This window comes from Candidatus Avelusimicrobium sp. (genome assembly GCF_051874775.1).
In the GTDB taxonomy this organism is placed as follows: domain Bacteria; phylum Elusimicrobiota; class Elusimicrobia; order Elusimicrobiales; family Elusimicrobiaceae; genus Avelusimicrobium.
The window spans coordinates 1-57,671 of the sequence record NZ_JBJEGE010000002.1 but is presented as its reverse complement, the minus strand read 5'-3'; the positions used below and the strand labels follow the sequence as shown (position 1 = coordinate 57,671).

Sequence of the window (57,671 nt, the reverse complement as noted above, 5' to 3'; positions counted from 1 at the left end):
AGCGGCCGGCGCGAGGCTATTGCGTTTCCGCGTCCGTTGTTGCCCGGGACGTGGGAATTTTCGTTCAGCGGTATTAAAACGGCCGTCAGTTATTATTTGCGCGACCATAAAGATTTCAGCATTCCCGACGTATGCGCCAGTTTTGAAGAAGCAATGGTGGAAACGCTTGTTACCAAAACCTTATTGGCCGCTAAGAAATATAAGGTTAAACACGTGGCAGTTGGGGGCGGTGTGGCAGCCAATGCGCTTCTGCGCGAGCGGATGACGGAGAAAGCCAAAGAGATGGGCGTAGAGACGCACTTTGTGGATAGGAAACTGTCGTCGGATAATGCCGCTATGATTGCCTTGGCCGCCTATAAAAAACTGGAACACGCCGAAAAAACGGGCAAGCCGGTTAAAAAGAATATTAATATCGATCCCAATATGAAAGTGCGCAACTGGGAATAGTGAGGACTTGAAATGATTTTGTGGGCTATGCCCGATGCGGGTGCCAAGAGCAGAGAGCAGTATAATACGCTTGTTTCGCTTTTCAAAGAAGCATATCCTTCCGTAGATTTGACCATACGCATTTTTACGCGAAACGTGCTTTGGCGGCGGATGTTTACCATTAAAAACCCGACGCACGAAGAAGAAATACCGGATGTTATTCAAATCCCGCATTATTGGACTGCGCTTTTGGTGCGCGAAGGGGTGGCGGCCAATTTGTCGGAATTGGACCCGGGGTTATCCCTGTCCGAATGTTTGCTGCCGTTGAAAGCCCATTGTTACCAACCCGGTACGAAAGATATCTACTCTTATCCTTGGTGGTTTGATTTAAGTGCGCTGCACTACCGTGCCGACCATTTAAAACTTGTCACCGCACATCCCGAGCAGGACTTGGCCACTTGGCAGGGCTTGTTAAACGTATGTGAAGCCCTGCGCGAAACATTCAGTGATGTGGCCGGTTATTACCCAATGCAAAATAGTGACTGGCGCGGATCCCTGTCTATGCGCAACGCGCTTCCGTGCGTGTGGAGCCGCGGCGGGGGGCTGTTGTCTGACAACCGGAGCCAAACCTTAGTGGGAACGAAAATTTTTAAAGAAGGTATTCACGATTACGTAACGCTGGCCCTTAAAAATTATATGCCTATTTTGCGCGAACGCGGTTCGCTGGGCACGCTGGCGTCCGGAAAAGCCAGTATGATGATTTCCCGCAAGCAGGGCATCAATACATTTAACGTACGCCGCGGCCTGCGGGTGCGCACGCTGCCTGTGCCCGCTACGGGGGAGACAAGCCACGCGTATTTATCCGGTATGAATTTGTTTGTCAATGTGCGCAGTGAGCACAAAAAAGATGCGTTAAAATTTATTAAATTCTGTGCGCGGCCCGATATCCAACTGCGTTATGCGGGAATGGTGGAAGCTTTTCCGGCGTTTGAAGGTGCGTTTGAACAATTTATTTTTTCGTCGTCGCAGCGGCTTCAAACCTATACGGGAATTTTATCCTCCGCGCGCACACTGCCGAATATTACGATAATGGGCACGATTATGGAAATTCTCAAACGCATTTTGGCCGTCTGCGCTACGCAGATTGTGGAGAACCGTTTTACGCAGGCTTCTTTGGACCGCGAACTGGACCTGGCCGCGAAGGAAGTTGAATACCTGCTGTCCATTTACGAGGGATAACCAATGCTTGACCGAAAATCCTATACGCTTTATAAATTCCATAAACAATTGAATCAGTCTTTCCAAAACAAACGGTCGCTGTTGGAATGTGCGTTGCCTGCGCTGCGCAATTTGTTTAAGTTGGACCGCGTATACTTTTTCGACTGGCAGCAGGAGCGTGCGCTGCTGTCTTTAAAAATGATGTGCAAAAAAGAATACTGTATGGATATGCAGGAGGATATTTCTGTTCTGAATGAACCCGTCTTTTTGCGCCAGCTGCTGCAAACCGGTATTGCCGAAACGACCGATTTAAGTTATCCAGCTTTGTATGTATTGGTAAAATGGCAGCGGCCCAGTCTGGAGCTTAAATCGGGGGAAGTTCATTCTTATATGCAGGAAAAAGTGGGTGTGCTGCGTTTAGAACGCTTTCGCAAAAGCCGCGTGTTTACTAACGCGGAAATTGATTTGATTAAAGATTTGGGGCTTGAAATCTCCCATAATTTGCGTAATACGGAGATTGATCAGGCTAAAAACCAGCGTTTGCGTGTGTCTACGGCACTTAACGATTTATCCACCATTTTTGCGTCCTCTCTGCGTCTTAACGACGGTCTTGAACTGATTTTAAAAGGTGTGCAAAAGTATTTTCGTTTTGACCGCGTGCGGCTGTATCTGACGGACGCGGACGGCAGTGAAATCAAATCCGTGCTGGGGGTAGATGTTTCCGGCAAGGTAACCCAAGAGGACGGGAAAAACTTGGGCGGGGGGGAAACACACATTTTAAAAGAGGTATTTGATTCTTCAGCCACTTATCGTTCTGTGCGCAGCGTGGTATATATTCCGCTTAAAGTGCAGCGGAACAAAGTAGGTTTTTTGACGTTTGACAATTTGTTATCCCGCCGCAAAATCGGATATTTGGATTTTATTTCACTCCAACAGTTTGCCACGCAGATGGCACTGACGATTGATAATGCCCGCCTGTTTGAACGCGTGCAGGAGCTTTCCAATTACGACGAGCTGACTAAGCTGCCCGTACGCCGTTATTTCAATGAAAAATTTGCCGAAGAGATTTACCGTTCCAAACGGTTTGATTTAACGCTTTCCTTAATTATTATGGATATTGACTGGTTCAAACAGATTAACGACGGCTACGGCCACCAAATCGGCGACTGGGCGCTGAAAGAGGTCAGCCGCGTAATCCGCACCGGTTTGCGCCAGACGGACGTGCCCTGCCGCTTTGGCGGGGACGAAATGATTATTATGCTTCCGCGTACTAACGGCGAAGAAGCCAAAATTATCGCCAAGCGTTTAAAAGACCGTATCCACTCCATTATGCTGCCCGAACGATATACCGATGGCAAAGCTGTGCATTTAAGTATTAGCCAAGGAATATCCTCTTTCCCAATGGACGGCGAAACGCCGGAGATGTTGTTAGAAAAAGCGGATAAAGCGTTGTATGTGGTTAAGCAGAACGGGCGCGGTTCGTTTGCGGTATATCGCGAAGTAGCCGAACAAGCGGAAGCTGCCGTGGAAGCAGGGACGGAAAATTCGGCGGAACCTTTAGAAAAATCCTTGGCGGATGATTCTTCCCGATTGGAAAAATAAATGAGTTATAAGTAAAATACCGTTCTTAAGTCTATGCCGGTAGTCATTCTAGAGGGTTTTAATCTGAAAGCTATTGTTCTCTAGGTAATAGATCCCGTATAGAAACTTTACGGGATCACTTTTTATATAAGACTTCTGAGAAATCACTCCATAAATAAATCAGACGATCGAAAATCCAAAAAACAGTTGACAAGTAGCGCAAAAGTTGCAAAAATTTAAAGGTACTGTATCGGCGTGTAATTTTAACGCGCCGTTTTGCGCGTGTTTTTAGGTGCGCCACAGCTTTGTAAAACTTAATTTTACGACGGGACATATTCCCCAAATGGATACATATACAATGAACAAACTTAAAAGTTTACTCCGGGTTTTTTCGGGTAAAGCGGTGCTTTGCGCCGTTTTAGCCCTGTTGTTTTTTACGGCAAGTGCGTCGCTTTTTGCACAAACGGCTGAGGTAAGATATGCTGGCGTGTTTTATAGGGAAATGTCTTCCGGCGCAAGTGTACAAAATGTATATTGTGATTATTCTTTAGCCAATACTCCGTCTTTTTTGAACTTAAAAACGGCTTCTTCTCAGCCTGGTTTTTATTCCACTACGTCGGTGATGGAAGGGATGCTTTTCGGTGAATGTGCTTCTAAGGGAACTGCTATGAATGTGGGAGAAATTAGAACAGATGGGGACTTTCAAGTTCGCTTAGTTTCCAAAAAAACTGATTCTCCCGAATCGGCAAATTCTAGGATAAGCGATAAAAATTATAGCTTGTATGACCGTTTTTATGTGAAAAATCAATATTACAAAATAGAGGACTGCGAACTTGATACTGCTAGTGGCAAGTATAAACCTAAGGCGGGTGCAGTGCTTCAAACTTTTTACGATAATTATGAAATTGTTGGTTATAATTCTACAGCTTCCGGCTATGCTATTGATGTAGACTCCAATTCTTTGGATAACCGTAGTTTTGTGTATATGCCTAATCCTCCTGGTAACTCTAACACTACGGATCCGTGGGTGTCTTCGGCGTTGATTGAATACGATCAGCCGTATTCTTCTATTGCTAATGTTAATAATAAAACGTCTTATCCCAACCACTGCTTAGCGTTGTGTATGAATGTATACTGCACTAATAAACCGATAGGGGGTAGTACTTATTCCATTGCATTTCCGCTGCAGCAAGTTAAGTTTGATATTGTAAAATACTATAACAACAAAAACGTGGAAAACCCTGAAGAGACTCCCGCTATTCGTACTATTGATTTATATCCTAATCCAGAAGAGGCCAAATGTGGTTCGTATAAATGCCCCGGAAGTAGTACGGAGGGTAACACGTGTAATGCTGCCCAATATTACAGTATTGGATCGGAAAGTGTTGGCGCGGACTGTTATAAATTTTCTGATGGCTCGAAGTATGGTACAGTAGGTAGTGAGTGTACGTGTCCAAATAAGGTTTGTAACTATGCTGTGTTTAACGGGGATGGAATCAAATCAAATGGAAATGAAGCTATTCCTTTCTGTGCCGCATGGGACGGTTCATACGAAATTGCGGGAGAATTTGGTAAATCTAACGGGCAATATGCGTTCCGCGCAACTGTAGCTACAGATACCACTGGTGATAATATTATTACTGACAAAATTGAATTTAACTCCATTATTGCTTATCCGGGTATGAACCAAATCCCCATACAGGTGGATGTAACCAATATCCATACGGTGCGCAGTACGCCGTCCGTGGTGGGTAATATTACGGCCGTGTCCGCCCAACCTTATACGTATGCGTACCGCTTGAGTAAAGATGCGGACGTGCGCATTGCCATTTTTGACGCGTCCAACGGCGATAATATTAAGTATGGTGATGAAAATAACGGAACAATTAACGTTGGAGATGATGATCTGCAAGGTTTAGTCCGCACGTTGGTGGATTGGCAGCCGCGCTTGGGCGAAGGTTTGAAAGGGGTAGAAAAAGACGTACAGATTACGGAGTTTGACTCGTGGGACGGACGCAACGATAACGGAATGCTGCTTCCTGCGGGCAACTATGTAGTGTCGTTGCAGGCCAAGTCGCAAGATGAGTGGCCTGGGGTGGACTTTTCGCGCGCAGTTACAAGACAGCTTTCGTTGGATCCGTTGCGGTTAACGGATATACAGGTGACGGGATTGAATAAACAGTCTACGGGGTATGCGTCTATCAGCTATGTACCCACGGAGCCTGCCAAGATTTATTGGAATATCTACACACCCGGTACCTCTTTTGAGAAAAATAATTCTGGTGCGATATTAACGGATTCTTCTGAATCTACGGGTAAGGCTCCGACGCCTGTGGGCGGTTCGTTAGTCTACAGCTCTGTAGAGGATCGTACGGGGCGTATGAATTTTACCTCCCGCTGGGACGGATTGTGTAATCAAGAAGCGGGTTGTGCCCGCACCTATGCCTATAACGAAAAAATGTCCGACGGTGAATTATGTGGCAGTACTGCTCACCCCCTTAATAATGGCGTATGTACTGAAACCTTTGCCAACGGTGCACCTATGCCGGACGGCAATTATGTATACGTTTTATGGGCGGAGATCCCGTATAACGGCAAGTATTTAAATGCTGCTTCTGGTGTTAACGGAACGCCCGTATTTTATCCGGGGGGAGTTTGTGGCACGCAAGCATCAGGGCAGCCTGCCGGCGGTCTCGATAAAGAAATCAACAACCAATGTTTTACGGGTGTAAAAACGCTCAAATATAATACGGGTATGATAGCGATCGAACGCGGAATGGTGGACATTACCATTCAGCCTGTCAGCTATTCGACGATTGGATCAAGCCCGACGGCTTACGGTTTGGATCCCTTCATCTTTAAATACTCGGTAGTGCGCGAAGCGACGGCTGTTGCCAAAGTAGAAAACACGGCGGGCGTAGTGGTAAAATACTTAACGCCGGAAGAAGGCGTGACACAGGTGGCGCAGCAGTTAAATACCTTGTCGTGGGACGGACGTGATGATGCGGGCCGTATGGTCACTCCCGGGACGTATATGTTTGTAGTGGAAACGAAAGACGCGATGTTCCCTGCGGTAACAAACCGCGCGTCGGCGGTGTTCCCTGTAGATATGTACCGTGTGGTGGACGTAAGCACGACGGATGTATATGGGGACAGCGAAGCAAAAGCAACGATTTCGTATCACTTGTCCAAAGCGATGAATGTGCAAGTAAACATCTATAATAAGGATGTGGTCATTCCTGCGTATAATAATACAACGGGGGATTATGGGGACGCTGTTGTAACAGCTTCTTATACGGGGTCTGCATTTACAAGTTCGTTGGCTTCCGTTGCAATTCCTCTTAGTGGTGGTACGACTGCTACACTCACGAATGTGGCTTTCGGTACCACAACCAAATTAACGGGTTCCGCCAATCCGTATACGCGCGATACGATTACCGCGATTGAAAATCCAAATTATGTGGCGGGTTCTACGATTGCTAATGAATTGCAGTATAAAGTAACATTGTTGCGCGAAACGGTAAACATTACTGCTAATACTGCTGCGGCGTGGCCTCCGCGTATTTGCGATAAGAGGACGGATTCTGCTTACTTGACAGATGGTCATATTGACCCTGCCAAAAACCCGAAATGTATTTATGTGAACGATACCTCTTTTACCAACTACCCCGACAATGCGACGATAGCGGCCTCGGGCGTGGTGGATGTACGTTTGCAGCCTGTCAAAACGTTTGACCGCTCCTCTACGCGTGTAGGTGACGGGATGACGGTAACGGAAGAATGGGACGCGTTGTATTTCTATAATCCGACGTCCACAAAAGAGCCCGGCGCGTGTAAAGAGGCGACTGATTTGAAACAATGTCCGTACGAAATGGTTCCGGACGGGCAATATCCGTTCTTCATCTCGGCGCGCTCCGACGAACCGTTTGACCGGTATTATGCCAACGGTACGGAAGATATCGCCGGCGTGACGCCTGCTACAAAATACTTGGTTGGCGCACCGTTCAAAACGGCGGCGGAAGTAGTCCAGCAAGATTACTTGTACGCTACGGATAAACCCGTCAGCAAAGTGAACGTAACGCGCGGGCCGGTGTATTTCTTAGACGGTTCCACGGTGGTATACCCGAACTCTCCGCAGCTCTTTAACGTGTCGTCCGGCCCGATTTTCATCCCGCCGTACGAAATCAACTTTGCGGTGTCCCGCGCGGCCACCGTGGAAGTAGCCATCGTGGCACTTGAGCCGAACGTCTGTAACCCGGACCCCACCGTCCACCAAGATTTGAAACAGAACAAAGCGGGAGACGTGTGTAAATTCCTGTCGACGATGACGATAATGAACACGAGTAATTTTGACCCGAACGTCACGCGGAAGATTTACTGGGACGGAACGGACAATAACGGCTTCTACGTAAAATCGGCGGTATATGAAATTCGATTGACGGCCAAAAACTATCCGGATCCGGGTCTGTATCAGGAAACGGTGAAGAGTATAACGTTGAATGCCGACCTGTTAAAAGTGTTTGACCTCTTGGAAGCAGACGGGTATGCTCTTTCCCAACGTAACACGGATATGAAAATCGGTTATCAGATTTCGGTGCCGATGAAAGTGGCTATCCAAATCTTTAAACCCGGTACCACGATTTTCGATTACCAAAAAGGTACGCTGCGTAATCCGACGACGGGTAAAGAAGTACAGGATATTCACGAAGTATTGGTGCGCGCACTTGTTGGTATCCGTCCTGCTACCACATCAATAGAAGAATCGTGGGATGGACGCGACTATGCCCAGCAGGAAGTGCCGGACGGAACGTATCCTTTCCGTTTTGTAACAGCTCTCAATTCGTCCGATATTGACAGTATCACGGGTGAAATTTTGGGCAGCGACAATAGCAGCACCGACCAGACTAAGTGGGATATTCATAAAGTAGCAGATACATATGAGTATCAGAACCTGCACAAAGCGACGGTAGCTATCGGTGACGGACGCTTTGTGTGCGAAGACTGGGAAAAAACGGTATTCTTCTATCCGAACCCGCTGAAAGATGCTTCTAAGGGCACGTTGGAAATTACCAAAATGCCGGTGCCCGGTACGGTATCTATTAAGTTCTTTAACTTGGCGGGCGACTTGGTACGCGACGGCGGTTATACGTGTGTGGATGCGAACAATTATACGGTAACGATGGGAGATACGTTAACGTTTAATCCGGATAATATACCGGCTGGTTCTACTAAATTGGATGAAGCGGGGTTGGCGAATTTCCCGAATATCCGTAACGCTGCCTTGCGATGCCGGTGGGACAGGACGAACCAACACGGTCGTAAAGTGGCCCGCGGCGTGTATTTTGGACTGGTGGATTTTAAAGCCCAAAATGGTCGCGAACACTGCCAGAAAGTGGTAAAAGTTTTAGTACCGTAGGAAAATAAAGGGGAGAGTTGTCCTCTCCCCCTTATATTAAGATGGACTCGGAGTACGCTGGACATTGAAAGACGCAGGTATGCGGGAATTTTTCCCGTATGTTTGTGTAAAATTCGGAAGAGAAGACAGTCTTAGCGCAAGAATCCCATTTGCTGTGCTGGAAGTAAACAGAGTGAAGTTTTGCCGAATATTTGTAGAAAGCCGTATAATAAAACAGAGAAGCCAATTTATGAATATAAGAATAAAAGTTTTAGCTGCTTGTTTAACAGTTGCTTTAAGCACCGTTCAGGCGTTTGCTATTAACGAACGCGCCGGTACGAGTGCGAGTGCGTTCTTAAAGATTGACGCCGGTTCCCCCAGAGCGCAGGCTTTGGGTAATGCGTATGTATCCATTGCTGACGGACCGGAAGCGTTGTTTTGGAACCCCGCCGGTGCGGCGTCTGCCACCACGCGCGAACTCCAGTTTGCGTATTTGGACTATTTGCAGGGGTATAAGGCCCGCACGCTGGCGTATTTGCAGCCGATTGGGAAAACTATCGTCGGTGTGACATTTAACTATATGGATATGGACGATTTTGACTTCCGCGATAAATGGGGTAATCAAAATCCCACGGCGGGCGTGCCAGTGCGTAACTTTGTGGGCAGCCTGTCTTTGGCGCGCGGATTTTTCAGCCAGAAACTCCAAATCGGCGGTACGGCCAAATATATTACGGAACGCTTGTACAACGGCGAAGGATATAATAACTATGATAACGTCGGTTTTGACGTGGGGGCAAAATTGCGTCTCGTCAACTGGCTGGGATTGGGCGGTGCGCTTGTTAACATTGGCGATAAAGAAGAAATGCCGCGCGGCCTTCGCTTGGGTGCGGATATCAACACCCGCTATTTTACGGTTTCCGGCGAATATATTAAATACCGCGACGACGATTACCGCTACGGCGTGGGGTTGGAAGTCCATATCCCTGAGGACCTTTTGCAGGTGGCCCGCTTTGATTTGCGCGTAGGTTATTATTCGCGCGAAAATACAGGGATCAGCGATGAGTCGTGGGTAAAAGATGTAGGATTGGATGAAACCTCCAAAGTTTCGTTTGGGTTTGGGCTATACAGCTCCGAACTCTTTGGTTACGGTGCATCTTTGGATTATGCGGTAACGCCGTTTGGGGCGTTGGGTACGTCGCAGCAGATTGCGGTGTCTATCCAGTTTTAACATATGAAGATAAAGGAGATGTTGTTTAATAAAAGAGGGCAAACCGCGGTGGAATATATTGTAACGGCGGCAGGTCTTTTTACGGCGATTATCTCCTTTTATGTGCTTTATTCACACTTGGTTCCTCAGCAGTTTGACCAAGGTGCAAAAGTGATTTTGTCGGAATATGATACCGGAAGTTAATTTTTTAAAATTAGGAGGACGGAGTATGAAGTTTATCGTTGCTTTGCAAAACAAAATGGACGGTTTGAGAGAGAAAGCTTTTGACTGTCTGAAGAAAAAAGAAGGCCAGAACACGATTGAATACGTATTGATGCTCGTAGTAGTCGTGGGCGTGGCGGGTTTGGCCGGAGCGCTTATCAAAAAGTTTATGCCTGAACTTTTTGAAAACGTCAAAGGCAAAATCTTAGGCGGTATGAATTCTTCCGCTGAATATTAATTGATATGAAGTTTTTTAGGAAGTGTGGCGGGCAGGTAACCGCAGAACTGATGTTGATTTTGCCGGTATTTATGCTGATGATTTTCTTCGTGCTTGAATACGGCAATATTGCTTATCACACGCTTATTGCCAACCACGCTTCCTATGAATTTGCGCGTATTGCCTCGCTGGTATCGGTTAAAAAACCTAGCGGCCGGCCGGACCGGACGGTAATGACGCAAAAGATCAACCAAGCCAAGCAGAAAGTGTTTGGCAGTAAGGCGGGCAGCATAGGTGTTACCATAAAAGTAGAAACAACAGGTACGGACCCGATGTATAAAAAACACCGCCACGAGGATGTAATCGTTACGGTTACGTATCCCGTCCGTTTGGCGTTTCCCGGCACTAGTTTTATTTTGGCTAGCGAACCCCGTCGGGAAGGTATACGCAAAATTAAAGCTGTTGCGCGGATGCCGATTGAAAAACTGTATCTGAGTTCGGATACCAAATAGATTTGAATTGTTAATTTAACAGTTGTTTAAGGAGACAAAATGAAAAAAGGAATTTTCCTGCCGTTTGTAGTGGCACTTTTAGCGGCCATCGTATATGCGATGATTGTCAGTAGCGCGGAGAAGAAGCTGAACGCTTCCAAAAATATCCAACAAGTATTTGTACCCGTGCGTGACATTAAAGAACGCGAAGTGATTAAACGCGATGTTCTTAAAACTGTTCCGATACCGGCCGCGTATTTGCAGAAAGACGCGTTTACGTATTCTACCGCCGCTGACTTTAAAGCCATTGAAAATGCTGTGGCGCGCATTCAGATTCCCAAAGGCAACCAGATTTCTAAGTACGCCATAACCTCGCTGTCTCCCGAGGCCGGCTTGTCTAGCAAAATTCCGGTGCAGATGAGAGGTTATGTTATCAGTGTACCCATTACTACCGCCAGTATGATTAAACCCGATGACAACGTCGATGTGCTTTTGACCTTTGAAGCAACGATGAAAAACGGTTCGCGCCAAAAAGTGGCCGTGACGCTACTGCAGAACGTAAAAGTGTTGGGCGTAGGATCCGACTTAGGTCAAGGGCTTGATGCCCGTACCGCCGCGGCAATGAAAAACAAAGAAGAGGATGCTGCTGCATATTCGGATAATTCTGTGCTTTCGCTTTCGCTGTCTCCGCGCGATGCGCAATATTTAGCGCTTGCCCAAGCCGAGGGCGAGATTTCCGTCATCTTGCGTTCTCACGGCGATGTAACCAACTATTTGATGGAAATTGCTACATTCGATAAATTATTTAACAATTAACAACGGAATAAATTATGACCAATACAAAATTCATTACGAAGTTGTCACTTGCGGTATTGCTGCTCGGGCTGTTAGCACCGGCTGATTTGCACGCCAAAAAAACGCGCTTGGTTGCCGTCAGCGCCGATGTAGTGGAAATCAGCGGTACGATGCAAAGCGTAAAAGGGTTTTCTTGGAACCAGTTGTTTGATTTTGAAGAAGCCACTATTCCCGGGATTCTGTCTTTGGGCGAGTTTGAACGCAAAACAGCCGTTACCACACGTTTGCGATTGATGGAAACGGAAGGCCGCGCGCAGGTTTTGTCCAACCCCAAGATTGTTACTTCTTCCGGTAACAGTGCGAAAATTACGGTCGGCGGTAAAATTCCAATACCGATTGTAAATAACCAAGGCGTTGGTTCCCAGTTGGAAGAATACGGTATTTTGCTTAACGTGCTTCCGACGATTATTCCGGAACGCAATAACATTATCGATTTGCAAGTTCAGCTGTCCGTATCTACGGTGGACTATTCCAGAACCGTAGTTATCGGTACGGCGACTGCGCCGTCTTTTACTAACCGTGATGTGGAAACTCACGTGGAAATCAATAGCGGCGAAACTTTGGTCATTGGCGGGCTGAAAAGCAGCGCGCGCAACGTGTCCGAAGACCGCGTGCCGTTCTTAGGCCGTTTGCCGCTTATCGGCTTGTTGTTTAAGAGTAAAGACGTGACCGAAGAGCAGCGTTCGCTCTTCCTGTTCATTACAGTCGAAATCGTAGAGTAAACATTTTATGGCAGAAGAGTTTGAATCCCAACAATCCGACGCAAAAATTATTGCATTCGCCGGTCCGAAAGAAGGCGCAGGGCGCACAACGCTGGTACTGAACTTGGCTTTAGGCTGGGCGGGTATTCAAAAACGTCCGGTACTTATTGTGCCGCTCGATCCGCTTGCACGTCAGGAACACAGCTTTTATTTGGATATTGCCAAACCCGTCAGCGTGGCGGATTTGTTAAAAGTGTTGGGTAATACATCCATTGCTGTAGTTGGTGGTCTTTTGCGCGGAAAGATTTCTATGTCTCAGTGGGGGGTAGGTTTGCTTCCTCTGGGTAATACGCGTGCGCAGGCGGCCTCTATCAGCCCAAAAATTCTAATTCCCATTTTGTCCCGTTTGGCACAGACGTTTGATATCTTTTTGGATGTAGATTCTTCTTTCCCGATGCAGGCATTTGCGTTTGATATTGCCGACAAAATGTTTTGGGTTTCCAATGCCACTCGCACGCATATTAACTCCACCGTCCAATTGTTTAATGATTATAAAGAACAACGCTATCCGATGGACCGCGTCAGTGTGATTTGTAACGGATACGATATGCCCGGATCCATTCCTTACGAAGAAATGGAACGATTCTATTCCCATCTGGGACGCGAAGTGGATGTATTTCTGCCGTGGGATGCTGATGTTATGGCGACATCTAACCGCCGCGAGGTGGAAATTGTCACGAACCCACAGTCTGAATGGGTAAAAGGCCTTCGCCTTGTTTTGGCCAAAATTCGCGATTTGAAACCGGCTCCTAAAGACTGGGTAGCTTCGGTATCGGATGAAGAATTTGCCCAAGCATCCAAAGAAATTTGGTCACCCGTATTGTTTGACGACGGTAAGGGGGCCGGTTCCGCGCAAAGCCACATTGCCAACGAGGGCGAAGAAACCAACAGCGCCAAGTTGTCTTTTTGGGACGATTTGAAACAAAAAGTGCACAAAGAGGTTGTGCATACCTTGGAAATCGAACATATCGTTATTAGCGAAGAAAGCTCCGCCAGCGAACAGACCCGAAAACGCGTGGCCGCTATTGTAGACGATATTTTACAGAAGCAGCCTAACCTTCAGTTCTCGCGCGACCAGCGCACGCGTTTTACTTCGGAACTGCTCGACGAAATTTTAGGTTTGGGTCCGTTGGAAGTGCTGATGCGCGATTCGGCCGTTACCGAAATTATGGTTAACGCCTTTGATAAGATTTTTATCGAACAAAAAGGTAAGTTAACCTTAACCAAATACAAATTTAGAAATAACGAACAGGTAGTGCAGGTCATTAAACGTATTGTGGCGCCGCTGGGCCGCCGTATTGACGAATCCGTGCCGCTGGTAGACGCACGTTTGAAAGACGGCTCCCGTGTAAACGCCATTATTGCACCTTTGGCCGTATCGGGGCCGACGCTTACCATCCGCCGATTCTCATCCAAGCCGTTTGGTCCGGAAGATTATTACCGCTTTGGTACGATTAGTCCGGAATGTATGGAGTTTATTAAAAAATGTGTGAAAATCCGCAAAAATATTATTGTTTGCGGGGGTACGGGTACAGGTAAAACCACGTTCTTAAACGCGATTTCCGGTTATATTTCCAACGATGAACGTATTATTACCGTGGAAGATACTGCAGAGTTGCGTCTCCAGCAGCCGCACTGGGTGTCTTTGGAAAGCCGTCCGCCAAACGTGGAAGGAAAAGGTGCCGTTACCATTCAGGATTTGGTAAAAAACTGCTTGCGTATGCGTCCCGACCGTATTGTGGTCGGGGAGTGCCGCGGCGGCGAAGCGCTTGATATGTTACAGGCAATGAACACCGGTCACGAAGGTTCGCTGACCACCATTCACGCCAACACTCCGCGCGACGGTTTATCCCGTTTGGAAGCAATGTGTATGCAGACGGGTGCCGATTTACCGATTTTCGCTATCCGCGAAATGATTTCTTCCGCTGTCAATATGATTGTGCAGCTCTCCCGTTTTTCAGACGGTTCCAGAAAGGTAACTTATATTACTGAAATGCACGGACAGAAAGACGGCGAAATCCAGTCCACAGATTTGTTCCGCTATGTGCAGACGGGTGTGGACGAAAACGGCAAAGTACAGGGGCTATTCGCTCCTACAGGCAATTTGCCTACGTTTTATGAAGAGTTTGCCGCTAAAGGCCAGCCGGTAGCAGAAGATGTTTTCCGTAAAAATGCGGTTCCGTTGGATGAAAATGGTGATCCGGACCGCGAAGCCATCAGAAAACTGGTGGTTTCTATGCAATCCAAGGCCGCACAGAGTGCGCCTGTACGGAATGTGCCGACAGCTCCCGCCGCAGCGGCAGCACAGCCTGTCGCACCAAGCGCTCCGGCATCTGTCACAGCGCCCGCGGCGCCGTCCGCTCCGGAAAAATCGGCAGAGGTACAAAATGCACCGTCTGCACAGCGTACGCTGCCTCCACAGGCTCCGGCTGTACCTAAAACGTCGCAATCCCCGCAAGGAAGTATTCCTCCGGCTCCGCCGCAGGCATAATGGGTTGCCGTAAATTTAACGGAAGGGTTTTATATATGATGAAAAAAATGTACGTTTGGATATGGAGTGTGTTACTGTGCATTGCGCCGCTGTTTACGCCGGCGGACGCGCAGGCCCGTTCGCTCAGTACCAAAGACCGTACAAAAATCCATTGTTCTATGGAGAAAATGCGTATTCTGGCGGAATTTTTTGACGTCAAAAAGTCCACTTCCGAAAAAACATACGAACTCCCCGCCGAGTGCAGCGGTGGTAAGCCGCGTAAGATTGCGATGCCGGAGTGGTTTGACAAAGAACTCCCGCGTATGGAAAATACCAAAGTAGTATATGTTCCCGGCGAAGGAACCTACAGTGAAGTGGATTTGTGGCGGCAGGCGTTTTCAAACGTATATTTCTTCTTGGAACGGGCCGATAAGTCGTTGGACCCGAATATTCCGTTGGTGCTTGACCAGCTTTCCCGCGGGTTTGTATCAGACCGTATCCGTTTGGTGGCTACCTTGGACCGTCTGAACAAAGATTTGCTGCGCAATAACCAGCTTCTTATTATGAAAGACAGTATGGACGGACGTGCGCGTTCTATGCTTTCTACGTTTGAGCTGATTAATAACGAGTTTTTCAGTACGATTGAATCCTTTTCCAGTCCCGTTTCCCAAAGGGAGGACAAATACCGTAAATCCGTGATGGCTGTGGTTATTTTGTCTAATCACTTATTTTCCCAGTTTATGGGTTCTGCCATTCCTGCTAATCCGCCGGATCCGAAAATTTTTGCCACTACCCGTGCAGACCGTGCGTACAGTCTGTTTATGCTGCTATTGGGGTCAGCGTTGGCGGGTTTTGCTGTCTATCTTTTACTGGAAAACCGCCGTGAAAATATTTTACGTTTAATGGCGGAGTATAAAGAGAAAAGCCTTGTTTGGGCGGAAGATTTTAACCGTCAGTTTGTTACCATTGATATTAAATACATTGTATTTGGTACTATTGGCGTTTTTTCCGTGATGGGGCTTTTGCTGGGAATAATGGTAGGCGGGTTTGGCGGGGTGTTCGTCTTTTTACTTGTGTTGTTTGCGGGCGGGGTGATCAGTATCCGTATGCCGGCGGCGGTGTTGGATGCGCTGAAAAAAAGCCGCGGCAAACGCGTGAATGCGCAGTTAATGGACTCGCTGATTTTGCTTTCCAACTCGTTGCGTTCGGGTATGGATATTGTGCAAGGATTTGAACTGGTGTCCAAAGATATGCTTCCGCCTATCGCTGACGAATTTGGGCTGGTGGTTAAAAACTATCAGTTGGGTACACCGTTTGAGAAAGCCTTGGACGGTTTGACCGACCGCGTAGACAGCCGTATGCTTGCTTATATTATTAAGGCAATTATCATTCAGCGTCAGGTGGGCGGTAACTTAACGGTAATTTTCTCGCGTTTGGTGGAAAATATCCGCGAAGAAAGTAAGTTGGAAGAAAAATTACAGGCGATGACGGCACAGCAAAAAATCCAGTCCATTGTTGTCAGTATTATGCCGTTTGTAATGATGCTCGTTATGTTTATTTTCAACCCTTCCCAAATGATTGGCTTCTATACGAGTCCGGTGGGGATTTTTGTATTCTTATTCTGCATCATTTGGATTGGCATCGGTATGAAAGTGCTTAAGAAAATGGGTGAGGTGCGGGTATAATGGACAGCTTGGTATTTACATTAGGGCTTAAAGTTCTGTTGTCTGTGGGTATGTTCGCGGTGTTTTTGACCGTGTTTGGTCTTTTTGCCCCTAAAGAGAAAAAAGATAATTTAATGGACGTAGACGTTCGCCGTTTTAAGTCTACTTCCAGTTTCTCGCGCTTAAAACCGGAAGAAAAATTTTTGGACCGCGTGGCCGTTTTCTGTCTGCATACTTTTCATTTAGAGTCCAGTTTGGAAGAAATGCATATGCTTTTGGGCAGTCCGGACAAGCCGCAGCCCGTCGATATTTTATATACTAAAATTATCGCGTCGATGGCAATTCCGGCGGCAATGATGCTTCTTTTCCAGTCGATTTGGCCGGTAATACTTGTTCCGCTTTGTTTTTATGTGCCGGATGTGCTGCTTAAAAGCAAAATCCAGCAGCGTCAGGCGGAAATTTTAGGCAACTTCTCTACCACGGTGGACTTGGCAGCCTTAATTATTGAATCCGGTTTGGATTATTTAACCGCTTTTGAAAGAATCATCAAAATCGCGAAAGAGAAAACGATTTTGGAAGAAGAATTAGAAAAAACGATTAACGAAATTAAGTTGGGTTACTCCCGCCGTGAAGCATTAGAGCGGTTTTCCGCCCGCACGGGGGTGCAAGAAGTGCGTTCTTTGGTAGGGCTGATTATTCAGTCGGACGAGTTGGGTACCAGCTTGGTGGATTTGCTGCGCAATTTTTCGTCAGATTTGCGTTCGCGCCGTTTGTCTCGAGCGGAAAAATTGGCGGCGCAGGCATCCACAAAGATGTTGTTTCCGCTTTTTATGTTCATCTTTCCGACGATTTTTATTTTAATTTTAGCGCCGATGGTGATGGGTCTTGTCAACGGCGGTATGGGATTTTAGAGGATAGTGTATGAAAAAATATTATATTTGGGCGTTAGTTTTATCATTGGCTCCGTCCTTTTTAGGCGCAGCCGCATTTCGCGGTGAGGTTCCCACCCGCCAGCACGGTAAAGAAGAGGGAATGCTGCTGGACTTAAGCAAAATTTCTATGGGTACCTTAAACGACGTGGAAGAAAAGAAACAGTATTTGTCCACCGTTCAACTGGAAAAACAACGTATCCAAAACTATACGTTGCGTATGGTGTACGAGAATGCTTACATCCTCTATAAACACGGCGACTATCAGCGCGCGCAGGAAATGGCTCAAACCATTCTCAGCATCGATCCCAATTTTAAGCAGGCCCAAACGTTGGCCAAACAAGCTCAGCATATGGGAACGTACGGCACGATTTCCGAGGCGCAGGTAATAGAAGCCAAATTTCAAGAAACTATCCGCTTATACGATAGCGGACGCTTGGTGGAAGCGAATGATAAATTAAATGAAATTTTAACCATTCAGCCCTCTAACTCCAAAGCAGCTGCGTGGAAACGCAAAATTGATTATGATATCGCCAAAGAATACGCCCGCCGCGGAGACGTGGCTTACGAAAAAGGTGATTATCAGGCCGCGCTTGACGCGTGGTACAATTCCCTTTTAATGCGTAAGGAAGATTCTAAATTGGTTTCCAAAATTGCGGAAACAGAAAACAAACTGCGTAAACAGCAGGTGGAAGAATCGATGAAACAGGCTTTGGATTTTTATAACAAAGGCCAGTATGTGGAATCGTATGCCGTGTTTGAACGCATTACGAAAATCCAGCCCGGTGATCCGCGCGTACAGAAATATATGTCCCAGTTAAAAAACGAAATTGCCGCTGGATATTACAATGCGGGAAACAAATCGTATAATGCCAGCCGCTTTGACCAAGCTATTTCATACTGGACGAACGCTAAGAAATGGGGAGCGGATTCCGCTTCGATGGACGGACTAATTAAACGCGCCCGTAATGCGAAAGAAAATCACCTGCGCATACAGAAAGAACAGGCTATTGAGGCTGAACAGAAGGCCCAAGAGGCCAAACAACAGGCGGAGGAAGCTGCTAAAAAAGCCGAAGCAGCCCAAAACGGCGACGATATGGAAGACGATGACCCGCTTGAAACGGTGACAGTCGAAGAAAATCCTATCCCGGGGTTTAACGGCGGTCCTTTGAGCCCGAACGGGAAAGGTACCGCTTCCGGCGGTATGTCTGCTTCCGGAAACCCGCTTGATCCGAACGAAACGCTGCCTACCTTGGGCGGCACCACAAGCCGTGTGTCGGCGGAAGCCAGTGCCGCTTCCCGCGCAAAATATATTGAAGGGTTGGACGCTTTTAACCAAGACGATTACGAACGGGCCCGCGCCGCGTGGATTGTGGCCAAACAGCTTGACCCTGGCAACAGCGACGCCGATTTGGGGCTCCGTAAAGTGGAAGAGTTGATGAAATAACGAGGTTAAAACGAAATGAAACTGACATCTAAATGGATTTTATGGTTTGTTTTGGTAACGGTATACGCCTCCGTTATCGGCGGCCTGTTCTATTACAATTTGTTCAAATTCGTGTTTGATAAAAAACTCCAAAACGAAATGGTGGAAATGGTGCGTTTCCGCGCCCCGTCTTTAGTACAGGGCTTGGCGGCCCGCCCCAAAGGCGAAGCGCCGTTCGTGGAAGCCGAAATTATGAAAGGTATGGCCCGCAACGACGACCGTATTTCCAGCCTTATCTATTTAAACTATGACGGTTCCATCCGATGGCACGAAAACACCAAGTTTTTGCGTATGCCGTACACGGATTATAATAATTCCGTCGGTTTTGAAACTAATGCCGTCGTACAGGCAATTCGGGATCGTTTGCCCCGTGCCATTTTGACGCAGGACGGCAACTCCTATGATATGGCTATTCCGTTGTTGGCGAAAGACAATATGGTTGCCGGTGTGGTAAATGTAACCGTTTCGCGCGCAAACGCCAAGAAGCTGATTCACTCCTCTATGGTGCGTTATGTGTTTGGCGCGTTTATTATGGTGGTGCTGATCGGCGGGGTATTGTATTTGTTCCTGCTTCTTAAAATCTTGCGTCCTTTGCAAGCGCTTAAAGACAGCATTGAAGCCGTATCACTTAATAATTTGTCTCTTTCGTATAATGAGCGTAAAGATGAAATTGGCGATGTGGCTGATTCCATTAAATCTCTTTTGTCCAAAATCCGCGAGGACATAAAAGGGTTGGAGAATGTGGAGCTGATGTCGCTTGAAAAAGAGCAAAAATGGTGGAAAACCATTTTGGCCGTTACCGTGCCCAAAGGTTCCCGCGCAATGGTAATTGACGAAAATAATAACATCTTATATACTAATTTTGAGCTTAAAGTTCCAGGAAAAGATGTGGTGCACTTGTTGGATATTTTTGACGGACGTCAGCAGGAAATTATCCAAGTGGTGGGCGAAGCACTCGAAAATCCCACCAAGGTGCTGCGTAGCTCCGTGATTAATAAAGATGTGCAATTTTTGGTGAAAGCCGTACAGTTGCCGGATGACGCAGGCAAGAACCGCATCGTATTGGTGTTGGAGCCTGAATCAGACTCCAAAAAATAAAGGCGGCAAATTTAGGAGATTATATGAAAGTAGAAATTAAAAAAATCGGTATTTCGTCGTTGCTGTTTTCCGTATTTCCGTTGGCCGTTTTTGTGGTAATGTTGGTCAGCGCGTTTATGGAAGTGTTTAATCCGGAAGCCTCGATTAATATGGCTTACGTAATGGGGCTTGTGATGCGCGCTATTCAAGGCACGCTGCTCGTTTTGGTGTCGTCGGTGTTTTTCTTGCTGGCGTACAACTTGCTGTGCGCGGTGGGCATCCGCGGCGTACGGGTTGAATTAGAAGATAAATAAGGGGAAAAACAAATGAAAAAAATAGTTTCCGTAGTGCTTTGTGCAGCCGTAGCGGGTATGGCTTTTGCCGCTCCCGCTAAAAAAGCGGCCAAAACGCCTGCTAAGGCGAAGGCTGAATTCGTAATCGTTGAGTCCGACGTTTACTCTGCTGGAAAAGAAGATCCGCAGCTTACTGCCGGTATCGCCCAATTTTTGGATATGACTCCGTCTGTTACCAACGTGTCCTATAAAGATGCGGCGGCGGACCCGAAGCTTGCCAACTTGGATTACAGTTTTTTACCGCTTTATTTGATTAAAAAGAATAAAGACGTTCGCGCTAAACTGGAAAAACACTTGGAATATGGTTATGCGCAGGAAAATGATGACTTTATTATTTTGCCCCGACAAACCCGTAGCGGTGTGTACAGCAGCAAAACAGCTAAACCGAACGTGATGGAAATTTTTGTTATGTCCCAATGCCCGTACGGTGCAATGGCTGAAAACTTAGTTGTGGAAGCCCAAAAAGCTGGTAACTTCCCAAAAGATAAAGAAGTCCGCGTGCGCTATATCGTGGATTATTCCGACGAAAGAGGTTTTAACAGTTTGCACGGATCCGGCGAATGGGAAGAAAACGTCCGCCAGCTGTTGATCGCCAAGTACTATCCTTCCAAATTCTGGAAATACTTGGAAATCCGTAATAAAGATTACCGTTCCAGCCGCTGGGATAAAGCAATGGAACAGGCGGGCATCAATCCTAAAAAAATTATGAAAAAATTTGATACTGAAGGTTTAGAACTTTTAAAAGAAGAAGCCAAATACAGTAAGGAGTACGGCGTGAATGCTTCACCTACTTTCTTGTGGGAAGGTCAAGTCCAGTTGGATTTTGGCTCTGCTTCCAAAATTGACGGCTTTGGTTTTTTAAATCCCAATGCTTCTAAAGCAGAGGCCGCTGCTCCCGCAGGCAGCTGCTAATAAAACAATTTTGGCAGAAGGCGGGGGCTGGAATTCTTCTGGCCCCCGTTTTCCAAAGAAGGAGACTTTTTAGCGGACGGACGAAATAGCGTCTTTCCGTTAAAAATCCTCTATAAGCAGCCTCGCGCGTGCGGATTGTTTTCGTGTCGGCCGGAGTGCTTCTCCGTAAGGTACGGGTGTTTTGTTAGGCGGAAAGAAAAGAGCGGTGTATGCAAATAAGAAGATTTCGCGGATTATTCTTTAAAGCGGTTTTTGTGCTGATTCTTATTTCGGCAGTGTTGACCTGTATTATCGGGTTTCACGTAATGCGCGTAGACAGCCTTATTTTAAAAAACGAGATTCTGCAAAAACAAGAAACCGTTGCCCGCCGTTTGGCTACGTCGGCTTTACTTCACATCTCCCATACTTCTCGGCTTTTTTCCGTATTTACTGACTTGCATACTGATTTGGGCGGACACGATTTTTTAAACCAACCCGATTTGGATTATTTGCGCCGACGCAATCCGTCTATTTTTTACTTAGCGGCCTTGGACACATCCGGTAAAAAAGTATTTTCTTCCGGTACGTCAGCCGCGTCTTTTGAGTACCAAAAAGTTTTAGCCGATATTTTGGATACTTGTGTGAAACAAGGCAAAGATTATATCGGAAACGTATACCGTTTGGGTCCGAATGATTTGTTTTTGTTGTTGGCCTTTCCCGTGCTGGAACATTTGTATGACCAAAAGGTGCGGGGGGTTTTGGTGGCTGAACTGGATTTGAGGGAGATGGGAATTGCCTTGTCGCAGGCGTATCCTTTGGATATGGAAGCGATGCTTGTTACGTCTAACGGGGAAATTATTTCGTATAACGGCGCTCCCAACGGGCTGGCCCGTAACGTGCCGCCGGAACTGATGCAGAAAGTGCGCAGAATTGAAGCACAACTGGGGGAAAAAACTAGCGGCGAAGTAAAACTTTCCGACGGTAAAAAAATTCTGGTGGCTTCGGCGGCGCTAGACTTGGCAGGTTGGAAAGTATATGTGGATCAGCCGGCTAATTTAGCTTCGCAGCTGTTTTTACAGAGTACGTTTTACCCTTCTTGGGATGTGATGTTTGTTGTGCTGGGAATGCTTCTTTTTGTGTTGGGAGTGAGTTATTTGGTTATTGTTCCCATTACGCGTCCGTTGGAGCGGCTCCGCAAGGCCTCCGTGCGGCTGCGGGATGAAGAGGATGTGGTGATTAAAAAGTCTGACTTGGAATTTCCCAATAACGAAATTGGAGAATTGGCACAGGCGGTGGTGCAAATGTCAGAGGGATTGCGGGCGCGCCGTATGGAGCTTTTAAGCGCGCAGCGTGAACTTTCGCGCGTGAATCAAGAGCTCGAAAAACGCGTAGAAGAACGTACGCGTGAATTAAAAGCAGCGAGCAGCGAACTGGTAAAAACCGAACGGTTGGCTGCCATTGGCCAAATGGCTTCCATTATCAGCCACGAAATCCGCAATCCGCTGGCGGTAATCAGCAATGCCACACGTTTATTAAAAGTATTGGTGCCTTCTCCCACCCCCAAGGCGGCTAAGCAATTCGGTATTATTGAGGCTGAAATTAAACAGGCTAACAGTATCATCAGCGAGGTACTGGGTTATGCGCGTACGCGCGAGCTGATGTTGAGTACGATTGATTTGAACAGTTATTTGCGCGAAATTCTGCTTTCACAGCCTGTGCCCGCAGGTATTACTGTGCGGGATGAAATTGAACAAGAGAGTGTACGGATTAAGGTGGATGCGGAAGAAATCAAACAGGCATTCCGTAACGTGATTGCTAATGCGGTGGAAGCAATGCAGGGATCCGGTACGCTGACGGTGGGTACCCGTATTGGGCACCGGCTGGTGTGTATTTTTGTGTCGGATACGGGGCACGGGATTTCCGAGGAAGTCCGCCGTAAAATGTTTGCGCCGTTTTTTACCACCAAGGCGCGTGGGACAGGGCTTGGTTTAGCCGTAGTGGGCAAGGCCATTGCGCGTCATCAAGGAAAACTCTTTATTAAAAGTGAAATCGGAAAAGGAACTTGCTTTCAAATTTATCTGAAAATTTACAGAAAACCCGGAGATACCAATTATGGAGAAACAAATTAAAATTTTGGTCGTAGATGACGATAATAATCTGCGCGAAACACTGGTGGATTTGCTCGAAATTGAGGGGTATAAAGTTTATCAAGCGGGAAGCTCTGCCGAATGTTTGGAGCTTTGCTCCAGCGAGTTTTTTAATGTGATTCTGATGGATTATAACTTGCCCGATGATACGGGGTTGGAGCTTATCCGCAAGATTCGCGCGTTCAATCAAGATTCGCAAATTATTATGATTACGGCTTACGCGTCCATTAACGCCATTATGGAAGCGCTCCAAGAATCCGTCTACGACTTTTTAATCAAACCCGTGGATTTTGATTATTTAAAACGCAGTATCAACCGCGCACTTGACAAGTATTTCTTGGAAGAAAGCAACAAAGCGCTGCTTGCCCAGCTCAAAACGCGTAATGAAGATTTGGACCGGTTAAACAATATGAAATCCAAATTTTTTTCCATTGTGTCGCACGACTTATCCAACTCGCTGATGACGCTTAAAATGAGCTTTGATATGTTGAAAAAGAAAATGACGCCTGATAATGACCAACAGAAAAAAATGATGTTTATGGATGAATCCGTTGCACAAATTGAACATTTGATTAAAGACTTGGTGGACTGGGCCGCCATTGAAAAAGGCAAACTCCGTATTGAGAAAAACCATTTTGAACTGACGGAAAGTTTAAAGAAAACGGCCGAAATTTTTAAAGCCAAAGCTGCCAAGCGTAACATTCTTGTTACGTTTGAAAGCTGCGGTGCGGTGCCGGTGTTTGCGGACGAAAAACGAATTCGTCAGGTAATTTCCAATTTGCTTGAAAATGCTGTGCGTCACACGCCGGATAATGGAACGATTGGAATTGTTGTTAGCAAAATAGATGAAAAAAATGCTAAAGTGTCGGTAGTGGATTCAGGAGATGGTATTGAACCCGAACAGGCGCCCAACTTGTTTACGAGTTTTATTCAAGTGGGAGCGAAGGACCGCGTAGGGCGCTTAGGACTTGGGTTGTCTATTGCCAAGGATATTGTGGCCAACCACGACGGGCGCATTTGGGCGCAAAGTGACGGACTCGGCAAAGGGGCGTCGTTTAACTTTACGCTGCCGATTGCCAATGCTTAAGATTTAACAACGTTATGGGAGTATACTCAATGAATAAAAAGAAAAAAGTGACGGTGCTGATTGCGGATGACCAAACGCTGTTTCGGGAAGGGATTAAAGACGTACTGACCGGAGAAAAGTGGATTGAAGTCGTTGGCGAAGCTGCTGACGGCTTGGAGGCAGTAGCCAAGGCCAAAAAGCTTAAGCCTGACGTAGTGTTGATGGATATTAAGCTGCCCAAAATGGATGGTATTAATGCCACCCGCCAAATCCGTTCCTCCTGCCCCGAAGTCAATGTGCTGATGCTTTCCAGTTTTGAGGACGAAGCCCACGTTCTGGACGCCATTCAAGCGGGGGCCAATGGTTACTTGTCCAAAATGCTTCCGGCGGTGGAACTCGTTAATTCCATTAAAACATTTACAACCGAAGGGTTGATGATTCCGCAGCAATTAATGGGTAAGCTCTTACACGGGCTTCGCAGAATGGGCGACGGCGGAATGCCTACCCAAGCCACGCTGACCAAAACCGAAATTAAGGTAATGGACTACTTGGGTAAAGGGCTGAGTAATAAAGAACTTGCTAAAGAACTTAATTGCAGCGTCAAAACGATTAAAAACCATTTGAACAGTGCTTTTCATAAATTGGGTGTTTCCAGCCGTACGGAAGCGGTGGTAAAAGCCATTGAAAAAGGGCTGATTTCGTCGGAAGGGACGGTAATTTCCGACGAAGAATAGGAATAATTTTCAATGTGTTTAAAAAGGCCGCATAAAGTGTTTTTGGTTCAACAGAAAGGACAGGCAACTATCGAGTATGTGCTTATGCTCGCGACGATAGTTGTTGTTCTGGCAGCCTTTTTAACCGCGTTTAACACGCATATTGTGCGTTTTTTCTTTTCCTTTATTGGAATGTTGTTGACCAGCTGATATGAAAATACTCCGCCGGTGTATTTGGAAATTACAAGACCGTAAGGCGCAAATTTTGCTGCCTTCGGTTCTTTTGGCGCCTATTTTCGTGCTGGTAATCTATTTGTTGTTTGAAACCGCCAAGGTATCCATGACCAAGATCCGTCAGCAATTTGCTTTGGATAACGCGGCGTATTCCCAAATGTCCTCCGCCAGTACATATTTAAATGCGGTAGCAATGGTAAACGGCCCGCTTCCGTACCGCGTAATGAAGCAGGAAGCCAATCAGAAATTAAACCAAAAAGAACACGATGGTACCCAAATCAGCGTGTTTGATATTTTTTATAAAGGCGGCGGAGTACCTTCTATTGGGCCGGATTATGAAACGGGTATTAATAATCCGCCTCCGGCGGAGTCAACGGATTGGGGTGTGAACTATTATGAGGGGGAGTTATCGAATCTTTCGCGTAAAGATTGGATGAAAGAGAAGCCGGCGGTTCCAAGCGAGGTTGTTCCCCTTGTCAGTCAGGCTTTGGTCAAAAACTATTATTTCCCAGGGGAAGGCGTGGGCATACCGGCTTTGGTCAATTATTTGACAACGTATGCTCGTGTTGGGTCTATTTATAAATCGCAAACGTACGTTTATCAAGAATTGAGTAAAAATGCGGTTATGTTTCGCGAAGCATATTATTTAAATGTCAACGATTGTAAGCGTTCTGAGTGTGCGCGTCAGAGTGCGGCGCAACTGCGGCAGTTTATGTCTTTGTCTACTACTCCGTTTGAATTGGAAAAAATAAAATTCTTCCTTTCGGAAGCCACGACTAAAGAAGACCACCACGGAGGGGCCTTTCCTGTAGAATTGTCTGCTCGGGAGCTTTTAGATGGAGAGGGACTCTATCAATTTGCCTATTTGAATCCGGCCTCCTTAGGTAAACTGCGCACTTTATCGCGCGGCGTTCTATTAAAACAATCTTTTAAATTACCCAGAAACCATTTTAATATTAATTTAGAGCAAAAATATAAACCGTATGTCCGTACCCGCGTGCAGTTAATTTGCCCCCGTTCGGACAATAATTGCGTATGGCCACATCCGTTACCGAAATACGGTATCAAGCTGGAACCATGATGATGAACAAATTAATGTGTTTTTTTTACTCCCGAAAAGGACAGGCGACTACAGAAACCGTACTGCTGTTTCCACTTTTTGTAATTTTCATTCTGTTTGTTATCAAAATTTTTGGACTTTTGATTTTAAACCAAAAATTGGAAATTGCCGGATACTATGCGGCCCGTCGTTTTCAGCTGCAATCCCACCAAACGGATTATTATGCAAACACGTGGGACAGGCGCTTTTTGATAAAAGATATTCAAAAAAAAGTGGAAAATTATTTGGGTTTTGATAACCCGGGTATAAAGAAATTTTTAAGCTTAAATAGCTTAAAGATGGATGTCAATGTTTCAGGTACGTGGGTAAAAATTACCATTACCGCGCGCACGAAGCCGCCGCGTATTCCTTTTTTGTGTAAGTATAATAAAGACAAGGTGTGCGAAATCGACGATAAGTGTTTGAAGGGGTATGCTTTTCTGTGTGAGACTGGCGGTGAAGTGAATATTATTAAATATGTGGGCCATAACGACCGTCCGATGCCGTATATGCGTCCTGAAGACAAATAGGCTGTGTGCGGTTTTGGCGTTTTGATGTAAATTGGGTTAAAACGTCTTGACAAATGCGTATTTTCTGCCTATACTAAAGAAGTAAGCTAAAAACTCTTTGTTTGAGTATACCTGCGGGTATGGGTCAACGAGAGTTATTTATATTATTATGTAAAGGGGTTTTTATGTTTAAGTTAAAGCCGGGCAATGTATTTCAAAAAATAAATACAATGGACAAAAAACAAGCTTACACGTGGGGAGCTGTGGTGGTGGTTTGTATAATTGCGCTGATTACGCTGGCTTCTTTTTTGGGAGATGCGGAAGATACTTCTTTTGACGGATTTAATACCCGCGGGTATGATTTGGCGCAGATGCCCTTTGTAAATGACGAAGCGGAAGAATATCTATTGGCTTCCAAGTATCCGGATATGCAAAATAACGGCGCCGCGATGCTTTACAGCCAAGAAGAAAAGGAAGCACGCCAAGAAGCGGATGCCGAGGAGGAGGCGTCAGAGGAAAGCGCAGATTCGGATTCCGCGTATTCTTCAGGGGGGTATACCTCCCGCGGCTATTCCGGCCGTGGCGGCGGTGCGGGCGGCGGATCGCCCACGCAGGTAGGGTCGCTCGGTTCGGCCAGTATGGGCCGCGCGGGTGGCAGCGGCGTGAGCAGTACTTTCGGCGCTCCCAGGGGGGATTTTTCTCCTTATAAAAGCCAAGAGAAAGGATCGGAAATCCAGTACCAATTAAAAAATGCGGATGCGCAGAAAGCACTTTCGCAATTTGCGCGGTCCAGTCGTGCGGCTGCGGGGCTTAAAGATAACCGCAATGCCAACGCTAAACGTGCATTGATGGGTGGTGGGATTAAAGGAAGTGAAGCGTTTACTGATTCCGGTGTGGATATGAGTAAGGCAAGCGGACTGAATTTAGATACCAACGCTCCAGTTTCTTCAGCGGATTTGAGTAATTTGGATCAAGCCGTTTCAGATGCGGCCAATAAAGGGGGCGATGATAAAAAGAATTTCTTAAATAATTTGAACAATGAAACTAGTTTTTGGGAACAGTTGGGGCAGAACTTGTTAAATGCCGGCGTGCAGATCGGCCTTAATTATGCGATGGACAGCTTGGCAAATTTGCAAGCAAACCGCGCTGGAAATAAGGCTATTGACGGGATGTCCGCTGATAAGTTTCAGGCAGATTTACGGGACAAGTTTCCTGATGCGTTCAAAGACGGGGGGGCTTTAGCTGGGAAAGATTTGAAACAAATGACAATTAGCGATGCCTATGATTTGGCTTATGGCGAGAGTTCAGCAAAATATACGAGTTTGACGTCTAACGGGGGTTCTGTCCCTTCCGGCATGGAACCGCCCACATCCTATAAAGATTGGCGGAGTGATGTTAAAAAAGCTTGGGAACAGTATCCGGAAGCACACGAGGTGTATACTAAGCGACGGGCAGAGAGCTATGACAATAATTTTTGGGCCACACAAGGCAGCGTAATCACGCAGGCGTTTAGTGGAGCGGTAAATGGGGGATCAAACGGTGGGGTAACTGCAGCCCCTGTAAAGAGAAATAGCCGTTCTTCTCAGTCAACTTCTTCACAATCTACTTCCAGCCGTGCGGAGTGTATTAGTGCGTGTCAAGGTTATGAAGATCAGGCGGCTTGTTTTGATCGTTGTATGGGGAAAAAATAAGGATTTTAGGAGGAATTTATGAATATCTTTAAATGGATAAGGTGCAGGGCTGGAAAGATGGCTCTTTCCGCTATGCAGACGGTAGGGCTCTCTGCTGTCGTTGGCGTAGCGGGTGTTGCCGCTTGGCAGTATTTAGGTTCCCCCGCGGAAACGAATAATACATTTACTCCGGCGGTTTATAACCCTGGTGAAGTGGTGTATGTGGCGGGGGCGAATACGGGCTCTTACGCGGGCGGTTCGTATGCGGGGGGAGGGGAATCCTCATCCTCTGTGCAGATTTCTACCAACACATTTAAACGCTTGGAACAGCAAGAAATGGCGCGTCAAGCTGAAGTGGAAATGGCTGAATATGCTCCGGATTATTCCGCCGCGGCTGCTGCACCTACCCAAGCCTATCAAATGGGCGGAACGGAAGGGTTAGGCACAGGGGCGAATATGGCCAATGAATTAGATTTAAAAAATAACCCTATGGCCGCTATGACGCAGAATATGGCGGGCGTTACGGATATGATTTCCAGAGCGCAGCAGCAAGCCCAACAGCAATCTCAAGCGGCTGCGTCTGGCGGGGAGGCTCAGAAAGGGCTGCCTGCTTTGGCCAGCGCTTCTAAAAATTGGGGTTCTTCTTCCGCAACCGGCGGCTCATCTGGCAACTCTTTCAATTCCTCTTTTTCCGTGCAGGACAGCGGCAAAAATGCGGGTAAAAATATTTCGTCGGTGGACGCTTTAGCACAGGCCGGCGATGTGATGGCTTCCGCCCGGGCGCAAGCGGCGGGGATGATGGAAGGGGCCCGCATTCGCGGACGCGCTTCTTTTGGCAGCGATGGTCTGGGCGAAAGCCGAAATGCTTCGGTAAGAAAAGGCCGCAGCACCAAAGAGGCTAATGATTTAGAGTTTATTCGCCGTCGTTCCGCTGATGCCGCGAAAAACAGAAACCGTTCTGCCGTGGAAGGGGCTCGCGCCTTTTTAGCGAGTACTAAAGTTTCTGGTGGGATGATAATTTCTACTGATAACGTGACTACGGGGCAGGGACAGGGATCTAAAGATTTTGAGAGCGATTATGACACTAATCTGCGCGGTATTAAGAGCTGGGGGGCAGGTATTGATAGTGATGCTATGAAACGCGACCAAGACAGAAGTAATTTAAAGACTTGGTTATGGAGTTCTATTCTGACGGCGATAGGGGCAATGCTTGCAATTCCTTCTTTGAAACATATTAAAATTTTTGGCGTGCCGCTAGTTGCGCTAATTGTGGCGGCTGCAGCAACTGCCATTTTACTCGTTGCATTAGCAAAAGCTATCAAATTTGCAAAAACTTGGGGCGGTGAAGGTATAACAACCGCTGTTTACATTGTGACTCCTCTGTTAATTGGCGGCGTTTGGGCTTCGTTCTTCTGGTCCAGTGCTTTTAAATCTGCCTATAAGGCTGTTGGGAAGTTCTTAGGATTTGGGGCCGCAGCGGCATAGTTTATAGAGGTTAATATGCAAATAGGAAATATTATTATAGAACCTTGGAATAAGCGTAATTGTATTCCTAGAATAATTGCTTTTGCCTTGATAGCCTTGTGGCTCGGTTGGGGAGTGGCAATTTTTATTGAAGGCCGCCAGATAAACGCCCGCTTTCAGGCCCTGCAGGAAGAGCAGCAGCTAAAAGAAGAGCGTGCACGCCGTGCGGCCAGATACCGCCAATCGTTTGAGGGGCAGCAACAGCCTCAGAACCGTGTTAAGAATGCGGTGGACGGCGTAAAAGAATAGGAGAGTATTATGAAAATCCTGAATTTTTTAAAGAACAAGTCAGGCAAGCTTGTTATAGGCGCGCCCCAAGTGCTTACTATTGCTGGGGTGGGTATGATGGCCACTTACGGAGCTTTTAAGACCGACCAAATTTTGGATAACGACATTCCACTGCGTGCTTTGTCGTCCGTTGCGGCTTCATCCTCAGCTTATGATGGTTTAAACCGCCGAGCAGACGGGATGTTAACCTCTATGAATATCCAAAACCGTGCAGGAGGAAAGGGTGTTGCCGTGGGAGCCGACCGCGAACGATTGGAAGGATATACGTCTAAAAATGATTTCGGCTTGACGGCTGCGGATAATTTGGAAGCTAAATTTTCCGCTTCCGGTATCGGGTCAGCCGCGCGTATTTCCTCTTCGGACGGTTTAGGTACCGGCGGCGTGGATTTGAAGGAAATTCCTGCAGGTGGGGAAACAGGAACTATGGGATCTTCTCCATCGGGAGTTCCTTCCGTTTCTGTTCTGCAGGGATCGGCGGCTACTCCTGCTGCGGCCTCCGCTTCCAGCAGCAATTCGGGTGGACGATTGGCTGCGGCCTCTATGGCCCGTGCGTCGGGAAATTCTTTTAACGCGACGTTTGGTTCTACGGGTGGAATGGTATCCGGCGGTACCTCAGGCGGACGAAACGCAGGTTCTTCTCGTGCCTCAGGTTCGGAAGGTTACAATTTTTCCGGTGCGATGCCTAGTGGTTCCAATGTGGTTTCCTCTTATGAGACTTCGTTGGGTGGACGGGGCAGCGGTTCTACCTTTTTGGCGGGTGGACGAAATGCTAATTTCGGACGTAGTGGCCGCCGTGTAAACGAAAAAGATGATTTGAAGAAAATTTCTAAGATGTCGGCCGATGTCGCCAAAGACCGTAACCGCGGCACGGTGGCGGGAGCCCGTCCTTTTTTGGCCAACACCGCTACCAGCGCAGGGATGAGTATTGACGGCGGGGCTGATACGACGACCACGGGTTCGGCTGATTTTGCTGCGCCGGAATCGCGTAACTTAAAAGCACTTGGCGATTGGGGACAAAAGCAAGAGGATAACTCTAAGGAGAGAAGCAAAGCCCGTACGCGTTTGCTGTGGATGACTCTTGCGTTAATTGCCGCTACATTGGTAACAATGTCCTTTGCCGGTGGGTTAATTTTTAAAGGCCGTCTGGAAATATGGCAGGGCCAATTGTTGCTTTCTATGAGCCAGATGCCTTACTGTTCGGGACTGAAAGCGATGGGTCTTCAACAGATAGCTAAAGGTAAGTTACATATGACTTTGGGCTGGGTCGCTATAGGGGTAACGGCAGCTTATGCGGCCACCGTGCTTGGTTTTGCCTCTAGTTACCTTTCCAAGTATGGTGGTGGGTTTATGCCCATATTGTCGTTGCTTGTTTCTGTTGGGGCTATTGCTGGATTGACAGCTTTAGGGATAAAGGCGATGCAAGGCGCTCTTTCCTCTACTGAGATTGCTAAGTTTCAACTACAGGCAACAAAAGCCTTAAAACTAGCTGGAGTTGCCGGAGCTAGTCAAGTAGCGCAACAGGTTATAGGTGAAGCTGCCAGTAAATAAGTAATTTTGTAAGGAGGAGCCGTTTAGCGCGGCTCCTCCAAGTTCTGTCGAATCCCTTATGCAAAACCAAAACGAAACCAAAAATGAACAGCAGGAAAAACAACCGTTTTTCACTGCCGTGTGGGAGGAAACCAAAAGCGCTTTTCGATCCAAAAAAGCGTGGGTGGTTCTTGTGTTCTTTTTAGTTTTGCTGTTTATCGGCGGATTTGTGCCGGTGGGCAAAATCCCGTTCCTGCGCAATTTGGCGTATGCAATGGGATATACGCCGGATGAAACCCAAAAAATTTCGCTCTTACGGGCGCTTTTTTCGTGGAATGAACATCAAAAAATTTTGCGCGGGGAACTGCCGGATCCGGATGCCGTATCCGTGTTTGGCGAAGGCGGGGGCTTTTGGGCTTCTTTTTCTGCGCCTGCGCAAAATAAACTGATTAATCTGCGTGCCGTTAATGATTCACTCGCGCGCAAAGGCCAAGCGCAAGACGCGCTGAAAGTGTCTTATTCTGCGGCGGATACAGGGGAAGATCAAAGACCTTCGGATATTAAAATCGGCAATACAACAGTATCCGCCACTACGCGGGCTGATGCGGCTAAAACTGGAGAGGTGTTTTTTGGGGCGGACGTTTCCGCCATCGTGCGGGATAAAACGCACGGATATGATTCCGTTGGTGCGCTTAAAAAAATTGCTAACCCGAATATCACCGGAGCCGTTTCTGATGATTGGATGGGCCGCTTGGTGGATAAAGCCACCCGCTCGGATTCCGGCCTTGCTAATATCGTCAAGAATATCGATAAAGGCGGTACTCTTACCGGTTTTGGCGGGGTGCAGGAATTGGGCCAAAGCCGCGCCCATCGGGATATGTACCACGCGTGGCTGTATGGTAAGGCGGCTCGTCGTACACCTAATCTCATTTTGAAAAAAACGTTGGCATCCGCCAGTTTTGACAATATGGAAATGCCAAAGTCCGTATTTTCCGCGTCGGGCTTTTCGGGCGTGGGGATTAACTCCGATGACGTGGTGGCCGATATGGGAAGTGTCCAAAAATATTTGGAACTGGATAAAGAATGTCAGCAGGCAATACAGGACGTAGGTGATAAAGTGAGTAGTTTAAAAGAGCAAGCGCGCGAACAAATTAAAGGAATTAAAGGTTCTTTTCCCGCTACTTGCGGTGCTGTTTCGGGGAGCGGATATCCTAACCGTTTGAACGGAATCAGAAGTCTTTGTGAACAAGTAAATACGTCCTATGGAAAAAATCTAGGAAGCAAGTGCCGTATTTCTATGAATGAAGGTAAATGCACCACATATAAGTTGGATGATTTGTTTACTGATTTTTCATCCTACTGTAAGGAAGAAGAAAACAAATGTAATGCGTTGTCCACCGCATCCGCGCAAGCCGCGTGTCGTGAAAAAGTAGAGAATATAAAAGCGGAAGACGTGAAAGGTTTTTCCCAAGATGCTATCGGTGAATTGGTGGGCGAAACGTTTAACATCAGTACGGAAGACGGTAAGCCCAGAAACCCTGACGCTAGCGATTTCTTTTCCGAACTTAATATGAAGGACAGCACGTTTTGGGTGGGGAATGTGGATTAACGTAGAAAGTGCAAAATTCCCCCTTGAAAAAACGAAATTTAATTGTATAATAAGAATAGAGGTATGTTTGCTCAAGTTGTTACGGAGTGGGGGACCATCTTCGAACAACGACTTTTTATTATGGTTACAGTATAAAACGGGAGACTTTGTAAAAAGTCTGCTCGGGCGGTGAGGGGCCAACCCTCACTTTTGCAGTTTTAAAAAATTAACAGGAGGCTCTTATGCCTGAAGAAAAAAAGGATAAAAAAGTTGTTCCTTTGGCTCCGGTTGGAAACGAGGGCAAAAAGGACAGCTTTACTTTTAGCGATAAGATCAAGAACAGCAAACCTGCCGCTTCGAAATCTTTCGCTAACCGTATTTCTTCCAAAATTGGGAGCGACGGGAAACCTAAAAAAACTCTTTTTGAGAGAACCAAAAGGGATGCGCCGTTCTTTATTGCGGCCATTGCAGCTCTTTTGTTGTTGCCGTTCTTGTATAAATACTCCGGCAGCGCAGGAGAAGAGCCTTCTATGGTTACCCCTGGTTTGGAAGGAACGGAGTTTGATCCCACCCGTTCCGGTTTTGATACGCTGACGGGCGACCCCGAAAACCAGATTGCGCAGCTTTCCGGCCGTGATTCGCTGTCTTTAATCAAGGGCTTTGGCGGCGAGCCGGTAGAAACTTCGGACGACCTTCCGTACAGAAGCGATTTGGAAAGAAGCGGTTTTGATGATGATTACGGCAGCTCCAGCAATCGGACGAGCGAACGTAACGAAACGAACATCACCCGATATCGCAAACAAGCCGCGCCCGCTACGCGCGCCGCTTTTAAAAAAACCAATATCAATCCGCTTCGTAGTGCGGGGTTAACCTCTCGTGGCGGTGGAAAATTGGGTGTTGGAATGTGGGGCGGCGGTTTAAAGCAGGCCGCTAATAAAGTGCAAGCGGATGCACCTAAATCTTCCCCCAAGCCGGTTTCCTTGCAACCGTTGCAGGCGGTAGGCAAACCTTCCCGATCGTATTTTGGTCAAGGTGCGGCGGCAGAAGCCAGACGCTCCAAAGACGCTATGTCCAAAGCCAATGCGGTGCAGGCCCTGCGGGACGCGCAGATGAGAGCTATTGAACCCGGTAAAATTGGCGGTATTCTTAGCGGAGAGATGGGCGGCCCTGGCGGCGGAAACGGTAAGTTGGAGCGCAACTTTGCCTTTAACGGTAAAGAGCCTTGGTGGTGGGATATGATGAAACAACGCTCCCAAATGGAATGGGAGAAAAAATTCAACTACAAATGGGGTTGGATTGATTTCGCCACAGGGCTTGCGCAAAAACTGGCTGATGGTTTATTGTCCTGTGTGATTACAGGTACCGATGACTGGTCTATGGGCAAGATGTTTGGTGCGCCCGCGGGTGTGGGTGGTGGTGCCGAATGTTGTGGTATGAACGAAGAAAAATTCAAAGGAGCCGCTCCCAATGTGGAATTTAATCCTAACGCTTGTAAAGGCTGGGTAATTGCTCATCCTGAGGTAGGGTGTACTACGAAATGGGTTGAGGCTAAAAAGAATAAGACTTCTTTAGGACCTATTTCGCAACGCTTAGATTGTTTGAGTAATGGCGTTTTTGCCGCCCGCAAAGCGCGTAAAGCCTCCGAAGGTTTAGCGGAATTAGGCGACTGCAATACCTTCTACAAAGACGGTCATTATACCGCCTCGTACAGCGGCAAATATTCCCTGTACCATTATATTGTGGGTGTACGCAGCGCTGATTGGAAGGAATATGTCAAGGGTTCAGATAATGACCGCTACGAGTTGCTGCATGTCGGGTATATAGGCAAGGGTGCCACTTTCTCCGTCAATCCGGAGGCTACAGGGCAGCTGATGAATCAAAAAGCTTTTATTCCGCTGTTTATTGAAAGCGTTGCGGTAAAAAATAAAAAAGTAAAAAACGACAATGGTACAGTAAATCCGACCCCTAATCCAGCCATATCCAGGGACGGGAAACAAATAGCAGACTACGACCCGATGACGGGTTTAGTTGATAAGAACGGTTATACGCACGAATTGACATATAAGGAGTTCTTGGACAAACTAAGTGATGGTGGGTTAAGAGTTGGAAATGCAGTCAACCAAGAGAGCTCTGTATTAATGTCCGTGAAAGGCGGCAAACGCGGCAAAAGTTGGGAAACGGGCGCGCGCTGTGCGTATCCTCTGGCATTTGTTTCCTGCCACGATACGGCGACGGCTGGCGTAGATTTCGGTGATCTGAAAACGTTGGGAAATCCGGCGGCGTTTTTAAGCTTCCCCAATGTGGGTAAAAGTGCAGCCAAAGCTGCGTCAGCGAAGGACGTGCAGAAAATGTTCCGCGTAACGTACAGAGTGGAAAACCGTTTAAATGCCAACGATGCTCCGAAAGGCTACTTTGTCCAGACGATTGACAATACGCAAGATTATGTTCCGGAAGAAGTATTAGCGAAAAACGGCGGCAGAGAAATTGCCGCCAAATACAATATCGCGGCTTCCGGAAAAGGTGCCCAAGCTGTCCTCAACGCTATGGGAGATGCGGGTGATGCCACCAAATCCGCCGCGGTAACGTGGGAAATCCGCCAGTGCTGGAATGCTGAAACACCGTGGAGCTTCGGCAGAACGATTGCCGACGGCGCTTGCGGACGAACTTGGAATGAGAAGGCAGGTGGCGTGAACGCTAAAGACTTGCCCGGTATTGTAGTATCGTCTGCCACCTGTGTGTACGGCGACGAAGGCGAAGTTGTTAGTATTGAGCCGGAACCCCGGACAGACTGCGATAAAGGAGCGCGTGAAACGAGACAAAATCCCGACAATGGTTGTGATGAAGTGCGCACTTGCCCGAATGGATATTGGACCGAATGGACCAAAACGAACCCCGACTGTGTATGTAAAGACGGAACAGTGCAAAATTTGCCGGATGATCCGAAAGGCTGCCACTGGCAACAAACGTGCCGTAACAACGTCTGGGTTAAATCTATGACGAATCCGAACGATCCCCCTTGTACGGGTGCTACTCCCCCGACTCCGCGCACTAAAGTAAGTTTCTATACCGACTTTACTAAAATGCCGGATCAGGTCTTGTCGGAGCAGGCGCGTTCTAATCCGAGTTCCGAAAATGCAGGTGCTCCGTGGAAGAGGTGTGAGATTCGGGATATGTCGAACACGACGATTTATATGGATCAAAGCACTGTCGATTTCTTGACACAGGCTATTAATAGTTATAATGGTCAGGCAAAAGAGACTGAAATGAACGCCTATGATGCACAACAGATTGGTGAGAATGGCGCGATGGTGGCTCAAGTGGTAGATGCTATGCGCATTATGCAAGCCGTAGGGAAAAACAATGTGCCGAAAGATACGGTTTGTGCGGTAGGTAAGGCGATTGCCAGTCAGTCTAGAGATCCGCAGGTTACTAAACGGACAAATGCATTGGGTTCCTTTTTGGCCTTTATTGGCTACGACTCTTCGTTCTACCCTACGAATTTCTATCGGAAGGAGAGTGAGTCTGAAGGGACAAAATATAGAGATGATCGTTTCTACGGTTGCGCAGGTGGAAAAGTTTACAAATATAAGGGTACCACCGATATGTCTGGCTACCACTATGGCCTTTATAACTGGAATGAAGCGGAGTATAGAGATCGGAATTTAAATGGTTTCGATAGAGATCCCTATATCAATGTATTAAAGGAAGGCATCTGGAAGGACTTTCCGTTGCAGGCATTGGCTAAAAAGGGAGATCAGCCTCTGTTTACTCGTGTAGCAGCAGGTACGTTAGATGGAAGCACCAATAAGACGATTGATGATGTGAACAGACAACAGTATCATAAGGCCTATCAGAGTCTGTTGAAGATCAACGAGTCTTGTGAATATGGACAAGAGACAATGAGTATAGCGGATGCGTTAAAATATATTCAAGTGTTATGTGAAGAGGGCGCCCGAGAGAAACCTGAGAATGGCCGTGCTGGTCTGTGTGGCCAAGCGTATGAAGAATCTAAGTATGCGCCGTAAAGTCTCAATCTATCCCCGAGAGGAGTTTTCCTCTCGGGGATGCTTTTTTTAGCGGAGTCAGATCCCGACAAAATCACTCGGGGATGACTTAATTAATAACAGCGGAATTTCCTACTACGCCCCTACGGGATAATCCCTTCCTAACCCCCTTTTTCATTTGCCCCGTTCTTCCCTTTTTTCTATCATATACGTATGCTCGTTAAACGGATCAATTCCTTTTTGCTGTGTGCCGTCCTGGTGATTGCGGGGCCCGTGCCCGCGCGGGCGTTTTTCCCGTTTTCTTTCCGTAAACAGGAACTCAAAACCGATTACTCCCAAACCGTTTGGGATCAAATTATGCGGGACCAATCCGCCTCCGATATGCGCCGCGGTATGGGCGAAATGGCTCAGGCGCGCTATCGGGAAGCTTCCAACAGTTTTGCCAAAGCTGTAGTTAAGAACGCCAAAGACCCTATGGCGCACCTGTTGTTTGGCGCGTCCTTGTATTGGGAAGGCAAGGTGGATGAAGCCATAACGGAGTACAACGAGGCCCTTCGCCTGTCGCCCGATACCGCTATGGCGTACCAGTTATTGGGGATTGCGTACGGCTGGAAAGGCGATGTTGCGCAGGCGCAGGAATACTTTTTAACCGCTAATAAATTGGATCCGAACAAGGCCGATACCCATATGAATTTAGGCTCCACATACGCCGTACAAAATCATTTGGATAAAGCCTTGGAGCATTTCCGCCGTGCGGCGGACCTCGCGCCGCGCGAGCCGTTGTATCACTACCAGTTAGGTACGCTTTACGAGGCTCTGGGGCGCGACGGGCAGGCGGAAACTTCATTTAAAAAAGCGTTAAAATTATTCCCGTCTTACGAGGACGCACAGCTTAGTTTGGGGGCTTTGTACGAAAAACTGGGCCGCACGGAGGACGCGTTAAAATACTACAAAAAAGCCGTAAAAACCAAATCCGGCGATTATGTGGCCCGCCTGCGTTACGCTTTTTTATTGGTGCGGCAGGGGCAGGAAGATAAAGCGCGCCGGACGTTGGAGGAAGCGTTTTCCATTTCGCGTTTTAAGCAGGAAGGGCTTGCATTAAACGCGGTTTACCGCGCAAGTGGACGCAGTGCGCAGTCGTTTGAAAAACAAATTGAAAAATTTCAAAATAGTTTGTCTAATGTCTCTGCGGCGAAAGCGGTTAATGTGGAAGTGTCTTTGGAATATGAGCCCGTTTCCGAGGGGGATTTATCTGCCCAAAACACATTTGAACGGGCGTATGAACGGCTGCGGGCCGATAACGCATTCGGAGCTTCTGTTGTTCCGCGGGCGTTTAAGCGGAGGTTTACGCTCCCCGCCGCCGACGTGCAAACGCGCGAAAACCAAATAGCGGAGTTTATCTCCGGCGTTCGTCAGGCGGTGGCGCGGGAAGAGGGGAAATATAACGTCAGTTTGTCGCTTCAGGGCCGCACGGCGGATTTTGCGTCGCCGCGCTCGCTGACGCAAAACGACGGGGCTCCGCCTAAGGCCGTGTACGATCCGCGCATTGTGGGGAACGATATGGGGCTTTGGGTAATGGGTAAAACGTGGCTTAAATTTGTAGATGACGCAGCGGAGGAATTACAAGATTATTCCTGTCCCGCCGGCAATATCTGCGCGCTTTTGACGGGCCTTGCCGGCCTGGCGCGCGGGGACGCTGCGGCGGCGCAACATTCTTTTGAAGAAGCCGTGCGATCGGCGGCGGATCCGCTCGGCTGGCTTGGTTTGGGTACGGCCGCCGTAGTGGCGGGGGAGGACGAAGCGGCCCAGAACTACTATCGCCGCGCGGTGGAAGCGGATCCCGCCAATAAAACGGCCTTGCGCAACTTAAAAGTGTTGGAGGAGTAGCGGCAGTTTTTTGTTGTGTTGTTTTAGAACGTCCCAAAAGGATTTTATGCAAAAATACGGACAGCATTTTTTAATTGACCGGAATGTCATCAACCAAATTGTGGATGCGGTACTGTTGCTGCGGGTGGAAAACTTGGTGGAAATCGGCCCCGGAAAAGGAGCATTGACACAGCAGCTTATTGCGCGCGGACAAAAAAATTTTACAGTTGTGGAAATAGATCCGCAAATGGTTTCCTACCTGCAAACGCATGTACCTGCAGAAGCGGGTATCAAAATAGAGCGGCACAATTTTTTGGAATTTAATTTATCTCTTTTGCCGCACGGGCCGACGGAATTTGTCAGCAATTTGCCGTATATAGACGCGGCGGATATTTTGGATAAAGTGCTTGCTTATCCGTTCTTTTTCTCAGCGGTGTTTATGTTCCAAAAAGAACAGGCGCAGCGTATCCGCGCCCAAGCAGGGGAAGAATTTTACGGGCCGCTTTCCGTGTTCAGCCAACTGCGCGCGCGAATCAGTCCGATTTGTAAAGCGGGCCGCGGGTGTTTCAGTCCGCCGCCGAAAGTGGAAAGCGCGGTGCTTGCTTTTGAAAGATTAAAAGAACCTGTTTTTATATCGGAAGAAGAATGGCAAAAATTTAAGAAGCTGGTTTTATCCGCTTTTGCGCATAAACGAAAAACGGTGTTTAATTCACTGACGCTTTGTGGATACCCAAAGGATGTAGTGGCGGATTCTATTGCTAAATTAAATTTATCTCCGACCGTGCGCGCCGAGCAAATTTCACCACAAAATTATGTGCAATTAAATAAATTATTATCGTAAGTTTTGGAAACAAGCTAAACAAATCAAGGCTTTTTTGAAGGCCTTGATTTGTTTTTTTTTTTGATAACATAAGTCATTCCGAGAAGTTTCTGCTCGGGATCTCCCTTTTATGGTTTATTTCGTTAAAAGCGGTAGATTCTGAGACCCTGCAGGCCGCCAGACTCATCAGGATAACTTTTTTGACAGGAGAAAACGCATATGAAAGGTTTTAGTGCCGTCATCCTGAATTTATTTCAGGATCCAGCCATTAATAAAAGAAAATCTTCCGCTTGGATACTGAAACAAGTTCAGTATGACCATACGATTAAAGGTTTTACGCTGATCGAACTGTTGGTGGTTGTGCTTATCATCGGTATTTTGTCCGCCGTGGCGTTGCCGCAATATCAGCGTGCGGTAGTCAAAACGCGTGCGGCGGAATTGGTGGCGCAAACAAATGCGCTTTGGCGCGCGCAACAGTTGTATTTCTTAGAAAACGGAACGTATACGGAGAATATGGATGATTTAACGCTTTCGCTCCCTGCAGGGTGCGAAAAAAACGCCGGCAATTCCTCTGTGTGCGGGCGTATCGTTTAGGAAAGCAGAGAGGCGGGCGGCTGGCGTGCGGGGGGAAGCAGCGCGTTACTTCATATAAATTATTACCGTTACTTGGGGGATTTGGGGCAGCAAACGGCATACTGTCAAATTATTGGAAATGATTTGGCGTTAGGACGGTTTTTGTGTGTTTCTCTGGGCGGAGTGGAAATCGGCACGGCGGCGGGGTTGCCCTTATATCGGATTTCTTTGTAAAAGTTAACCTCTCAAGTTGTATTCCAAAATCCGCTCTTTGACGTTGAAAGGGCGGATTTCGTTTAGCTTGAGTTCGCGTACGGCGGTTTCCAACAATACCGTGGTGTCCGCCTGCGCGGGCGCGTAAAAGCGGCCCGCATTTAAAAACGCTTCTTCCGGCGCAAGGCCGATGAGTTCGCTCCCCGTTACCAAGAGTCCGCGCCGTGCGGCTTCTTTTTTACACGCTTCAAACGCTTGCGCAAGGCCCGTCTTTCGGTAATCGGTTAAATTAAACGATACTTGCGTGCAGCAGTAGTCTTTCATATACCAGCCGATGGCCTTAACCGCGGGCAGGCCACCGTTTTTTTCGCGCAGGACGGACGCAATTTGTTTGGCGGCGGTTACCTCTGTGGTGTTTAAAGACACGTTAAACGCAATTAAAAAATTCCGCGCACCGATAACCGTTGCGCCCGTTTTTTGTATGCCCGCAGAAAATTCCCGCGGACCGAAATCGGGCGACAGTTCTTTCAGTTTTTGGGGCAGGCTTTCGTATTCGCCTTGGCGGATAAACGATAAATTCTTGCGCTGTGGCGTTTGCGCGTTTGCTTCGTACAGATAGACGGGAAGATTGAGTTTGTGCGCCGCTTCCCGCGCCAGTTTTTCCGCTTGGAGAGCGGCTTCTTTAAGCGTCATATTTTTGACGGGGATAAACGGGCAGACGTCCACTGCTCCAAGGCGCGGATGTGCGCCCGCGTGCGTACGCATATCAATATTTTCGATTGCCGCTTGGATAAGCGCAAACGCGCTTTGGCGTATATCGTCCGGATTGCCTGCCAGCGTAAACACGGTGCGGTTGGCGTCTGCGTTAGCATCAATATGCAAGAGCCGTGCAGATGAAGCGCTCCTTGCGGCGTCGGCAATGCGTTTTATGATTTTTTCGTCGCGCCCTTCGGATACGTTGGGGACGGTTTCCATTATTTTCATAAAACAATTATAAATTTTTTAAACTTTCCCCGCAGAAAATAATAATAATTTGTGTTATTTTTTTGGATTTATGCTACAATAACTATAGATACTTATTAAGTTTAAGTATCTGATAATTCATAAAAGGAAGTATTTGTAAAATGCCTAAAGGAAAAGTTAAGTGGTTTAATGACCAGAAAGGTTACGGATTTGTAACCCCCGAAGACGGTTCTAAAGATCTCTTTGTTCACTATCAGGAAATTCAGGGCGACGGTTTCAAAACCTTGGCCGAAGGTCAAGAAGTTGAATTCGAAGTCGTAGAATCCGAAAAAGGCCCGAAAGCCGTTAAAGTCGTCAAACTTTAATTTTTGGAAAGACTTTAAAAAGCCCGAGGGTTTTCCTCGGGCCTTTTTTCTGTCCTTATGTGCGGTTTTGTAGCAGGAGAATGCCGGAGATGAGTAAAAAGTATGCCCAAGCTTCCTTGGGGGAGTTATGGCATTTGGCGTATCCGTTAATCGTGTTAATGGCATCGCAGGTGGTAATGCAGTTTGCGGACCGGATGTTTTTGGCGTGGCATTCACACGATGCTTTGGCCGCGTGCGTTCCTGCCGGTGTACTGGCGATGACGTTCGGGTCTATATTTATGGGGCTGGCCAGTTATACAAGCGTGTTTATTTCGCAGTACTACGCAAAGAAAAAATATGCGTCGGTTACGGTGTCTCTGTGGCAGGGCGTATTTTTGGCGGTGATTTCTTCGCTTCTTTTGGCGGGCCTGACGCCTGTGGGTTTTGCGCTGATTAATGCGTTCGGGCACGATATACAAGTTCGCGTATTGGAACTTAAATACTTTGGCATTTTGAATTTATTTGGCGGAATTGCGGTAATCAATAATGCACTGGCCAGTTTTTTCAGCGGGCGCGGCCAAACCAAAATCCCAATGTGGACGACGCTCATCGGCAATTTGATAAACATCGGACTTGATTATGTGATGATTTTCGGCAAACTTGGTTTTCCCGAAATGGGTATTGCGGGGGCGGCGTGGGGAACAATTATCAGCCAAGGCACCATAACGGCAATGTTCGGCACGCTGATTTTTGCGCGTAAAACGCGTAAGGAGTATAAAATCAGTAAGCTGGCAGGTTTTTATAAGCCGGTGTTTTCGCGCCTTTTGCGTTTTGGGCTTCCTAACGGATTTGGTTTTTTGATGGATATTTTGTCTTTTACGCTGTTTACGTTTATGGTGGGTAATATTGATACGATTTCTCTGCAGGCAAGCAATGTTGTAATGTCAATGCAACCGGTGGTATTTACGGTTATTTTGGGGTTGGGAATAGGTATCCAAATTTTAGTCAGTAAATACCAAGGAATCAAACGGCCCGATTTAAGTGTGCGTGTAGTAAAAAATGCGTGTAAAATCGGTTATGTGTATGCGTTTGGCATCGGATTATCGTTTTTTTTCGGAGCGCCCTTTTTCGTAAATCTGTTTATTCCGCCTTTGTCGGCAGATGCGGCGGCGATTGCGGCCAAAACGTATCCGCTGATCAAACTGGTGAGTTTCTTTGTTATTTTTGACGCGACTTACTTGATTTTCGGCGAAGCCATCCGCGGAGCGGGCGATACCAAATTCTATATGTACGTAATGTTGTTTTGCGCGTGGGGAATGTTAATTCCGGGCACGTGGTACATCGTTTACAAATTGCACTTGTCCGTATTTTGGGTATGGAGCTGGCTGACGTTTTACGCCGGAGTAACAGCGGTACTGATGTGGTGGCGGTTCTTGCGCGGAAAGTGGAAAACCATTGTGGTTACGGCAGAATGATTTAAAATTCCGGAGCTTTAGGCTCCGGAATTTTTTGTGCCAAAATTATTCTTCCGGCAATTTCAATAGTTTTTTGATGATATCTTCGTGAATACGTAAAATCGCTTCGTCTTTATCGGCTAAATTGTTGGCCATTAATACAAACGCAATTTGTTTTCCGTTTTTATCTGTTGCATATCCGGCGGCGGTTTTTACGCCGTCAATCGTGCCGCCTTTTACGCGTACGCGGTTGACGGCTTTGTGGGGTTTTAAGAAACGTCTTAACAGAAGTAAATCGCCGCGGTCATCCGGTGTAGCGAGAGAATTATAATAATGAGTAAAGTTGGGGCTTGTAGTCATAAACGCAAGCGTACGCAGCAGCGTGCGCGGCGTGACTAAATTATCCCGCGCAAGTCCGCTTCCGTCATAGATGACAGTGTCTTGTGCTGCTGCTAATTTATTTTTTCGTAAAAATGTGTTTAATTCCTCTAATCCGTTTTTGATGCTTCCTTTTTTGCCGGCATATACGGCCAGCTGCCGCAGGAGCATATCCGCGTACAAATTAAAACTGCGTTTGTTTACGATGATTATAATATCTTTGAGTTTGGGCGACTGATATGTGTGTAATAACGCCATTGGCGTGTAATCGGGCGCGGTGCGTGTGGTTTTGATTTCACCCGTAAGGCGAATCCCTTGTTGTTGCATTTCTTCTTTAAGTGCATGGGCGGCAAAAAATGCCGGATCCGGCATTGCGGCGGAAATCGTAAAACCTGTTAAATTGGTGGGAATGGTGCCGTAAATTTCCAATTCGTTTTGACGCGGTGCACCGTAAACGTAGGCATTATCTTTTTTATTTTTTCCGTCGGTGGTTACAAAGCTGGTCAGCGTCAGTGCGGGGATTTTAGGGTCGGTGGCGGAAATTTCTGCCGGCTGCCCGTGGCGAAATTGAGGAGAAAAATGAATTTTAAACAAATTGTCGTTAAAAGAGAGCGGACTGGCCGGAGCGGCGTAATAATTGCCGATATTTTCCCAATTTACTTTAGGGGCGACGGACGGGCCTTCGAACAGAGAAACGTCTGCCACAAGATTTCCTTCCACGCGGGTAATGCCGGCATCTTTGACGGCTTGCGTCCATTTTTTCACGATAGTTTGCCACGTTTCTGCACCCTGTACCCGTGAGGAACCCAGCGTTGGGTCGCCTCCTCCCTGAAGGTAGAGGTTGCCGCGGAGTATGCCGTTTTCGTCCGGCAGGGTCTCGGCAAACAGTTTAGTTTGAAAGCGGTAGTCTGGCCCAAAAGTTTCCAGTGCGGCGGCGGTGGTCAGCAGTTTAAGCGCGGAGGCAGGCGTTAGACGGGTCCCTGCGTTAACGGAAAAAATTTCCGTATCCGGCGTATCCGTATAAGCGGCCGCTCCTCCCCACAAGGCGCCGTTTAAAATGGGATGCTGTAAGCGGGCGGAAACATACTCCTGTACTGTTTGTGCGGAGACGGATAGAGTAGCGCAAATATAAATAAATAATAAAAAATACCGCATATATATAAAATATCAAAATTTAATCAAAAAAACCGCCCCATTACGTTCGGGGCGGCAAGCGTTCAAATTAGTTAAACCAAGGGTACCATTTGTCCCGATCTCGGATGTTGATAAGCAGCGACAGCGCCAGCATATCGCGTGCATTTAAGGCTTGGGGTTTGTCCAAGGTGCACGTGAATTTGTCAAACGCTTGATGTGCGTTTTGAATGGTACCGGAGGAATCCATTTGCCCTAAAATTCGGTAGTCAGCCCGCAGCAGCCCCCACAGGTGTCCGCAAAGTTTACGCAAAACAGCACGGACGGCCGAGGTTTCTGTTACGTTTGCGAGCAGGTGTCCTTCCCGATCAAACAGTTCCCAGCGGCGGCATACGGAAAAACGCTTGCGCGCAACGGTTAACACGTCTTTAGAACGGGCAAAATAAATTTCGTATTTTTCTTGTGTCAGTCCGAATCCTTTTTGTAACACTACCGCTGCTTTTTGACCTTTGCGGTCAAACAATGTAATTTCCCGAAGCACAAGCTGGGACCATACAATCCCGCAGAAAAATACCAGTAATCCCAGCGGAATTGCCAGCGAGCAAGCGGAGTAGACGGTATTGTACACAAATGCACCCACGGGCAGAAGGTTAGCGTTTTCGCAGAGGCCGGCGGCGGCCAGCGTAAGAAACGTTACCAGTATCAACAGCAATCCGCCAAATAAGAACACGCTGTCCCACCGTAAGGAGAGCGACGTAAGGATGTTGCCTTGGTTATCTCTGGCGCGGAAAATTAAAGAAGGCGTACCGTACAGCCGCGCAAAACGGATGGGGTATAAAGAGTTGGGGTTTACCGGCGCCTCGGGCGGTGTGCGGCGGATAAACACGCGGACGCCCAATGCGGCTGCCTGCAAACAAGCGTATAAGAAAATAAGCGCCACAAGTGCGTCAAATCCGTGCCTCATTTGCCGTACGTATGGCGGCATATTGGCAGATAGAAGCGTGTTGGCTTTCATATGTGAAAGCTGTTTTTTGAGCTTTGTTAATACATTCGGACGTGGTGTCTTCTTTACAGGTTTAGCGGATTGTTCGGGGAAGGAGACCGCTTCCGCGGGGGCGTTCAAAGTTTCTTCTTCTACCGTGGGCAGTGCGGTAATATCATATGCGCGCGGATCGTTAACCGCCATTTCCAGCGCGAGAGTTTCTCCTTTGGTTTTGCTGGGAGAAATAAACGAAAAAATTAAATCCGTTTCCGCGTACGATAAATCTTTGGCCAAAATGGAATACGCTTTGCCGTTAATTAAAAAATAGCCTGCGCCAAAATCATTTTTCGGCGTAAAGAAATTGATGTAGAAAAAGGGCTCGCCTGTGGAAAATTCAATGCGCCTGATTTCTTCGCCCGTATATGTATTGCCCACCACCTGCATTTTTTTGCGTTTGACGTCAATTAAGTCTGCGTTTATTTTTTCTTCTATACACGTTTCGGTGGTGCAGTCCGTGGTCTTAACGTCCAAGCGGGAAGATTTTTTTTGAATGGAAAGCACGCTGTTTGCGGGCGGGTTGGTAACCGCGGCCCAACCCGAAGGCATATCCAACGTGAATGCCCCGTCGGAAGATGTGAAAGTTCCACCCTGCGCTGTTAGGGCGCCGCAGAGCAGTAAACAAGCCAAAACCGTTTTTAAAAAGAGGCGGTGTGCCATATTTGGTTATTATATTAAATTTTGGCGCAGTTTTAACGTCTTATCGTTTCTACGCGTGCGGAAACTTTGGCAATTGTGATTGTGGGGTAGATTTAAAATTGATATCATATAAGTGTATATGAAGTTTTAACTGGAGTATATTATGACAGAAAAGAACGGTGCGTCCTCGCGCTTGTCGGCTTTGCGCAAGATGATGCACAAAAATAAGCTGGACGGTCTTATTGTTACCAATAATTTGGACCAGCTGTATTTAACGAATTTCTTTTTTTATCCGGAGGAGACGGTTCTGTTGGTAACCGGAAAGGCAGTAGTGTGTTTTACGCGCGAATTGTATATTCAGCCGTTCGGAAAATTCGCTCCCCAAATAAAAGTTGTCGGAAGTGAAACGCGTACGGCGGCGGCTTTGGCGAAAGCCAAAGAATTGGGGTTGAAACGCGTTGGGTTCGACGCGGCAAAAGAATCGTACCAAAACGGGAAGATGATGTGCGCCGCCGGCTGTATAGAGGTGGGTATGTTTATTTCCAAACTGCGTGAAACCAAAGACGCGGCGGAATTGAAACTGATGCGCGAATCCAACCGTATTGCTTACCTTGCGTATGAATACGTTAAGCCCCGCGTGAAAACCGGAATGACGGAAAGTGAACTGGCTGCCGAACTGGAACGGTTTATGCGCGCGAAAGGCGCATCCAACCCATCGTTTTCAACGATTGTTTGCTTTGGCGAAAATTCCGCTAATCCGCACCACGAAACGGGCAACCGGAAGTTAAAAGCAAATGATGCGGTGCTCATTGATTTCGGCTGTATCTACAAAGGCTATTGTTCTGACATTACCCGCAGCTGGTGGCACGGCAACAACGAACCCGCCGAATATAGGAAGATTTGGAACATTGTGGATAAAGCGCGTAAAGCGGGTATAAAAGCCGTTAAAGCGGGCGTTGCCAATAAAGACGTGGACGCGGCTGCACGTAACGTGATTGCGGAGGCGGGATACGGCGCATTTTTTACGCACCGTACCGGCCACGGCGTAGGGATTGAAATTCACGAAAACCCCTATAACAGCCAGACCGCCCAGTCTGTGTTGCAAGAGGGAAATGTCGTAACAGTGGAACCCGGCATTTATCTGCCCCAAAAGTATGGCGTACGTTTAGAAGATACGATGTTTACTTCCAAAACCGGTGCTAAAATTTTAACAAGGAAATAATTGTGGCGATTAAAGATTTGGCCTCCGTGCGTATGAAGAATTTCCGCCGCGTATTAAAAGCCGCGGGTTTGGACGGATATTTAACCGTTTCCCCATTGGAACAACGGTATTTGTCCGGTATAGAATTATCCGAGGGAGAAGCCGTTTTTTTGATGACTCCCGCTAAAGCATATTGTATTACGAAAAAGCTGATTGTCAGCAAAATGACGCCCGTTGCCGCATTTTTGAAAACAGAGGATGTTCCATACGGCACAATGCTGGAAGGGGCGATTGCCAAGATTAAAAAGTTGGGTTTAAAAGGTGTATCGTTTGATCCGGCACTTGTTGATTTTGAGACGGGAAGCAAACTGGCAAAAGAAGGTTTTTCCCATGCGGACGGTTTAATCAGCCAGATGCGTTTGCAAAAATACGATGACGAACTCGCACGGCTTAAAAAAGCGTGTAAAATTGCGGCTGAAGCGTTTGAAGAAGTAAAACCGCAAATTAAAACGGGAATGACGGAGGAGGACGTGCGCGTGCTGATGGCGGTGGCTATGTGCAAACGCGGAGCGGATTCCATTCCGTTTAATATCGTTTGTTTCGGCGAGAATACCGCTGATGCTCACCATACGCCTTCTAAAAAACGTAAATTAAAAGCAAGCGAGGCCGTGCTGATGGATTTTGGTTGTTTTTACGAGGGGTATACGTCTGATATGACGCGCAGTTGGTGGCACGGCAAAAACGAACCCGCCGAATATAAAAAAATTTGGAATATTGTGAACAAAGCCCGTACGGCAGGTGTAAAAGCTTTGCGCGCCGGTATAACTGCGGGCGAAGTGGACGCGGCTTGCCGTCAAGTGATTGAAGCCGCGGGATATGGCAAAGAATTTTTCCATACCACGGGCCACGCTATCGGCCTTGTGGAACACGACCGGCCTATTTTGCGCTCCGGCGCGCCGGACGTATTGGAAGAAAATTACGTAGTAACGGTGGAGCCCGGCATTTATTTTGAAAATAAATGGGGTGTCCGTCTAGAGGACAGTTTTCTGGTTACGAAAACAGGCTCTAAAAAATTGACGCATAAATAGATTCGGGCTCCGGCCCCATAACGAGGTATAACTTATGTTAAGCACAACTCAATTTCGCGAAGGACTTATTTTTGAAGACGAAAACGGCCAGTTGGTGGAAATTATTGAATTTCAGCACCACCGTAAAAGCCAAGCTCGCGCGGTAGTACGCGTGAAACTGCGTAATATTAACACCGGTTCGATGATTGAAACCGCCTACCGTCCCGAGGATAAATTTAAAGAGGTGGAAGTGGAAAAACGTCCGTTTACGTATTTGTATACTGCCGGTAATATGGCTACGTTTATGAACTCCGAAACCTACGATCAAGTGGAAGTAGAAACCACAAAACTAGGTGATTTGACCAAATACTTAAAAGACAATATGGAGGCTACCGGTATCTATATCAACGATAGTCTCTTTAATGTGGAACTGCCTATTAAAGTTCCCTTGAAAATTGCGTCTACCGTTCCGGGGGTGAAAGGCAACACCGTAGCCAACACTACCAAAGAAGCGACACTGGAAACCGGTGCCGTGATTAAAGTGCCGCTTTTTATCAATGAAGGCGACGTAGTGCTCGTAGATACCCGCAACGGCAGCTACGTAGAACGCGTGGCTGCGTAATGCGTTTTTGGGGGCGCGCGTTTTTTGTATTGGCTGCAGTGTTTGGCTGTTCGTGGAACTTGCGCGCCCTAACCGTTTCGTACGGTTCATTTTTTGAAGTATCAGGCGTTGTTCGAGCGGCGGATAAAGTGTTGCTTCCGCTTACCCGCGGTAAGTATGCTAACATCCGCGTTTTAACAAGGGAAACACTTGATGTTGTAAAAAACTGTTCGGAGTCTTGCGTGCAGGACGCTGGCGCCGGTGAAATAAAAATAGAAGACTTTCGCGCCGCCAAAACGAGCGGCGGAATGTGGATTGCGGACGTATCGGTTGACGGACGTTGGCTGATTACGTTTTTAATTTTTCAGAATAAGAACGGATACGGGATAAAGCCGCCGGATGAAGTCCAATTTTTAGACAAAATCTTGCTCGTCCGTACGGAACGAGCGTTGGCGGCGTTGGCAGATGAATTCCGTGCCCAAGAGGAATACCCTTTATGAAGTGTACATTAAAACGTACCGGTGAAATCTTAGTCGCTGAAGTGGAACTGGCTAATACGTATTTTACGCGTTTAAAAGGGTTGATGTTCCGTAAGCATTTGGCAGCCGGAAACGGGCTTTTATTGGATCCGTGCCCGCAAATTCACACGTGTTTTATGCGTTTTGATATTGACGCCGTTTTTGTAGATAAAAACGGGACGGTTTTATATGTGAAAGAAAATATGAAGCCGTGGCGTTTCGGCCGTTTTGTGCGCGGTTCGCGTCGTACGCTGGAACTGGCGGGCGGCACTTTAAAAGGCCGTGTGCGTGAAGGAGATGAACTCGTTTTTAATTGATTTTATTTGTTTTAGAGAGGTTACAATGAAGATTCAACACTTGCTTTTGGCGTTTGCCGTTTGCGTTTTATGTACGTGCGGCGCATCGGCACGGAACGTGTGGGATGATTTCGGTTCAAATGTTACGCGGCAAAACGTCCGTGCTTTTACCAAAGACTTGGGCGGCCTGATTGGATCAGGCACCTATACTACGGGCCGTATTTTGGGTTGGGGCGGATTTCAAATCGGTCCGCGCGGGAGTATGGTTTTTAAAATGAGTGAAGCCAACGGGGATACTTTTGCCGAAAGACAGAAAACCGCTTTGGGTAACAGAGACGAAGTGGGGGAAGTGTTTTATCCTTGGCTGCAGGCCGATATTGGGATGCCGTTTCGCATTGATGGATTTATCCGTGCCAGCAGTTACCAAGGCTTGACGATTGCCGGCGGGGGCTTAAGATGGGGGATTACTCGCCCGAATGAAATGTTGGGCTCATTTCAACCGATGCTTGTGGTGGCGGCCCACAGCGCAAGTGCGCGTGATTTTTCCGCATCGCATTATAATGCAAGTTTAGTGCTGTCGATGAAATTTAAATATTTTGTTCCCTATATCGGCGGCGGGGTGGATTATACGACGCTCAATATTAACCGTGCAGATTTGGATGGGTTTTTGGTAGGAGAGCGCGAACATACGGCCACCGCACGTGCTACTGCCGGATTTAATTTTAAACTGCCGTCTTATTTGGATCTTAGCCTTGCTGCTAACTACGCTTATTACGGGTTGGGAGCGGAAGCGTCGCTTTCCTTTCGGTTTTGATACAGATTGCGTTTAGGTCCGTACCCAATAAAAAATGGGTCTTTTGACCCTTGTTTTAGCACTGTGTAAAGGATTAAATATAAATATATTCGGTAGAAAAGGAGATTTTATGAAAATCGGCAAGTATGCAGGCATATTCGTTTTATCGGCTGTTTGTTTGGCCTTTGGTGTACACGGCGAGGCACAGACACAAAAAGAATTAACGAATAAAGTATCCCGCCAAGCTGCAGAAGCACAAAAACAGAATAATGTAACAGGGACACGTGCAAAAGCTGAGGCTGAAGCTGTTAAGGCGCGGCAAGCTGAAATTGAGAAATTGCTGGGACCGGCTGTAGCCGTTATGGAAAAACATGATTTTGATCCGGCCTACTTGGGTGAAGCGTTAAGCGCCTGGATTCCGCAGGCAATGGTAAATGCCAAAGAAGCCAAGATGAGGGAACAAGGGCAGGAAATTTCTGAACCCGTTGAGCTGAGTGTTGAGGAAATGCGCGCTGCGCAATATGCGGTTTTTGTAGCGCTTCCTTCAACATATAACGTAAACCCGATATATACTACGGAATATATTAACGCCCATCCGGTAGAGAACTGGTCGCGCTATCGGGCTTATTGTGTGCGCGCGTTGGAGTTGGTGGGGAAAGCGTTGGAAGGGATTGCCCAAGAAGAAAAGAATTTCGAGTATACCTATCTCAAAGCGTATACCCATTAATTTGATTGCTTTTTTTGAACCCCCCGCCGTATTAACGGCGGGGGGTCTTTTGTTAAGCGGCATTTCTAAAATAGTGTGGTTCAACGAATCGTAAGAGTGCGGACAAGAAGGGAGCCCCTGCCTCTGGGTCTTGACCCGTTTTTTTTTTTTGATATGATAGGGTTATTCCGTAGGTTTTTTGCGTGGGCTCTTTCGGTTGTGGTTTATTGCGTTAAAATCGGTAGATCCTGAGCAGAAGCGACTCAGAATGACCTTTTTAAATGGAGGAAAATAAAATGAAAGGTTTTATGTTTAGCCGTTATCCTGAATTTATTTCAGGATCCAGTAACAAAGGTTTTACGCTGATAGAATTGTTGGTTGTTGTACTTATCATTGGTATCTTATCGTCGGTAGCGCTGCCGCAGTACACGAAAGCGGTGGAAAAAAGCCGTGCGACGGAAGCGTGGTCCACGTTAAAATCTATTTATGCGGCTAATTCTGTCTATATAATGGGAGGAAATCCAAACGGAGCAAACTCTTGGGCGGAGTTGGATTTGTCGTTTACTGATGAAAATGGACAAGTTGTTTCTTCTGGAAGCGAGTTTAATACAAAAAATTGGTCGTATTATGTTCACGATGCCGGGTGCGGAGACAGTACATATGCCCCCAGCGCAACTCGGAGAAATTCCAATGATACCTATGTTTTACGATATTGTAATGGCCATCGCCAATGTGAGGACAATAAATCCGGCGCAGTTTGCAAAAAAATAGGTATGGGAAAATCAGATGCTTGTATTACCGGACGATTAAACGGCGGAAGTTGCTATACAGATTAGTTTTAGATGAGAATAAATCCCCCGATATATAGATCGGGGGATAGTTATTTTTGTGAGTTTTTGCTTTGTGGCTTATTTATAATAGATTTCTTTTTTCGTTTGGTCCGCAGTTTCTTTGCCGGCCGCCGCTTCCAAAATCAAAAATCCGAAATCAATCGTAGCCGCCGCGCTTTTGCCGGTAATGAGGTTCCCGTCTCGCACGGCGTAACCGTCCTGATATTCGCCGCCGAAATCCTCGTTCATCGCGGTAAAACACGTGTATTTTTTGCCTTTTAGATAGCCGGCGCGGCCTAAAATCGTCGGGCCGGCGCAAATGGCGGCTACCAGTTTGCCCGCGTCTATAAACTGTTTGATAATCGCCTGTACGTCTTGGCTGGCTTCCAGCGCTTTGTATTCCGGCCCACCCGGGATAACGAGTGCGCCGTATTCTTCTGCATTGAATTGCGAAAACGGCCGCAGATTCGTAACCGTCAGCCCGAAGCGGCCCGTGGCGTCTTTATCCAACAGCGAGTAGACGTCTACGGTAAGGCCGCCGCGGCGCAAGATGGCGTAGGTGCCAACGGCTTCGATTTCTTCAAATCCGTCTGTTACAATCATACAAATTTTCATTATTCTTCCTCCGGTGAACGATCTTCGTACGGGTCAAAAAGCCCCGGGAACAGTTGGTCCTCCACAATGCGCGCGCAATCGGCCACGCAGCCGCGGCAGGAACGCAGACGGTCGGTTTTGCCGTCCGTTCCGCGCAGAAGAGCGCAGCAGGAAGTGGTGTTCCAGTTTTCAAACTGTTTAATCATATGGCCGCCCAAATCAAAGGTGGAAAATTTGGTGGCGGGGGCCTGCATATTGCCGTCGCTGTTTTTGAGTCCGGCCAGCATCATCATCGCGCAAACGGAACCGCACATTTCGTACCGCTTGGCGATACCAAGCCCGTAGGCTTCCGCGGCGCGAAAGGCTGTTTTTTCGTCCATATCCAAGAGGTCGCAATAGGTGCAGGCAACGGCTTGTGCACAGTTATAACCGTTTTTGTGGCGGTTTTTGGCAAGTTGTACGCGGGATTTCATAGGTTTGTTCCTCGTGTTGTTCAAAAAATCCCGAAGGGCGGCTGCCCTTCGGGGAGATATTATTTTGCGGCTTTTTGGAGCGCGTTTACTTTATCCGTTTTTTCCCAAGCGAATTCTTCGCGGCCGAAATGGCCGTAGGCCGCCGTGGGGCAATAGATGGGACTCCTTAATTTAAAGTGCTCAATGATACCGCGCGGCGTAAGCGGGAAAAGCTTGCGGGCGATTTGTGCCAGTTTTTCATCCGGCAATACGCCTGTTCCGTCGGTATCTACATAGAATCCGACGGGCTCTTCGCGCCCGATAGCGTACGCGATTTGCACGGTGCATTCGTGCGCCAGTTTTGCCGCCACGAGGTTTTTGGCAATATAGCGCGCCATATACGCAGCAGATCGGTCCACTTTCGTCGGATCCTTGCCGGAAAACGCTCCGCCGCCGTGCGGGCAGCGTCCGCCGTAGGTGTCTACGATGATTTTGCGTCCGGTCAGACCGGTGTCGGACTGCGGGCCGCCGATCACGAATTTACCCGTGGGGTTGATGTAGATTTTGGTATTTTTATCTATCCATTTTTGGATAGCGGGCGAAATAGCCGCCGCTTCTATCTCTTTTTTGGATTTTTCGGTAATTTTATTGCCGGATTTGTCCAAAATTTCTTCGGTGTGTTGGGTGGAAATGACTACCGTGTCCACGCGGATGGGTTTGCCGTCTTGATATTCCACGGTTACCTGACTTTTTGCGTCGGGCCCCAGATAGGGCAGCCTTCCCGAGGTGCGCGCTTTTTCCAGATTTTTCAAAATTTCGTGGGATAAAACGAGCGAAAGCGGCATAAATTCTTTGGTTTCGTTTACGGCGTATCCCACCATAAGGCCTTGGTCTCCCGCGCCGCCTACGTCTACGCCTTGGCTGATGTCGGGCGATTGCTTGCCGATGACATTGACTACCGCGCAGGTTTTATAGTTAAAACCGTATTTGGCGTCATTATAACCGATATTTTTGATAACATCGCGCGCAATTTGTTCTACATCTACCCACGTACGGGTGGTAATTTCCCCGCCGATGACTACCAATCCGCGCGTAATATACGTTTCGCAGGCTACACGGGCGGTTTTGTCTTTCTTTAAAATTTCGTCCAAAATAGCGTCGGAAATTTGGTCGCAGACTTTGTCCGGATGTCCTTTTGAGACGGACTCAGACGTGAAAAAGCATTTTCCTTGTTTAATCATACAATATGCGGAACCAGATTAAATTTGAGGGGGATGGCGGTTCCTATTCATATTATACCACTTGTACCCCCTTACTCTACAGCGTTTTTAGCAAAAAAAGCCGCATTTTATCTGCGGCTTGTAGGAAATTGTCGGTTAGTTTGTGGCCGTATCGTTTGTGGGAAGTGTGTTTAGTGGCGTAAGCGGAAGTAAGTCTTTGCCGTAGGCAAAATCAAATACGATTCCGGAAATAAACCGGAGCTGGTTGAAAAAATCTTGTTCGCTGATAAATTCATCCGGTGTGTGGGCGGTGTTGTCGGCCAGCGGATCCATATCCGGCCCCAATCCGTAGGTAATAACGCCTTTTTTGCGTAAAAACTCGTTGTCGCCAGAAGCAGGACTCATCCCCGGTACTGTAATGGCATTGGGCAGCAATTTGCCCGCCGTTTTAGAAATGGACGCAAACAATTCATCCGTGCCGTCCATCGGCGCGGGAAAAGGCGTCTGGGGGCGTTCCAGAATTTCCAGACTGATGTTTTCGTTTCCTTCAAACAGTTTTTTGAGATTCTCGAAAAATTCGTCCGGATCCGATTCCGGCAGCAGCCGCACATTGATGACGGCGCTGGCTTCTCCGCCTGTGGAGCCTGTATCTTTACTGGCGGAGAGAATAGTAGGGTTTAAAGTATCTTTTAATTGTGAACGGAAGAACGGGTCTAGCGCCATAATTTCGGCGGCAGAGTCTTGATTTTGCGGGGATCCGGAAAGCAGAAAATTAATGGTAGTGCGGCCGTCCTCGTCTTGTAATGGGGCGATGGCTTTGAAAAAGGCACGCGCGGTGGACGTGATTTTAGCGGGAGGATCGTAGGCGGCAATTTTGGCGAGCGCCTGTGAAAGCAAGTAGACGGCGTTGTCGTTTACCGGCATAGAGGAGTGTACCCCCGTCCCGTAAGCAGTTACTTTGACGTTCATATACATTTTGGTGGATGCTTCGGCAAAGATAATATCGGTGCCGCCTTTATTTTTGATAATTCCGCCGCCCTCGTTCAGCGCAAATCCCGCATTGATTTTGTCCCAATGTTCGCCGCCGAGCCATAAAATCCCCGTTTCACTACCGGATTCTTCGCCGGAGGTCGCCAAGAAAATGATGTCGCGCTGGGGGAAAATTTCTTGGTCTTTTAGCCACGTGAATAATGCAAGGTAAGCCGCGGTATAATTTTTGGCGTCCGTTGCACCCAAGCCGTAGATATTGCCGTTTTCAACGGTGGCTTTGAAAGGCGGATAGCTCCAGCCTTCAGCAGCGGGAGCTGTATCCAAATGCGAAATAAGCAAAAGCGGTTTTTTTGACGGATCACTCCCTTTTATGCGGGCCATCAGATTGGCGCGCCCTTTGTTGGGGATAAAAATATCCCAGTCTATTTGGTGTTTGTTCAGTTCTTTATATAGATAACGTGCTGCGGATATTTCATCCGGTTCCGGAAGAGAGGTATCGATATTGATGAGATTAATTAAATGACGTTTGGCTTCTTGATTAAGCGCGGTCCACGGGTCCTGCTCCGCGTGTGCGGACAAGAAACAGAAGCCAAGAAGAAAAGCCAAAGCCGTTTTTTTCATTTTTTCTCCGGCAGCGAAAACGCAAGTTTTGCGCCTTCTTTTACCCCGTGTTTGGCGGCCGTTTTGGCGGGCAGTTCTAGCACATACTGTCCCAAGCCTGTGACGCGGGGAATGTCATAATCAGGCGTATAGGTATAGGTGTGTTCTACATCCTCTGCGACGGAGAAAACGGTTTTATCCGCCAAAATAAATACCATATCCAAATTAATCAGCGTATTTTTCATCCAAAATTGCTGGAGTTCGTCCTCATCGGATACAAAAAGCATTCCCTCATTTTCAGGCAGGTGTTTGACGAACATCAACCCTTTTTCTTTTTTTTCAGGGGTATCGGCTACACGGGCTTTAACGGTAAAACCGTCCGGCAGCGTAATGGTAACGGTTTGGTATTTGGTGCACGCGCAGAGGCAGAGCGCGGCAAGTAAAAGAGAAAATTTTTTCATATAAACAAGTGTAGCAAATTAACGCCTGTCCGTGCGGGGTAAAGAGAATACTGTATGGTTGTATTTTACCCGCCCTTTGTCCTGTTTATAAAAAGTGTTCTGCTGTTGCCGTGGTTGTTTTGCAGGCCTTAACCTGTATATACAATCCGTTTCGTACAGAGAAAGCATTTTATTTGTCCGAGCCGCAGGCGAGTTGTAAAATGCGCCGTACGAAACTGGATTTTATGGGTACGGCCTGCGAGTTTTTTGCTTACTTTTTTGTCGATACAAAAAGTAAGGTAAACTTTTGCTTCTTTTCGAAAGAAAAAGA

50 protein-coding genes (1 of these 50 running past the window's edge) are annotated in these 57,671 nt (G+C 47.3%); 41 read left to right on the top strand and 9 right to left on the bottom strand.

The genetic code is table 11. From position 1 onward, the window contains the following. From tsaD to ACI351_RS00125, 31 genes are all read left to right on the top strand, one after another. A protein-coding gene (tsaD, locus tag ACI351_RS00275) for a tRNA (adenosine(37)-N6)-threonylcarbamoyltransferase complex transferase subunit TsaD (protein ID WP_439733262.1) crosses the window boundary here: on the top strand, positions 1–447 show its end. The gene continues 573 nt to the left of window position 1, outside the view; 447 of the gene's 1,020 nt are visible here — the last part of the coding sequence; its start codon lies off the left edge, out of view; it ends in the stop codon at positions 445–447. 12 nt (positions 448–459) lie between these two features. Then, positions 460–1,665, top strand: coding sequence for an extracellular solute-binding protein (locus ACI351_RS00270; RefSeq protein ID WP_439733261.1), 1,206 nt, complete (start codon positions 460–462; stop codon positions 1,663–1,665). Positions 1,666–1,668: 3 nt separating this feature from the next. Beyond that, entirely contained in the window at positions 1,669–3,246 is a 1,578-nt protein-coding gene (locus ACI351_RS00265) for a GGDEF domain-containing protein (RefSeq protein ID WP_439733260.1), read from the top strand. 337 nt (positions 3,247–3,583) lie between these two features. Beyond that, entirely contained in the window at positions 3,584–8,641 is a 5,058-nt protein-coding gene (locus ACI351_RS00260) for a hypothetical protein (protein ID WP_439733259.1), read from the top strand. 229 nt (positions 8,642–8,870) lie between these two features. Further along, positions 8,871–9,848: a hypothetical protein gene (locus ACI351_RS00255; protein WP_439733258.1), complete on the top strand. Its 978-nt coding sequence runs from the start codon at positions 8,871–8,873 to the stop codon at positions 9,846–9,848. Between the two features lie 3 nt (positions 9,849–9,851). After that, on the top strand, positions 9,852–10,031 hold the full coding sequence (locus tag ACI351_RS00250; RefSeq protein WP_439733257.1) for a hypothetical protein: 180 nt from the start codon (positions 9,852–9,854) through the stop codon (positions 10,029–10,031). A 25-nt stretch (positions 10,032–10,056) separates the two neighbouring features. After that, complete coding sequence (locus ACI351_RS00245) at positions 10,057–10,287, top strand: hypothetical protein (protein ID WP_439733256.1); 231 nt, start codon at positions 10,057–10,059, stop codon at positions 10,285–10,287. Positions 10,288–10,292: 5 nt separating this feature from the next. Then, positions 10,293–10,778 (top strand): TadE family protein, encoded by a 486-nt coding sequence (locus tag ACI351_RS00240; protein WP_439733255.1) that lies wholly within the window; start codon positions 10,293–10,295, stop codon positions 10,776–10,778. A gap of 39 nt (positions 10,779–10,817) precedes the next feature. Continuing rightward, positions 10,818–11,573 (top strand): Flp pilus assembly protein CpaB, encoded by a 756-nt coding sequence (gene cpaB / locus ACI351_RS00235; protein ID WP_439733254.1) that lies wholly within the window; start codon positions 10,818–10,820, stop codon positions 11,571–11,573. A 14-nt stretch (positions 11,574–11,587) separates the two neighbouring features. Then, positions 11,588–12,334, top strand: coding sequence for a hypothetical protein (locus ACI351_RS00230; RefSeq protein WP_439733253.1), 747 nt, complete (start codon positions 11,588–11,590; stop codon positions 12,332–12,334). 7 nt (positions 12,335–12,341) lie between these two features. Next, positions 12,342–14,864 (top strand): ATPase, T2SS/T4P/T4SS family, encoded by a 2,523-nt coding sequence (locus tag ACI351_RS00225; RefSeq protein ID WP_439733252.1) that lies wholly within the window; start codon positions 12,342–12,344, stop codon positions 14,862–14,864. Between the two features lie 35 nt (positions 14,865–14,899). After that, positions 14,900–16,528 (top strand): type II secretion system F family protein, encoded by a 1,629-nt coding sequence (locus ACI351_RS00220; RefSeq protein WP_439733251.1) that lies wholly within the window; start codon positions 14,900–14,902, stop codon positions 16,526–16,528. Next, positions 16,528–17,418 (top strand): type II secretion system F family protein, encoded by an 891-nt coding sequence (locus ACI351_RS00215; protein ID WP_439733250.1) that lies wholly within the window; start codon positions 16,528–16,530, stop codon positions 17,416–17,418. Before ACI351_RS00220 ends, ACI351_RS00215 begins: the two co-directional genes overlap by 1 nt. Positions 17,419–17,428: 10 nt before the next feature. Beyond that, a complete protein-coding gene (locus ACI351_RS00210) occupies positions 17,429–18,883 on the top strand; it encodes a hypothetical protein (protein WP_439733249.1) in 1,455 nt (484 codons plus the stop codon). Positions 18,884–18,898: 15 nt separating this feature from the next. Then, positions 18,899–20,020: a HAMP domain-containing protein gene (locus tag ACI351_RS00205; protein WP_439733248.1), complete on the top strand. Its 1,122-nt coding sequence runs from the start codon at positions 18,899–18,901 to the stop codon at positions 20,018–20,020. 23 nt (positions 20,021–20,043) lie between these two features. Further along, the gene (locus ACI351_RS00200; protein ID WP_439733247.1) at positions 20,044–20,313 is read left to right on the top strand and encodes a hypothetical protein; all 270 of its coding nucleotides are present in this window, start codon (positions 20,044–20,046) and stop codon (positions 20,311–20,313) included. Between the two features lie 12 nt (positions 20,314–20,325). Continuing rightward, on the top strand, positions 20,326–21,264 hold the full coding sequence (locus tag ACI351_RS00195) for a DsbA family protein (RefSeq protein ID WP_439733246.1): 939 nt from the start codon (positions 20,326–20,328) through the stop codon (positions 21,262–21,264). Between the two features lie 209 nt (positions 21,265–21,473). Then, entirely contained in the window at positions 21,474–23,372 is a 1,899-nt protein-coding gene (locus ACI351_RS00190) for an ATP-binding protein (protein WP_439733245.1), read from the top strand. Continuing rightward, positions 23,356–24,477, top strand: a complete 1,122-nt coding sequence (locus tag ACI351_RS00185) for a response regulator (protein WP_439733244.1) — start codon at positions 23,356–23,358, stop codon at positions 24,475–24,477. The genes ACI351_RS00190 and ACI351_RS00185 overlap by 17 nt, the downstream gene beginning before the upstream one ends. Before the next feature lie 29 nt (positions 24,478–24,506). Further along, positions 24,507–25,190, top strand: a complete 684-nt coding sequence (locus ACI351_RS00180; protein WP_439733243.1) for a response regulator — start codon at positions 24,507–24,509, stop codon at positions 25,188–25,190. Positions 25,191–25,380: 190 nt separating this feature from the next. Next, entirely contained in the window at positions 25,381–26,484 is a 1,104-nt protein-coding gene (locus ACI351_RS00175) for a TadE/TadG family type IV pilus assembly protein (protein WP_439733242.1), read from the top strand. Beyond that, positions 26,439–27,032 (top strand): TadE/TadG family type IV pilus assembly protein, encoded by a 594-nt coding sequence (locus ACI351_RS00170; protein ID WP_439733241.1) that lies wholly within the window; start codon positions 26,439–26,441, stop codon positions 27,030–27,032. Before ACI351_RS00175 ends, ACI351_RS00170 begins: the two co-directional genes overlap by 46 nt. A 164-nt stretch (positions 27,033–27,196) precedes the next feature. Beyond that, positions 27,197–28,702: a hypothetical protein gene (locus tag ACI351_RS00165; RefSeq protein WP_439733240.1), complete on the top strand. Its 1,506-nt coding sequence runs from the start codon at positions 27,197–27,199 to the stop codon at positions 28,700–28,702. A gap of 18 nt (positions 28,703–28,720) precedes the next feature. Beyond that, positions 28,721–30,166 carry a hypothetical protein gene (locus ACI351_RS00160; RefSeq protein ID WP_439733239.1) on the top strand — a complete coding sequence of 482 codons (1,446 nt, stop codon included), beginning with the start codon at positions 28,721–28,723 and terminating at the stop codon, positions 30,164–30,166. A gap of 15 nt (positions 30,167–30,181) precedes the next feature. Then, a complete protein-coding gene (locus ACI351_RS00155) occupies positions 30,182–30,454 on the top strand; it encodes a hypothetical protein (RefSeq protein WP_439733238.1) in 273 nt (90 codons plus the stop codon). Between the two features lie 9 nt (positions 30,455–30,463). Further along, the gene (locus ACI351_RS00150; protein WP_439733237.1) at positions 30,464–32,041 is read left to right on the top strand and encodes a hypothetical protein; all 1,578 of its coding nucleotides are present in this window, start codon (positions 30,464–30,466) and stop codon (positions 32,039–32,041) included. 58 nt (positions 32,042–32,099) lie between these two features. Then, positions 32,100–33,629, top strand: coding sequence for a hypothetical protein (locus tag ACI351_RS00145; RefSeq protein WP_439733236.1), 1,530 nt, complete (start codon positions 32,100–32,102; stop codon positions 33,627–33,629). 221 nt (positions 33,630–33,850) lie between these two features. Further along, the gene (locus ACI351_RS00140; protein ID WP_439733235.1) at positions 33,851–37,633 is read left to right on the top strand and encodes a hypothetical protein; all 3,783 of its coding nucleotides are present in this window, start codon (positions 33,851–33,853) and stop codon (positions 37,631–37,633) included. Positions 37,634–37,825: 192 nt separating this feature from the next. Beyond that, positions 37,826–39,499 carry a tetratricopeptide repeat protein gene (locus ACI351_RS00135; RefSeq protein WP_439733234.1) on the top strand — a complete coding sequence of 558 codons (1,674 nt, stop codon included), beginning with the start codon at positions 37,826–37,828 and terminating at the stop codon, positions 39,497–39,499. Between the two features lie 46 nt (positions 39,500–39,545). Further along, positions 39,546–40,319, top strand: a complete 774-nt coding sequence (gene rsmA / locus ACI351_RS00130; RefSeq protein WP_439733233.1) for a 16S rRNA (adenine(1518)-N(6)/adenine(1519)-N(6))-dimethyltransferase RsmA — start codon at positions 39,546–39,548, stop codon at positions 40,317–40,319. 198 nt (positions 40,320–40,517) lie between these two features. Continuing rightward, positions 40,518–40,892, top strand: a complete 375-nt coding sequence (locus tag ACI351_RS00125) for a type IV pilin protein (protein WP_439733232.1) — start codon at positions 40,518–40,520, stop codon at positions 40,890–40,892. A gap of 216 nt (positions 40,893–41,108) precedes the next feature. Here the strand turns inward: ACI351_RS00125 and ftcD are convergent, their stop codons facing one another. Next, entirely contained in the window at positions 41,109–42,068 is a 960-nt protein-coding gene (gene ftcD, locus ACI351_RS00120; RefSeq protein WP_439733231.1) for a glutamate formimidoyltransferase, read from the bottom strand. A gap of 140 nt (positions 42,069–42,208) precedes the next feature. On the opposite strand from ftcD, the gene ACI351_RS00115 reads away from it, so the two are divergent. Both ACI351_RS00115 and ACI351_RS00110 read left to right on the top strand, forming a co-directional pair. Beyond that, positions 42,209–42,412, top strand: coding sequence for a cold shock domain-containing protein (locus tag ACI351_RS00115; protein WP_087288232.1), 204 nt, complete (start codon positions 42,209–42,211; stop codon positions 42,410–42,412). Between the two features lie 89 nt (positions 42,413–42,501). Continuing rightward, positions 42,502–43,866, top strand: a complete 1,365-nt coding sequence (locus ACI351_RS00110; RefSeq protein WP_439733230.1) for an MATE family efflux transporter — start codon at positions 42,502–42,504, stop codon at positions 43,864–43,866. A 45-nt stretch (positions 43,867–43,911) separates the two neighbouring features. On the opposite strand, the gene dacB is transcribed toward ACI351_RS00110, so the two are convergent. Then, the gene (gene dacB / locus ACI351_RS00105) at positions 43,912–45,378 is read right to left on the bottom strand and encodes a D-alanyl-D-alanine carboxypeptidase/D-alanyl-D-alanine endopeptidase (protein ID WP_439733229.1); all 1,467 of its coding nucleotides are present in this window, start codon (positions 45,376–45,378) and stop codon (positions 43,912–43,914) included. A 67-nt stretch (positions 45,379–45,445) separates the two neighbouring features. Further along, positions 45,446–47,053: a hypothetical protein gene (locus tag ACI351_RS00100; RefSeq protein ID WP_439733228.1), complete on the bottom strand. Its 1,608-nt coding sequence runs from the start codon at positions 47,051–47,053 to the stop codon at positions 45,446–45,448. 142 nt (positions 47,054–47,195) lie between these two features. Here ACI351_RS00100 and ACI351_RS00095 point away from each other — a divergent pair, with 142 nt between their 5' ends. From ACI351_RS00095 to ACI351_RS00060, 8 genes are all read left to right on the top strand, one after another. Continuing rightward, complete coding sequence (locus tag ACI351_RS00095; RefSeq protein WP_439733227.1) at positions 47,196–48,254, top strand: M24 family metallopeptidase; 1,059 nt, start codon at positions 47,196–47,198, stop codon at positions 48,252–48,254. A gap of 2 nt (positions 48,255–48,256) precedes the next feature. After that, positions 48,257–49,321 carry a M24 family metallopeptidase gene (locus ACI351_RS00090; protein WP_439733226.1) on the top strand — a complete coding sequence of 355 codons (1,065 nt, stop codon included), beginning with the start codon at positions 48,257–48,259 and terminating at the stop codon, positions 49,319–49,321. Between the two features lie 34 nt (positions 49,322–49,355). Continuing rightward, complete coding sequence (gene efp / locus ACI351_RS00085; RefSeq protein WP_439733225.1) at positions 49,356–49,922, top strand: elongation factor P; 567 nt, start codon at positions 49,356–49,358, stop codon at positions 49,920–49,922. Continuing rightward, entirely contained in the window at positions 49,922–50,401 is a 480-nt protein-coding gene (locus ACI351_RS00080) for a hypothetical protein (RefSeq protein ID WP_439733224.1), read from the top strand. The genes efp and ACI351_RS00080 overlap by 1 nt, the downstream gene beginning before the upstream one ends. After that, a complete protein-coding gene (locus tag ACI351_RS00075) occupies positions 50,398–50,736 on the top strand; it encodes a DUF192 domain-containing protein (RefSeq protein ID WP_439733223.1) in 339 nt (112 codons plus the stop codon). The genes ACI351_RS00080 and ACI351_RS00075 overlap by 4 nt, the downstream gene beginning before the upstream one ends. Before the next feature lie 25 nt (positions 50,737–50,761). Next, positions 50,762–51,529: a hypothetical protein gene (locus ACI351_RS00070; RefSeq protein ID WP_439733222.1), complete on the top strand. Its 768-nt coding sequence runs from the start codon at positions 50,762–50,764 to the stop codon at positions 51,527–51,529. 109 nt (positions 51,530–51,638) lie between these two features. After that, positions 51,639–52,235 carry a hypothetical protein gene (locus ACI351_RS00065; RefSeq protein ID WP_439733221.1) on the top strand — a complete coding sequence of 199 codons (597 nt, stop codon included), beginning with the start codon at positions 51,639–51,641 and terminating at the stop codon, positions 52,233–52,235. A gap of 275 nt (positions 52,236–52,510) precedes the next feature. Beyond that, on the top strand, positions 52,511–53,050 hold the full coding sequence (locus ACI351_RS00060; protein ID WP_439733220.1) for a type IV pilin protein: 540 nt from the start codon (positions 52,511–52,513) through the stop codon (positions 53,048–53,050). 72 nt (positions 53,051–53,122) lie between these two features. Here ACI351_RS00060 and ACI351_RS00055 read toward each other — a convergent pair whose 3' ends face one another. The 6 genes from ACI351_RS00055 to ACI351_RS00030 form a co-directional block, all read right to left on the bottom strand. Further along, positions 53,123–53,659 carry a DJ-1/PfpI family protein gene (locus ACI351_RS00055; protein WP_439733219.1) on the bottom strand — a complete coding sequence of 179 codons (537 nt, stop codon included), beginning with the start codon at positions 53,657–53,659 and terminating at the stop codon, positions 53,123–53,125. Beyond that, a complete protein-coding gene (locus ACI351_RS00050) occupies positions 53,659–54,111 on the bottom strand; it encodes a C-GCAxxG-C-C family protein (RefSeq protein WP_439733218.1) in 453 nt (150 codons plus the stop codon). The genes ACI351_RS00055 and ACI351_RS00050 overlap by 1 nt, the downstream gene beginning before the upstream one ends. Before the next feature lie 59 nt (positions 54,112–54,170). Beyond that, entirely contained in the window at positions 54,171–55,331 is a 1,161-nt protein-coding gene (gene metK / locus ACI351_RS00045; RefSeq protein WP_439733217.1) for a methionine adenosyltransferase, read from the bottom strand. 135 nt (positions 55,332–55,466) lie between these two features. Then, positions 55,467–56,921, bottom strand: a complete 1,455-nt coding sequence (locus ACI351_RS00040) for a M20/M25/M40 family metallo-hydrolase (RefSeq protein WP_439733216.1) — start codon at positions 56,919–56,921, stop codon at positions 55,467–55,469. After that, on the bottom strand, positions 56,918–57,361 hold the full coding sequence (locus tag ACI351_RS00035) for a DUF192 domain-containing protein (RefSeq protein ID WP_439733215.1): 444 nt from the start codon (positions 57,359–57,361) through the stop codon (positions 56,918–56,920). The genes ACI351_RS00040 and ACI351_RS00035 overlap by 4 nt, the downstream gene beginning before the upstream one ends. Positions 57,362–57,489: 128 nt before the next feature. After that, the coding region (locus tag ACI351_RS00030; protein WP_439733214.1) for a hypothetical protein at positions 57,490–57,671 on the bottom strand (182 nt) is incomplete at its 5' end.

Excerpts from the sequence above, each read along its gene's own strand:
- ACI351_RS00145 (WP_439733236.1), top strand. The coding sequence starts at position 32,100 with ATGCAAAACCAAAACGAAACCAAAAATGAACAGCAGGAAAAACAACCG.
- ACI351_RS00260 (WP_439733259.1), top strand. The coding sequence starts at position 3,584 with ATGAACAAACTTAAAAGTTTACTCCGGGTTTTTTCGGGTAAAGCGGTG.
- ACI351_RS00225 (WP_439733252.1), top strand. The coding sequence starts at position 12,342 with ATGGCAGAAGAGTTTGAATCCCAACAATCCGACGCAAAAATTATTGCA.
- ftcD (WP_439733231.1), bottom strand. The coding sequence starts at position 42,068 with ATGAAAATAATGGAAACCGTCCCCAACGTATCCGAAGGGCGCGACGAA.
- metK (WP_439733217.1), bottom strand. The coding sequence starts at position 55,331 with ATGATTAAACAAGGAAAATGCTTTTTCACGTCTGAGTCCGTCTCAAAA.
- ACI351_RS00175 (WP_439733242.1), top strand. The coding sequence starts at position 25,381 with ATGAAAATACTCCGCCGGTGTATTTGGAAATTACAAGACCGTAAGGCG.
- ACI351_RS00230 (WP_439733253.1), top strand. The coding sequence starts at position 11,588 with ATGACCAATACAAAATTCATTACGAAGTTGTCACTTGCGGTATTGCTG.
- ACI351_RS00265 (WP_439733260.1), top strand. The coding sequence starts at position 1,669 with ATGCTTGACCGAAAATCCTATACGCTTTATAAATTCCATAAACAATTG.
- ACI351_RS00270 (WP_439733261.1), top strand. The coding sequence starts at position 460 with ATGATTTTGTGGGCTATGCCCGATGCGGGTGCCAAGAGCAGAGAGCAG.
- ACI351_RS00095 (WP_439733227.1), top strand. The coding sequence starts at position 47,196 with ATGACAGAAAAGAACGGTGCGTCCTCGCGCTTGTCGGCTTTGCGCAAG.
- ACI351_RS00040 (WP_439733216.1), bottom strand. The coding sequence starts at position 56,921 with ATGAAAAAAACGGCTTTGGCTTTTCTTCTTGGCTTCTGTTTCTTGTCC.
- ACI351_RS00220 (WP_439733251.1), top strand. The coding sequence starts at position 14,900 with ATGATGAAAAAAATGTACGTTTGGATATGGAGTGTGTTACTGTGCATT.
- ACI351_RS00035 (WP_439733215.1), bottom strand. The coding sequence starts at position 57,361 with ATGAAAAAATTTTCTCTTTTACTTGCCGCGCTCTGCCTCTGCGCGTGC.
- ACI351_RS00180 (WP_439733243.1), top strand. The coding sequence starts at position 24,507 with ATGAATAAAAAGAAAAAAGTGACGGTGCTGATTGCGGATGACCAAACG.
- ACI351_RS00065 (WP_439733221.1), top strand. The coding sequence starts at position 51,639 with ATGAAAATCGGCAAGTATGCAGGCATATTCGTTTTATCGGCTGTTTGT.
- ACI351_RS00210 (WP_439733249.1), top strand. The coding sequence starts at position 17,429 with ATGAAAAAATATTATATTTGGGCGTTAGTTTTATCATTGGCTCCGTCC.
- ACI351_RS00050 (WP_439733218.1), bottom strand. The coding sequence starts at position 54,111 with ATGAAATCCCGCGTACAACTTGCCAAAAACCGCCACAAAAACGGTTAT.
- ACI351_RS00255 (WP_439733258.1), top strand. The coding sequence starts at position 8,871 with ATGAATATAAGAATAAAAGTTTTAGCTGCTTGTTTAACAGTTGCTTTA.
- ACI351_RS00155 (WP_439733238.1), top strand. The coding sequence starts at position 30,182 with ATGCAAATAGGAAATATTATTATAGAACCTTGGAATAAGCGTAATTGT.
- rsmA (WP_439733233.1), top strand. The coding sequence starts at position 39,546 with ATGCAAAAATACGGACAGCATTTTTTAATTGACCGGAATGTCATCAAC.
- ACI351_RS00185 (WP_439733244.1), top strand. The coding sequence starts at position 23,356 with ATGGAGAAACAAATTAAAATTTTGGTCGTAGATGACGATAATAATCTG.
- ACI351_RS00135 (WP_439733234.1), top strand. The coding sequence starts at position 37,826 with ATGCTCGTTAAACGGATCAATTCCTTTTTGCTGTGTGCCGTCCTGGTG.
- cpaB (WP_439733254.1), top strand. The coding sequence starts at position 10,818 with ATGAAAAAAGGAATTTTCCTGCCGTTTGTAGTGGCACTTTTAGCGGCC.
- ACI351_RS00115 (WP_087288232.1), top strand. The coding sequence starts at position 42,209 with ATGCCTAAAGGAAAAGTTAAGTGGTTTAATGACCAGAAAGGTTACGGA.
- ACI351_RS00070 (WP_439733222.1), top strand. The coding sequence starts at position 50,762 with ATGAAGATTCAACACTTGCTTTTGGCGTTTGCCGTTTGCGTTTTATGT.
- dacB (WP_439733229.1), bottom strand. The coding sequence starts at position 45,378 with ATGCGGTATTTTTTATTATTTATTTATATTTGCGCTACTCTATCCGTC.
- ACI351_RS00100 (WP_439733228.1), bottom strand. The coding sequence starts at position 47,053 with ATGGCACACCGCCTCTTTTTAAAAACGGTTTTGGCTTGTTTACTGCTC.
- ACI351_RS00195 (WP_439733246.1), top strand. The coding sequence starts at position 20,326 with ATGAAAAAAATAGTTTCCGTAGTGCTTTGTGCAGCCGTAGCGGGTATG.
- ACI351_RS00075 (WP_439733223.1), top strand. The coding sequence starts at position 50,398 with ATGAAGTGTACATTAAAACGTACCGGTGAAATCTTAGTCGCTGAAGTG.
- ACI351_RS00160 (WP_439733239.1), top strand. The coding sequence starts at position 28,721 with ATGAATATCTTTAAATGGATAAGGTGCAGGGCTGGAAAGATGGCTCTT.
- ACI351_RS00190 (WP_439733245.1), top strand. The coding sequence starts at position 21,474 with ATGCAAATAAGAAGATTTCGCGGATTATTCTTTAAAGCGGTTTTTGTG.
- ACI351_RS00205 (WP_439733248.1), top strand. The coding sequence starts at position 18,899 with ATGAAACTGACATCTAAATGGATTTTATGGTTTGTTTTGGTAACGGTA.
- ACI351_RS00060 (WP_439733220.1), top strand. The coding sequence starts at position 52,511 with ATGAAAGGTTTTATGTTTAGCCGTTATCCTGAATTTATTTCAGGATCC.
- efp (WP_439733225.1), top strand. The coding sequence starts at position 49,356 with ATGTTAAGCACAACTCAATTTCGCGAAGGACTTATTTTTGAAGACGAA.
- ACI351_RS00150 (WP_439733237.1), top strand. The coding sequence starts at position 30,464 with ATGAAAATCCTGAATTTTTTAAAGAACAAGTCAGGCAAGCTTGTTATA.
- ACI351_RS00140 (WP_439733235.1), top strand. The coding sequence starts at position 33,851 with ATGCCTGAAGAAAAAAAGGATAAAAAAGTTGTTCCTTTGGCTCCGGTT.
- ACI351_RS00125 (WP_439733232.1), top strand. The coding sequence starts at position 40,518 with ATGAAAGGTTTTAGTGCCGTCATCCTGAATTTATTTCAGGATCCAGCC.
- ACI351_RS00055 (WP_439733219.1), bottom strand. The coding sequence starts at position 53,659 with ATGAAAATTTGTATGATTGTAACAGACGGATTTGAAGAAATCGAAGCC.
- ACI351_RS00250 (WP_439733257.1), top strand. The coding sequence starts at position 9,852 with ATGAAGATAAAGGAGATGTTGTTTAATAAAAGAGGGCAAACCGCGGTG.
- ACI351_RS00080 (WP_439733224.1), top strand. The coding sequence starts at position 49,922 with ATGCGTTTTTGGGGGCGCGCGTTTTTTGTATTGGCTGCAGTGTTTGGC.
- ACI351_RS00215 (WP_439733250.1), top strand. The coding sequence starts at position 16,528 with ATGGACAGCTTGGTATTTACATTAGGGCTTAAAGTTCTGTTGTCTGTG.
- ACI351_RS00200 (WP_439733247.1), top strand. The coding sequence starts at position 20,044 with ATGAAAGTAGAAATTAAAAAAATCGGTATTTCGTCGTTGCTGTTTTCC.
- ACI351_RS00170 (WP_439733241.1), top strand. The coding sequence starts at position 26,439 with ATGGCCACATCCGTTACCGAAATACGGTATCAAGCTGGAACCATGATG.
- ACI351_RS00165 (WP_439733240.1), top strand. The coding sequence starts at position 27,197 with ATGTTTAAGTTAAAGCCGGGCAATGTATTTCAAAAAATAAATACAATG.
- ACI351_RS00245 (WP_439733256.1), top strand. The coding sequence starts at position 10,057 with ATGAAGTTTATCGTTGCTTTGCAAAACAAAATGGACGGTTTGAGAGAG.
- ACI351_RS00240 (WP_439733255.1), top strand. The coding sequence starts at position 10,293 with ATGAAGTTTTTTAGGAAGTGTGGCGGGCAGGTAACCGCAGAACTGATG.
- ACI351_RS00110 (WP_439733230.1), top strand. The coding sequence starts at position 42,502 with ATGAGTAAAAAGTATGCCCAAGCTTCCTTGGGGGAGTTATGGCATTTG.